Source organism: Ruminiclostridium sufflavum DSM 19573 (genome assembly GCF_003208175.1).
Lineage (GTDB): Bacteria > Bacillota > Clostridia > Acetivibrionales > DSM-1351 > Ruminiclostridium > Ruminiclostridium sufflavum.
The window spans coordinates 98,173-155,843 of sequence record NZ_QKMR01000001.1 but is presented as its reverse complement, the minus strand read 5'-3'; the positions used below and the strand labels follow the sequence as shown (position 1 = coordinate 155,843).

Annotated in this window: 44 protein-coding genes (2 of these 44 only partly in view); 39 read left to right on the top strand and 5 right to left on the bottom strand. The window is 42.1% G+C overall.

What is annotated here, in order from left to right; all coding sequences use genetic code 11:
- The 30 genes from LY28_RS00630 to LY28_RS00485 form a co-directional block, all read left to right on the top strand.
- Positions 1–304, top strand: the 3' portion of a protein-coding gene (locus tag LY28_RS00630) for a Gfo/Idh/MocA family oxidoreductase (protein ID WP_110460229.1). Its footprint begins 776 nt before the window's first position; only the last 304 of its 1,080 coding nucleotides appear in the window; the start codon falls outside the window, past its left edge; its stop codon occupies positions 302–304.
- An 11-nt stretch (positions 305–315) separates the two neighbouring features.
- The gene (locus tag LY28_RS00625) at positions 316–1,725 is read left to right on the top strand and encodes a condensation domain-containing protein (RefSeq protein ID WP_110460228.1); all 1,410 of its coding nucleotides are present in this window, start codon (positions 316–318) and stop codon (positions 1,723–1,725) included.
- Positions 1,718–4,960: an amino acid adenylation domain-containing protein gene (locus tag LY28_RS00620; protein ID WP_110460227.1), complete on the top strand. Its 3,243-nt coding sequence runs from the start codon at positions 1,718–1,720 to the stop codon at positions 4,958–4,960. The genes LY28_RS00625 and LY28_RS00620 overlap by 8 nt, the downstream gene beginning before the upstream one ends.
- The gene (locus tag LY28_RS00615) at positions 4,957–6,036 is read left to right on the top strand and encodes a saccharopine dehydrogenase family protein (RefSeq protein WP_110460226.1); all 1,080 of its coding nucleotides are present in this window, start codon (positions 4,957–4,959) and stop codon (positions 6,034–6,036) included. The genes LY28_RS00620 and LY28_RS00615 overlap by 4 nt, the downstream gene beginning before the upstream one ends.
- A 20-nt stretch (positions 6,037–6,056) precedes the next feature.
- Positions 6,057–11,465, top strand: a complete 5,409-nt coding sequence (locus tag LY28_RS00610) for a non-ribosomal peptide synthetase (RefSeq protein ID WP_110460225.1) — start codon at positions 6,057–6,059, stop codon at positions 11,463–11,465.
- A 103-nt stretch (positions 11,466–11,568) separates the two neighbouring features.
- The gene (locus LY28_RS00605) at positions 11,569–13,317 is read left to right on the top strand and encodes an ABC transporter ATP-binding protein (protein ID WP_110460224.1); all 1,749 of its coding nucleotides are present in this window, start codon (positions 11,569–11,571) and stop codon (positions 13,315–13,317) included.
- Positions 13,311–15,041: an ABC transporter ATP-binding protein gene (locus LY28_RS00600; protein WP_110460223.1), complete on the top strand. Its 1,731-nt coding sequence runs from the start codon at positions 13,311–13,313 to the stop codon at positions 15,039–15,041. The genes LY28_RS00605 and LY28_RS00600 overlap by 7 nt, the downstream gene beginning before the upstream one ends.
- Positions 15,042–15,105: 64 nt before the next feature.
- Positions 15,106–16,467, top strand: a complete 1,362-nt coding sequence (locus LY28_RS00595) for a salicylate synthase (protein WP_242981106.1) — start codon at positions 15,106–15,108, stop codon at positions 16,465–16,467.
- A 388-nt stretch (positions 16,468–16,855) separates the two neighbouring features.
- On the top strand, positions 16,856–17,152 hold the full coding sequence (locus LY28_RS00590) for a BMC domain-containing protein (RefSeq protein ID WP_110460222.1): 297 nt from the start codon (positions 16,856–16,858) through the stop codon (positions 17,150–17,152).
- Positions 17,153–17,164: 12 nt separating this feature from the next.
- Positions 17,165–17,440: a BMC domain-containing protein gene (locus LY28_RS00585; RefSeq protein ID WP_110460221.1), complete on the top strand. Its 276-nt coding sequence runs from the start codon at positions 17,165–17,167 to the stop codon at positions 17,438–17,440.
- Between the two features lie 4 nt (positions 17,441–17,444).
- A complete protein-coding gene (locus tag LY28_RS00580) occupies positions 17,445–17,924 on the top strand; it encodes a GNAT family N-acetyltransferase (RefSeq protein ID WP_110460220.1) in 480 nt (159 codons plus the stop codon).
- Positions 17,921–18,724: a 2-amino-3,7-dideoxy-D-threo-hept-6-ulosonate synthase gene (locus tag LY28_RS00575; RefSeq protein ID WP_110460219.1), complete on the top strand. Its 804-nt coding sequence runs from the start codon at positions 17,921–17,923 to the stop codon at positions 18,722–18,724. Before LY28_RS00580 ends, LY28_RS00575 begins: the two co-directional genes overlap by 4 nt.
- Positions 18,721–19,854, top strand: a complete 1,134-nt coding sequence (locus LY28_RS00570) for a 3-dehydroquinate synthase II domain-containing protein (protein WP_110460218.1) — start codon at positions 18,721–18,723, stop codon at positions 19,852–19,854. Before LY28_RS00575 ends, LY28_RS00570 begins: the two co-directional genes overlap by 4 nt.
- Before the next feature lie 34 nt (positions 19,855–19,888).
- The gene (locus LY28_RS00565) at positions 19,889–21,430 is read left to right on the top strand and encodes an AMP-binding protein (protein ID WP_165835453.1); all 1,542 of its coding nucleotides are present in this window, start codon (positions 19,889–19,891) and stop codon (positions 21,428–21,430) included.
- 1 nt (position 21,431) lies between these two features.
- Positions 21,432–22,532 carry an acyl-CoA dehydrogenase family protein gene (locus tag LY28_RS00560; RefSeq protein WP_165835452.1) on the top strand — a complete coding sequence of 367 codons (1,101 nt, stop codon included), beginning with the start codon at positions 21,432–21,434 and terminating at the stop codon, positions 22,530–22,532.
- Positions 22,533–22,564: 32 nt separating this feature from the next.
- Complete coding sequence (locus LY28_RS00555; RefSeq protein ID WP_110460215.1) at positions 22,565–22,840, top strand: EutN/CcmL family microcompartment protein; 276 nt, start codon at positions 22,565–22,567, stop codon at positions 22,838–22,840.
- Between the two features lie 52 nt (positions 22,841–22,892).
- Positions 22,893–24,587, top strand: coding sequence for a TrpB-like pyridoxal phosphate-dependent enzyme (locus LY28_RS00550; protein WP_340162524.1), 1,695 nt, complete (start codon positions 22,893–22,895; stop codon positions 24,585–24,587).
- A gap of 16 nt (positions 24,588–24,603) precedes the next feature.
- A complete protein-coding gene (locus LY28_RS00545; RefSeq protein ID WP_110460214.1) occupies positions 24,604–26,022 on the top strand; it encodes a UbiD family decarboxylase in 1,419 nt (472 codons plus the stop codon).
- Entirely contained in the window at positions 26,012–27,034 is a 1,023-nt protein-coding gene (locus LY28_RS00540) for an N-acetyltransferase DgcN family protein (protein ID WP_110460213.1), read from the top strand. The genes LY28_RS00545 and LY28_RS00540 overlap by 11 nt, the downstream gene beginning before the upstream one ends.
- A complete protein-coding gene (locus LY28_RS00535) occupies positions 27,031–28,056 on the top strand; it encodes an enolase C-terminal domain-like protein (protein ID WP_110460212.1) in 1,026 nt (341 codons plus the stop codon). The genes LY28_RS00540 and LY28_RS00535 overlap by 4 nt, the downstream gene beginning before the upstream one ends.
- Positions 28,049–28,624 (top strand): UbiX family flavin prenyltransferase, encoded by a 576-nt coding sequence (locus tag LY28_RS00530; protein ID WP_110460211.1) that lies wholly within the window; start codon positions 28,049–28,051, stop codon positions 28,622–28,624. Before LY28_RS00535 ends, LY28_RS00530 begins: the two co-directional genes overlap by 8 nt.
- Positions 28,625–28,681: 57 nt before the next feature.
- Positions 28,682–28,951, top strand: a complete 270-nt coding sequence (locus LY28_RS00525) for an acyl carrier protein (protein ID WP_165835451.1) — start codon at positions 28,682–28,684, stop codon at positions 28,949–28,951.
- An 18-nt stretch (positions 28,952–28,969) separates the two neighbouring features.
- Positions 28,970–30,766 (top strand): ABC transporter ATP-binding protein, encoded by a 1,797-nt coding sequence (locus LY28_RS00520; RefSeq protein WP_110460209.1) that lies wholly within the window; start codon positions 28,970–28,972, stop codon positions 30,764–30,766.
- Positions 30,756–32,513, top strand: coding sequence for an ABC transporter ATP-binding protein (locus tag LY28_RS00515; RefSeq protein WP_165835450.1), 1,758 nt, complete (start codon positions 30,756–30,758; stop codon positions 32,511–32,513). Before LY28_RS00520 ends, LY28_RS00515 begins: the two co-directional genes overlap by 11 nt.
- 49 nt (positions 32,514–32,562) lie before the next feature.
- Positions 32,563–33,618, top strand: coding sequence for a cysteine peptidase family C39 domain-containing protein (locus LY28_RS00510; RefSeq protein WP_110460207.1), 1,056 nt, complete (start codon positions 32,563–32,565; stop codon positions 33,616–33,618).
- A 20-nt stretch (positions 33,619–33,638) separates the two neighbouring features.
- A complete protein-coding gene (locus LY28_RS00505) occupies positions 33,639–34,094 on the top strand; it encodes an aminoacyl-tRNA deacylase (protein WP_110460206.1) in 456 nt (151 codons plus the stop codon).
- 24 nt (positions 34,095–34,118) lie between these two features.
- Positions 34,119–35,126, top strand: coding sequence for an ABC transporter substrate-binding protein (locus tag LY28_RS00500; protein WP_110460205.1), 1,008 nt, complete (start codon positions 34,119–34,121; stop codon positions 35,124–35,126).
- 17 nt (positions 35,127–35,143) lie between these two features.
- A complete protein-coding gene (locus LY28_RS00495) occupies positions 35,144–36,061 on the top strand; it encodes an ABC transporter permease (RefSeq protein ID WP_110460204.1) in 918 nt (305 codons plus the stop codon).
- Positions 36,054–36,830 carry an ABC transporter ATP-binding protein gene (locus LY28_RS00490; protein ID WP_110460203.1) on the top strand — a complete coding sequence of 259 codons (777 nt, stop codon included), beginning with the start codon at positions 36,054–36,056 and terminating at the stop codon, positions 36,828–36,830. The genes LY28_RS00495 and LY28_RS00490 overlap by 8 nt, the downstream gene beginning before the upstream one ends.
- A 126-nt stretch (positions 36,831–36,956) precedes the next feature.
- Positions 36,957–37,181 (top strand): hypothetical protein, encoded by a 225-nt coding sequence (locus LY28_RS00485; protein ID WP_110460202.1) that lies wholly within the window; start codon positions 36,957–36,959, stop codon positions 37,179–37,181.
- A 50-nt stretch (positions 37,182–37,231) separates the two neighbouring features.
- On the opposite strand, the gene LY28_RS00480 is transcribed toward LY28_RS00485, so the two are convergent.
- Positions 37,232–38,161 carry a magnesium transporter CorA family protein gene (locus LY28_RS00480; RefSeq protein ID WP_110460201.1) on the bottom strand — a complete coding sequence of 310 codons (930 nt, stop codon included), beginning with the start codon at positions 38,159–38,161 and terminating at the stop codon, positions 37,232–37,234.
- A 681-nt stretch (positions 38,162–38,842) separates the two neighbouring features.
- Between LY28_RS00480 and LY28_RS19325 the strand changes: the two genes are divergently transcribed.
- The 4 genes from LY28_RS19325 to LY28_RS00460 all read left to right on the top strand — a co-directional run bounded on the left by LY28_RS19325 (position 38,843) and on the right by LY28_RS00460 (position 43,069).
- The gene (locus tag LY28_RS19325; RefSeq protein WP_207658041.1) at positions 38,843–39,019 is read left to right on the top strand and encodes a hypothetical protein; all 177 of its coding nucleotides are present in this window, start codon (positions 38,843–38,845) and stop codon (positions 39,017–39,019) included.
- Positions 39,020–39,142: 123 nt separating this feature from the next.
- Positions 39,143–40,819, top strand: coding sequence for a pyridoxal phosphate-dependent decarboxylase family protein (locus LY28_RS00470; RefSeq protein ID WP_165835449.1), 1,677 nt, complete (start codon positions 39,143–39,145; stop codon positions 40,817–40,819).
- Entirely contained in the window at positions 40,779–41,636 is an 858-nt protein-coding gene (locus tag LY28_RS00465; protein WP_165835448.1) for an alpha/beta hydrolase, read from the top strand. Before LY28_RS00470 ends, LY28_RS00465 begins: the two co-directional genes overlap by 41 nt.
- A 128-nt stretch (positions 41,637–41,764) precedes the next feature.
- A complete protein-coding gene (locus LY28_RS00460) occupies positions 41,765–43,069 on the top strand; it encodes an ATP-binding protein (RefSeq protein ID WP_110460197.1) in 1,305 nt (434 codons plus the stop codon).
- 24 nt (positions 43,070–43,093) lie between these two features.
- On the opposite strand, the gene LY28_RS00455 is transcribed toward LY28_RS00460, so the two are convergent.
- A complete protein-coding gene (locus tag LY28_RS00455; protein ID WP_110460196.1) occupies positions 43,094–44,347 on the bottom strand; it encodes an ABC transporter substrate-binding protein in 1,254 nt (417 codons plus the stop codon).
- A complete protein-coding gene (locus LY28_RS00450; protein WP_110460195.1) occupies positions 44,341–44,985 on the bottom strand; it encodes a class I SAM-dependent methyltransferase in 645 nt (214 codons plus the stop codon). Before LY28_RS00450 ends, LY28_RS00455 begins: the two co-directional genes overlap by 7 nt.
- Before the next feature lie 951 nt (positions 44,986–45,936).
- Between LY28_RS00450 and LY28_RS00445 the strand changes: the two genes are divergently transcribed.
- Positions 45,937–46,866 carry a helix-turn-helix transcriptional regulator gene (locus LY28_RS00445; RefSeq protein WP_110460194.1) on the top strand — a complete coding sequence of 310 codons (930 nt, stop codon included), beginning with the start codon at positions 45,937–45,939 and terminating at the stop codon, positions 46,864–46,866.
- A 179-nt stretch (positions 46,867–47,045) separates the two neighbouring features.
- Positions 47,046–48,545, top strand: a complete 1,500-nt coding sequence (locus LY28_RS00440; RefSeq protein WP_110460193.1) for a glycosyl hydrolase family 18 protein — start codon at positions 47,046–47,048, stop codon at positions 48,543–48,545.
- An 88-nt stretch (positions 48,546–48,633) separates the two neighbouring features.
- Here LY28_RS00440 and LY28_RS00435 read toward each other — a convergent pair whose 3' ends face one another.
- Positions 48,634–49,617 carry a glycoside hydrolase family 43 protein gene (locus tag LY28_RS00435; RefSeq protein WP_110460192.1) on the bottom strand — a complete coding sequence of 328 codons (984 nt, stop codon included), beginning with the start codon at positions 49,615–49,617 and terminating at the stop codon, positions 48,634–48,636.
- Positions 49,618–50,015: 398 nt separating this feature from the next.
- Between LY28_RS00435 and xynC the strand changes: the two genes are divergently transcribed.
- The 3 genes from xynC to LY28_RS00420 all read left to right on the top strand — a co-directional run bounded on the left by xynC (position 50,016) and on the right by LY28_RS00420 (position 54,821).
- A complete protein-coding gene (xynC, locus tag LY28_RS00430) occupies positions 50,016–51,482 on the top strand; it encodes a glucuronoarabinoxylan endo-1,4-beta-xylanase XynC (protein WP_110460191.1) in 1,467 nt (488 codons plus the stop codon).
- A gap of 591 nt (positions 51,483–52,073) precedes the next feature.
- A complete protein-coding gene (locus tag LY28_RS00425) occupies positions 52,074–53,345 on the top strand; it encodes a methyl-accepting chemotaxis protein (protein WP_110460190.1) in 1,272 nt (423 codons plus the stop codon).
- 219 nt (positions 53,346–53,564) lie between these two features.
- Positions 53,565–54,821 (top strand): proline--tRNA ligase, encoded by a 1,257-nt coding sequence (locus LY28_RS00420; protein WP_133250165.1) that lies wholly within the window; start codon positions 53,565–53,567, stop codon positions 54,819–54,821.
- 163 nt (positions 54,822–54,984) lie between these two features.
- Here LY28_RS00420 and LY28_RS00415 read toward each other — a convergent pair whose 3' ends face one another.
- Positions 54,985–57,671, bottom strand: the 3' portion of a protein-coding gene (locus LY28_RS00415) for a [FeFe] hydrogenase, group A (protein ID WP_110460188.1). Its footprint extends 754 nt past the window's final position; 2,687 of the gene's 3,441 nt are visible here — the last part of the coding sequence; its start codon lies beyond the right edge, outside the window; it ends in the stop codon at positions 54,985–54,987.

Below are 57,671 nucleotides of genomic sequence, written 5' to 3'. Positions count from 1 at the left end.
AGGGAGCTTTCCGGAGTACATGAAGGAGGTATCGGCCTCTGTGCTGGGAGAGTTTGAAGGCTGCTCCTTTCAGAGGCTTATGGAGGAGGTATGGACACAGGCGGTTCTGGGGGATGCTCTTTCTATGCGCGGATTTGTTCTGGAGGAGGAAAATTATGCCTGCAAGGCTCAAAGAGAAATAATGTGCTCTCAGATATGGAACGAAATCACAAAGGATATGGGATATGCAAAAATGATTGAAAACTGCAGGCATTGTGTGGTTACTGCAAAGGAACTTGAGGCTGTGATAGAAGCGGCAGAATAGCGGAGGTCAAAATGGAAAGCAGGCTTGAGGCATACAGAAGTCAGGGAATACAGCTATGGCTGGAGGGTGAGAAGCTGAAATTCAGAGGTCAGAAGGAAAGGCTTTCAGAAGATATATTAAATGAGCTCAGGCAAAATAAGGAAGAAATTATAGCATATCTGAAAAACCGCCGGTATGAGCTTACATCCATCCAGCATGCTTATTTCGCAGGAAGCACCGCAGAATGCGAGCTTGGGAATATACATGCCCAATATTATGTGGAATACAGGCATAAAAATATTGATACTTGCAGACTGGAGCAGGCTGTTAATGAAGTTGTCAGAAACAATGGTGCCTTGAGAACAGTAATTGATTCCCAGGGATATCAGAAGGAGCTGTCTGACGTCCCGCAGGTGACTATTCCGGTAAGCAGGGGGAGGGACACAAAGGAATTGGAAGAGGTCCGTGGGTATTGGAGAAATTACAGATACCGTTACGGGGAATGGCCTATGATTAATTTTCAGGTCACAGGACTTGAAGAGGGAGAGGACATTTTGCATGTAAGCTTTGACTGCATAATACTGGATGCCTGGAGTGCAAAAATGATGCTGGATCAAATTTTTCTCAGGTATTCGGGAAAGGAAGTCAGCTATCCCCGGATAAGCTTTCGCAGGTATCTTGAGCTATCAAGGGTATATGAGAAGGACAATAAAAATATTGCCGCGGCAATGGAATATTGGCAGGGAAAAGCTGAAAAGATGCCGGAAAGACCTGTTCTGAAGCTCGAGAAAGGTTTTTCCGAAATTGATATTCCTCATTTTGAACGTCTGGACTATAAATTTTCAAAAGAGGAAACGGAGCTTTTGTATTTAAAGGTCAAAAGCTTTAATTTCACACCGGCGGCGGTAATTTGCACAGCTTTTGCCAGAATATTGAGAAGGTACAGTGTCAACAGGGCTTTTACCCTTAATCTGACGCTTTTTAACCGCAATCCTGTGCATGAGGATATCGAAAGGGTGCTGGGGGATTTCACCAACATAGGCTTTGCTTCCTTTTGGGGAGAGCCGGAGAAAGCTTTCAAGGAGGAGATAAGAGATACTCAGAAGCAATTATGGAGGCTTATTCAGTACAGGATGTATGACGGTACAAAGATATTGAGAAATCCCGGAAGAAGTATGGCAGGGAAAGCGGTTATGCCTGTAGTTTTTACAGGAGTTCTTCAGGGTGCTTTGAAAAACGAGGAAAAGGAATTTAAGGAGAGCTTTGCAATCAGCCAGACTCCGCAGGTGATGCTGGATCATCAGGCAAGAGATGATGAAGGCTTTCTTCACCTGAGCTGGGATTATGTGAGGGAGGCTCTTGGTGACAAGTATATAGAAGAGATTTTTTCAGACTACATTACATATATCAAGGCCCTGATTTACGGGGAATGGGATGTATGAGGCTAAGGAGGCGGCTGGGATGATATGCTCTGTTGTTATGTATAAGGATGAGATACGGAAGAGGAAAATAAGTCCGGAGTATCCGGATTCAATTATATTGCTGGCAATAGGTCTTGAGCTATACAACATTTGGAATTCCGGTGAGAATGTATGGCACAATGCAGAAAGATGGGAGGATAGGTTTGCCGCTGCTAAAAGCCTTGTAAAGGATAAAGGGATAATGCTTAAGGGCTGGAAGCTTTCCATAAGAGAAGAAGAGGACCGCTTTGCCGTTATCATTGAAACGGAGGGCAGCGGGGAAGTATATGCAGAAGCTGATGTGGAGGAGGTATACCGCCGTCTGTTTACCGGAATATGCATAGAGCGGAAAGACGGTTACAGTTTGCTTCCCGCACATCAAGCGGAAAAAAGGGAAAAGGCAAACAGCACAGCTGCCTTTATAAAAGCTAAGTGCCTGCATGAGAGCTTATTTAAGGCTGACCCGGACAGGGACGGCAGAACCGCCCTGATTTGGTATGAAGGGGACATAAGACAGAAAATGGATTATAAGGCTCTGCGCAACCAAGTACTGAGGGTTGTACATATGCTGAAGCAGCATGGAGTAAAGATGGAGGATAAGGTTGCGGTAATGCTTCCAAAGGGCAGGGATCAGATTCTGGCGGTATTGGGTATTTTGTCGGCAGGAGCGGTATATGTTCCGATAAGCTTTGACCAGCCTGCGGACAGAGTGCGGGATATTTTGGAAATCGGAGAAATTCCATATTTGCTGGCACAGGAAAAGAGCTGCCAATTAGAAGAGAAAACTGAGGTTATTCTATTCAAAGAGCATGAGGAATACAGCCCGGACACAGAGCCAAGGCTTCTATCCCCCGATAATGCTGCTTATGTGATTTTTACATCCGGCTCCACAGGAAAGCCGAAGGGGGTCGTGGTATCTCATGAGAGTGCCTTTAATACCATAGAGGATATAAACAGGAGATTTTCTGTTACGGGTGAGGACTGTGTTCTTGCCGTATCGGAGCTGAGCTTTGACCTTTCGGTGTATGACCTGTTCGGAATGCTTAACTGCGGAGGCTGTATAGTTATTCCCGATGAAAAGGACAAAAAAGAGCCGCATATGTGGTTTCGATATATAACTGAAAATGCTGTTTCTGTCTGGAATTCCGTACCTACCCTGTATGAAATGCTGCTGACAGTTATAGAGCAGCAGAAAAAGGAAGTTTCTCTTAAAAAGGTGTTTCTTTCAGGTGATTGGGTTATGCCGGATGCTTACAGCAGAACTCTAAGCTTTACAAGTGCTTGCAGGGTAATTGCCATGGGGGGGGCGACAGAAGCCGCCATATGGTCAAATTATTTTGATATGGAGGCTATGGGGGAAGGCTGTGAAGCGGTTCCTTATGGAAAGCCTCTGGCGAATCAAAAGCTGAGAGTGGTGGATTATAAAGGAAGGGATTGTCCGGATTATGTACCGGGGGAGCTGTGGATCGGAGGGAAAGGCGTTGCGCTGGGCTATCTGAATCAGCCGGAGCTGACAAAAGAAAGGTTCTTGAGGCTTGAAGGCGAGAAATGGTATAGAACCGGTGATAAGGCAAGGTATAACGGTGACGGAACAGTTGAATTTCTCGGACGTATGGATCATCAGGTAAAAATCAGCGGTTTCCGAATTGAACTGGGAGAAATAGAAAATGTTTTAAAAAGGCTGGAGTATATAAGAGATGCTGTGGTGTCGGTGGATAAGGAGGCAAAAAAATCCTTGACTGCTTCCATAGTACCGCGTTTCGGAGGAGAAAATCAGAAAACAGAGCTGCTGAACGAAGGCCTGTATGAAAGCTGTGATAAAGACAGAGAGGAACGGAACAGAGCAGTTGAAAAGTGTATTCTTATGCTTTTGCTTTCAGAGGGAGTTCCTCAAAATATGCAGGAGCATATGCAGCGCTATGAGCTTAAGGCTGCAGTTGAATGTATTTTTGACTGGCTTGAAAAAAGAAGGGTTATCAGCCGTCATGGAGATGGATTTTCGGAAGGAGCCAGATGGAGGGAGGTTTCGGAAGGAAGTCAGGATAAAACCGCTTTAGCCGGTGAGATATTAAGGGAACGGGATACGGTTATAGCTGTTCTGACAGGGAAACAGCCAATAAACGACCTGCTGGGGATATCCGCCTTCAATCCCGAAAAGCTGCTTGCTTCCAGTGAAATAATACACAGGTATATGGACTATATGGAAAGATACTTCTCAGATGAAGGAAAAGGAATAGGAATAGCACTTCGGAAGAGGATAGGCTTTCTGAATATCAGAAGCGGTTATTTACTGAAAGGGCTGATAGAAAAATTAAGAGAGAAGTATGATATTGTGCTGTTTGACCAATCTCTCGGCATGCTGGAGCTTGCAAAGGAAGCACTGGGCGTAGGAAAAGGGCTTCAATTCAGACAGCTGGCAGGGAATTATATTGACGGCGGTCTTGCAGAAGCTTTTGACTATATTGTGGCTGTCAATTCACTGCACCAGTATCAGGATTGTCATGCAGGGCTTCAAACAGCGGATATGCTGCTGAAAAAGGATGGAATATTTCTTGGTATGGAATATACGGATATGGAAGCAATGGCTCTGATAAGCTCCGCCATTCTTGAAAACGGTTTTGAAAAGTACTGGAGCAAAAGGAGTAAAAAGTACAGTCCCTTTTTGAAGGCGGAGGAATGGAAAAAGGCCTTTGAAAGGACTAATTTTGAGAGGTCGTTAATCAGAAACTATGCAGCAGGCGCCTTCATAATTTTCGAGGCATACAAGGGAGGCTGCGGGGCCGGTCTGGCAGAGGCGGACATAAGGCAGTATATGAAGGCTAAGCTGCCGGAGTATATGCAGCCGGGGGCATACTATTATTTCAGGGAATTTCCTTTAAACAGCAACGGAAAGACAGACAGAAAAAAGGTTAACCCCGGAAGGAGAAAGGCTTTGCATAATGCTGAGGGCAAGAGGACGCTTACAGCTACGGAGAAAAAGGTTTCGGATTTATGGTCAAGGGTAATGGGTATTGAAGGTGCAGGCCGAGAGGGTGATTTTTTTGAAATGGGCGGAGACAGTCTTATTGCCACACGTTTTATACATAGCGTTATGAATGAGTTTAACATAGAGCTAAAGCTGGGGGAGATTTTTGACAAGCCCAAATTGCATGAAATGTCAAAGCTTATTGAGGAAAAGACAGAAGAGCTCAAGGAGCTTGTTGAGGGAGAAATATGATTGGAATTATCGGGGGCTATGGCAGCATAGGTTTTGAGGCTGCCAAAATATTAAAGAACCTTTATGGTTATGAAATTATGGCTGCGGGAAGAAAGCCTGACAGCATGGGGCTTGTAAAGCAGAGCTTTTTTCAGGATATTGAGGTGCAGGCTCTTGATATATCGGATTATGCTGAGGTAAGGCAGCTGCTTGAGCGCTGCGGCACAGTTATTAACTGTACCGGTGCTGCTCTTGATATTGCCGCCTTGGCAGACGGAATAAAAGGCAGCAAGGTAAAATATGCGGATATAAGTGAAAATGTGTTCGCTGCCAAAAAGCTGACAAATAAAGTGGCAGCAGCTGTTTTTGCGGCAGGAAGCCTTCCGGGGCTGTCGGCTCTCATGCCCAGATATCTGGCAGGGCAGATGGAAAAGCCGGAAAAACTGAATTTTTCATATGAAGCAAGGGGAAGCTTTACAGCCGCGGCAGCAAAGGAATATCTTGAAGGGCTGTTTGAGCAGGACAAATATCTGATGGTTGAATGGAAAAGAGGCAGGCTGGAGCCTGTATGCGGAACGGTTCTGCAGGAGGAAGGCTTCAAGGCTGACAGGCAGGTGTTCCCGTACTTTGACAGGGAAGCCGGATATCTTACTGATACGCTCAGGCTGGAGGAAGGCCGGTGGAACATGGTTATCAGAGGGGAATATACTCTGAAAATGCTGACATCGGCAAGAGAGCTGTATAAGGAAAATCCGCGGGAGGCTGTTGAGGCTTTGAGAAAAGCTTCGGCACTGGATTTATTATACGGAGGCTGTTCCTATGTAAAAATGGAAGCGGAGCTTGAGGGAGGTAAGGAAACAAGAAGGATGACAGTAAAAGCCGGTTCGCCTGAAAAGCTGACAGGGGCCGCTGCCGCGATTACCGCTCATTTATTGCATGAAAATATGCTGCCGGAGGGTGCTTACACATTGGGCCGCTGTGAAAAGGTTATGCCTGTAATGGAACAGCTTTTATCAATGGATAGTCTTGTTGAGGTGATTGTTTCCTCGGAGGCTGGCAGCGGTCTTGCGGAAATTGAGGAAGAAGGGGAAATCTGAACTTATATAGGAGGGACAAAATGGAGTTTGTTAGCGCTGAACGTGTATTGGAATATTGCAGGGAAAATAATATCAGGCTTTTCAAGGAGGGAGAAAAACTAAAGTACAGAACAATTGGCAGGGAAATGACGCCTCAGCTTATAGACGGCTTGAAAAGGTTTAAGGCCGACATTTTACAAAGTCTGGAGGGACCGCCGGCTGAGCTTTATATAAACAAGACGGACAGGTATGAGCCTTTTCCGCTTTCTAATGTGCAGGCAGCATATTTATTCGGGCGAAACGATGCTTTTCAGTACGGAGGGGTTGCCTGCCATATTTATTTGGAGCTTACCTATGACAGGCTGGAGCACATAGGGGTTAAAAGTGCATGGAAAAAGCTCATTGAGCGTCACGATATGCTGAGAGCTGTGATTCAGCAGGAAGGAAGCCAGATCGTTTTGCGGCAGGTGCCTGAATTGGATATTCCCTGCTTTAAGCTTGGAGCTGAAATAAATGCAGAGGCGGAGGAATACATAGAAAAGATGAAGAGAAGGGTGTATCAGCCCGGAGAATGGCCTATGTTCGGTATAGCCTTATCAGAATACAGCAAAAAGACTGTTATGCATTTTTCCATTGAATTCCTTATAGCAGATTGGACCAGTATCTGGATGCTGCTTTCAGAATTTGAAGCCTTATATTTTGAGCCTGATAAGGAGCTTTCTCTTCCGGGCATACAATTCAGGGACTATATTTTATATGAAAAAGAGGAAAAAAAGGGAGCGGGCTATGAGAGAGACAAGGCATACTGGCTGGAGAAAATTGAAAAAATACCTTCTGCTCCTGAGCTGCCTTTGTCAAGCAGGTATTCCGAAGGTGGGGCTTTCAGGAGAAAGTCTCTCCTTCTGCCTCCGAAAAGCTGGAATTCCTTTAAGGATTTTGCACGGAAATATGGAGTTACGCCAACGGCGGCTGTATTGGAGGTCTATGCCCATGTGCTGGAAAGGTGGAGCGGAAGCTCCCGCTTTTCTCTTAATATGACTGTGCTTTCCAGAAAGCCGGTTCATCCCGATATTGGAAAGGTTGTGGGAGATTTTACCACTCTCGAGCTGATTGAAATTGACCACACTGTAAAGAAAAGCTTTTACGAAGCTGTGAAAAATACCAACAAGGGCTTGTTTGAGGACCTTGACCACAACCTTTTCAGCGGAGTGGAGGTTCTGAGAGAGCTTTCAAGGAGGAATAAAGGCAATCCTGTGCTTATGCCCTTTGTTTTTACGAGTGCCATAGGACTGCTGGGAGAAAACAGCCGCTTGAAAGGAAGCTTTGAGAAGCAGGGAATATCCCAGACCCCTCAGGTTTTCATAGACTGTCAGGTCATGGACGGGGAATTCGGAATGCAGGCTAATTGGGATTACAGGGAGGAGCTGTTTCCTGAGGAAATGACAGAAGATATGTTCGGAGCATTTCAAAGGCTTCTTGAGGAGCTTTCAGAATCAGAGCAGAGCTGGAAGAAAACGGAGGCTGTTGTTTCACTGCCTGTATGGCAGCTTGACGAAAGAGAAAGCGTCAATAACACTTATACTGAAACAGAAGAAAAGCTTCTTTATCAGGACTTTATAGATAATGTAAGCAAACATCCCGGCAAAATTGCCGCTGTTGATACGGAGGGAGCATACACCTATGGGGAGCTTCATGCCATGGCTGAAACCATAGCGGAGAAAATTGTGAAAAACGGAGGGAAAGCCGGGGAAAATATCGCGGTAATTATGAAAAAAAGCAGGCATCAGGTTGCCGCCGTATTGGGAAGCCTGTATATGGGAGGTGTATATGTACCGGTAGAGGCAGATCAGGCAAAAAAAAGGCAGGAGGAAATTCTTAAGGATATCAGCGCGGATATTATATTGACGGCAAAGGAATATAAGAGCAGATATGCGCCGCAGTATAAAACCATTTGTATTGATGAGACAGAGCAGAGCGGACTGCGGGAAAAATTTCAGATAGGAGAGCACAGCCCGGAGGATAAAGCGTATATAATATTTACCTCCGGTTCAACAGGACGGCCAAAGGGAGTCGTTATAAGCCATAGAGCAGCCTTCAATACAATCAGGGATATAAATGCAAGATTTGCTGTGGGCGGTAAAGACAGTATATTCGGAATATCAAAGTTAAATTTTGATTTGTCGGTCTATGATATATTCGGTATTTTATCGGCAGGGGGAACAGTCATATATCCCGGTCATGAGGAATATATGAACCCGGCCCATTGGCTGGAGCTGCTGCAAAAGTACGGGATTACTGTCTGGAATAGTGTTCCGGCTCTTATGAACATGCTGCTTTCCCATACCGAGAATATGGAAATTCAGCTGAACCTTAAAAAGGTATTTCTTTCAGGTGACTGGATTCCGCTTGGCATGCCGGACAGAATACATAAATTATGCCCCTGTGCGGAGGTGATTTGCATGGGCGGTGCCACTGAGGCCTCAATATGGTCTATTTTCCATATATATACCGGCTGCGGAAAGGGGTGGAGCAGTATCCCTTACGGAATACCTCTGGCAAACCAAAGCTTTATGGTACTGGACAGCCGTCTGGAAAATTGTCCCGTCTGGGTAAAGGGGGATATTTATATCAGCGGAAAGGGGCTGGCAGAAGAGTATTATAATGATACTGAGCTGACAGGCAGCAGATTTTTTAAGAATCCTGCGACAGGGCAGAGGATGTACAGAACAGGAGATACAGGCAGATATCTGCCCGGAGGCAGGATAGAATTTTTAGGCCGCGAGGATAATCAGGTCAAGATATACGGTCACAGAATAGAGCTGGGCGAAATAGAAAAGGCCATGGAGGCACAGCCGCAGGTCAACACCTGTGCGGTGTTTGCGGAAAATAACGAATTGGGCGCTGCGGTGGAGGCTGCAAAGGAGAGTCAGGAGCTGCAAGGCTTGCAAAAGGAAGAATTCAGAAGCCTTGTTTCGGGCTTGGTTCCTGATAATAGCCTTCCAAAGAGCCTCAATGACAAGGAGCTTTTTGTATTGGCTGAGAGAAACAGGCTTTCGGCAGAAGCCATACTATACAGCTTTCAGCAAATGGGCCTGCTGGTGAAGGGCAAAAGCTGCAAGGAAAGCGATATAACGGATAAATTTACGGGGCTTCCCCGGTTCAGGTGGCTTATAAAGCCATGGCTCAAAAGCTTGCTGGATAACGGTCTGGTTACTTTTGACGGAAGCGCATATACCGCAGGGGAGGACATATGCAGGGAGCTGCTGGAGGAAGGCTGGAAGGGCTTGCATGATTGCTGGCAGGCATCTCTGGGGGATGAAAAAATAAATCTTTATATTGAAAAGAATGCGAAAAATATTATACCTATTCTTGAGGGGAAGCTTGATCCCTTGGGGATATTGTATCCCGACGGCAGTAATGAATATGTTAGAGCCTTATACAGGGATAACGCAATCACCGCATTTTTAAACCGGTGTATGGCAGAATTTATTGTAAGGCTGTCTGAAAAGCGAAAAGGAAGGACCTTGAGAATACTGGAAATAGGAGCAGGCTCGGGAGCAACTACGGAGATTCTGCTTGAGGCAATGAAGGGGAGGGCTTGTGAGTACTGCTATACGGATATCAGCAAATATTTCTTTGCAGATGCCAGAAGCAGGTTTGAGAAGTGCGGCAATGTGACCTTCCGTGAGCTTGACATAAATAAGGATATCCGTGAACAGGGCTTCAAGCCAAATTCCTATGATATTGTTGCAGGTGCTTTTGTTCTTGAAAATGCCCATGATCTTGAAAAAAGCATGGCCCGGGTGGAAGAGCTTTTAGCGCCGAAGGGATATCTTTTGTTCACTGCGCCTCTGAGAGAGGAAGAATGGCTTTTGGCTTCTCAGGCCTTGATGATGGAGGAAGGGGAGGATGAATTCAGGCGGGATATTGTGTTTATGAATCAGCATAAGTGGAAAGCCTTTCTTTCGGGCTATGGAGCATCAGAAGAATTATTCTGTGTGCCGGAAGCAGATAACATAAGAGAAAGCAAGCTCGGCCTGAATCTGTTTATTAAGCCGTTTAAGCAGGATAAGGCATGGCTTGATGAGGGGCAGCTGACAGAGAATTTGAAGGAATTGCTGCCGGAATACATGATTCCCAGAAATATCCTGTTTGTTGATAAAATGCCCCTGACGGACAACGGCAAGCTTGACAGAAAGCAAGCCTTGGCAATGTATAAGGATTTCGCCGGAAAAAAACAAGCAGATAAAACGGGATTGCCGCCTTCCTCGGAGCTGGAGAAAAAGCTGGCGGAAATCTTTGAGGGAACTCTTAAATGCAGCGGTATTTACAGCGATGACAATCTGTATGATTACGGGGCGGATTCCTTGAGTATGGCTCAGGCAGCCGCAAAAATCAGAAATGAAATCAACGCTGACATTCCTTTTGAAAAGCTGTTAAGACAAATTCTGAATACACCTGTAATTAAAAAGCTGGAAGAGTTTATCATAGCAGACGGAAGCAAGGAAGCTGAACCGGCCCGAAAAGATGAGGAAAAGCCCTTTGCGTATACAAAGGATTTCGGAGGAGATAACGGTGACAGACTTCGCGTGCTTATTCACAATGGGCTGGGTATAATAGAAAACTATGTTCATCTGGGAAAATATCTGGCGGAGCAGAATCAAGGAAGGATTATGGCTATAGGGCTGGCGGATACGGAAAAATACTGCAGTCTGAAAGAGGATGAGATACTTGGCTTTCTGGCAGATACCTACACCGATATTATCATAGGAACAGAAATGAAAAGAATTCAGCTTATCGGCTACTGCTACAGCGGCACCATAGCTGTTGAGATTGCAAAAAGGCTGATGGAAAGAGGCATAGCTGTGGATGATGTGTGTGTAATCGACGGAGGCTCAATGCCCATTACCGTTACAGAAGAATTTACATATGAAATGATGTTTGCCAATATTATTGGCTTGTCTCTAGAGGACTTTGGCTTTGACAGCGCAAAGGTTATGGAACGCCTGATGGATGATATGGTGAAATCGGGAAACATGCTTCTAAAGACAGACGGCATTCTGGAATTCTATCAAATGAACAGCGGGAAAACCCCTGATTCGATATTTTATGAGCTGAGAAAAATGAAGCAGGAGGAAAGGCTCGAATACTATCAGAAGAGATACAAGCTGAAAACGGGAAAGGATTTTGAAATGGCTTCTATGGTCAGGCTTTTCGGAATATTTAAGCAGTCCTTCCATGTATATGTCACGCCCGGGATATACTTCGGAAATATCCGCTATTTTTCCGTCAAGGAAAAGGCAGGTATGTATAAATATCTGATTGAGATGATAGGAAAATGGAAGGACATCTGCATGGGAGACTTTTCTATTACTGAAATTAACGGAGATCACTTCAGCTGTATAGAAAATGCCGTTTATGCGGAGGAATTGTCCGGGCTGCTGAAATGATCCGCAGGCTTTTTGATGTCTTGCGCGGCTGCGGCTGCAGGTATAAAGGCTTAATCAGGTTAGAACAGGAGTGTACTCCTGAATTTGAAAGGAAGAATGAAACATGAATGAAAATTTTAAAAGACTCTTTAAAAAGTATTCTTCTCCGTACAAGGGTATGTTTGCAGGCTCAATCGGATTATCCGTGCTGAGTGTCGTTTTAGGTATGCTGCCCTATCTGGCGGCAGTTAAAATGACGGTGTATTTGATATCAGGTCAGAAAAGCATGCAGTATTTGTCCTTTTGGTGTGCGGCAGCTGCATTAGGCTATATTTTAAAGGTAATATTTTCCGGCTGGTCTACCTCCATTTCCCACAAGGCGACCTTCACGACCATAAGGGATATACGGAAGCAGCTGGTAGCAAAATTATCAAGAATGCCTATGGGAAACATCCTTGATACGCCCTCGGGGCAGTTCAAGGACACTATAGTGGACAGAGCGGAAAGCCTTGAAACGCCTTTGGCACACCTTCTGCCGGAGATGACGGCAAATATACTGGTGCCTCTGCTTATACTGGCCTATTTATTTGTGCTGGATTGGAGAATGGCCTTGCTCTCTCTGGTCACAATACCTGTTGCTATGGTTTTTATGATGGGGGCAATGAAAACATACCCTGAAAAATATAAGGAATCAGTCAAAACAAACCGTGATATGACAAATGCGATTGTCGAATATGTAAATGGGATAGAGGTAATAAAGGCATTCAGTCAAAGTGCCTCCTCCTATAAAAAATACAGTGATGCGGTTGTAAGAAATGCAAGTTACTTTTATCAATGGATGAAGAGCTGTCAATGGTATATGGCGTCATATAACACAATATGTCCGGCAGTATTGATTTCTGTTCTGCCGATAGGCTTTCTTTTCTTTTTAAATTCTTCACTTCCGGCAGCTGATTTTATAACCGTAATCATTTTATCGCTGGGAGTGGTGGGGCCTATAATTGCGGCTACCGGCTATGTGGACCAATTGGCCGGTGTCGGCACCATAGCAAATGAAATCTGCGGCATATTGGACGCACCTGAATTAATCAGACCTGATAAGGAAGTACTTATAAAAGACTTAAATATAAGGCTTGAAAGGGTTTGCTTTTCTTACAGGGAGGATTCGCCTGAAAAAGCTCTGAACGGCGTAAGCCTGTCAATTACGCCGGGAACCGTTACAGCATTGGTAGGCCCATCCGGCAGCGGCAAGTCAACCATAGCAAAGCTGATTGCAGGCTTTTGGGATGTTAGCGAAGGAAGAATCACCCTTGGAGGAAGAGATATAAGAGAAATACCCCAGTGGCAGCTGGCGGATAAGATAGCATATGTGGCTCAGGATAATTATCTTTTTGATGATACCATACGGGAAAATATACGAATGGGTAAAAAGGCTGCGGCTGACAGGGAAGTGGAGGAAGCAGCAAAGGCGGCGGGCTGTGATATTTTTATCAGAAAGCTGGAGAACGGATATGACACAAGGGTAGGTGATGCAGGAGGCCGTCTGTCGGGAGGAGAAAGGCAGCGCATTGCCATTGCAAGGGCAATGCTTAAAAATGCGCCTGTTGTAATACTTGATGAAGCGACCGCTTATATTGATCCCGAAAATGAAGCAGTTATTCAGAGTGCAGTCGCAAGGCTGGTAAAAGGCAAGACCCTGCTGGTCATTGCGCACCGCTTGTCCACCATTACAGACTCGGATCAGATTGTGGTTGTGAAGGACGGAGTGATAGCAAGTACCGGAAAACACAGTGAGCTGCTTAATAAATCAGGCTTGTACAGGGAAATGTGGGAGGCTCATATCGGTGCTAAGGATGGTGATTTGAAATGTTAAATGTATTTAAAAAAATATGGGAATTTTCAGGTAAGGAACAGTCCAATATAAAAAAGTCGCTGGTGCTGGGTGTAGTGAATGCAGTATTTAATGCTTTCCAGCTGTGGGCAATTTTTATAGTTCTATCTGCGCTGCTGGGTTCGGGCAGCGGAGTACGGACTGCGTTACAGGCAGCTGCGGTTATGCTTTTAAGCATATTGGGGAAAATCCTTACCCAGTACTATTCCCAGCTGCAGCGTGTCCATGCGGGATATTTTATGGCGTCCGAAAAGAGAATCCAGCTTGGAAACAAGCTTAAAGCAATTCCAATGGGTTTTTTCAATAAAAACAGTCTGGGAGATATTACCGCCATAGCCACAACTATATTGAGCGATGTGGAAAATACAGCGCCTATAATATTGGTAAACACCCTTGGGGGTTTTTTGAATGCCATTATTTTTGCCGTTTCAATTATGATTTTTGACTGGAGAATGGGATGTGTTGTATTTGCAGGAATTGCAGTATTCCTTGCGGTAACCTCATTAATGGAGAAAAGGTCGAGAAAGGATGCTCCCTTGCGGCAGGAAGCGCAGCAGCAATTGGTGAGTGCGGTTCTTGAGACAGTTCAGGGGATGAGTGTTGTAAAAGCCTTTAATTTAGAAGCAAAGAGGGATAAAAGAGTGGATAAGTCCATAGAGGAGAGCTGCGGAAAAAATTTGGCAATGGAAAAAAGCATGGTTCCGTTTTCTGCCCTGCAGCAGATTGTATTGCATATGTTCAGTGTTATTATGATGTTTTTTTCCTGTTATCTGTATACAACAGGCAGGATGGAGCTTATAAATTGCATTATGATGCTTATTGCCTCCTTTATCATTTTTGAGCAGCTAAAGGCAGCCGGAAGCGGAACGGCAATTCTTCGCCTGACTGAAACCTCCATAGACAGGGCAAACAGGATAAACGAGGTTCCTGTAATGGATGAAAGGGGAGCTGAAATATCTCTTGAAAAGCATGATATAAGCTTTAATAAGGTAGCCTTTGCTTACGGGAAAAGAAGAATTCTGGACAACATAACGGTACATATACCTGAAAAAACGGTTACTGCAATTGTAGGTCCTTCTGGCTCCGGAAAAACAACCCTGTGCAATCTTATTCCACGCTTCTGGGATGCGGATTACGGCGAGGTTCTGATAGGAGGAAGAAATGTTAAGGATTTCAGTCTGGACAGCCTCATGAGGAATGTAAGCATGGTATTTCAAAATGTATATTTGTTTGAGGATACGATAGAAAACAATATAAAATTCGGGAAAACGGAGGCAACCCGTGAGGAAGTGGTTGCCGCCGCTAAAAAGGCTTGCTGTGACGACTTTATAAGACTTCTTCCCGACGGCTATAATACCAGAATCGGGGAGGGAGGAGCCTCCTTGTCGGGAGGTGAGAAGCAGAGAATTTCAATTGCACGTGCCATGCTGAAGGATGCGCCTGTAATTATCTTTGACGAAGCCACCGCAAATATAGACCCTGAGAATGAGGACCGGCTGCAGTCGGCAATAGAGGCTCTTACAAAGGATAAAACCATTATTATGATAGCGCACCGTTTAAAGACGGTTCAAAAAGCAAATCAGATTCTGGTTCTGAATAACGGGAGAATAGTACAGAAGGGCACTCACGAAACGCTGATGAAGTCCGGCGGGCTTTATGCGGACTTTATAGGAGTGAGGGAAAAGGCTCTTGGATGGAAATTGTAAATAATTGCACCTTCAAATCAAAATATACTTATGAATTTATATAAACATAAAGGAGGAAAAACTTTTGTCAGAAGCTATAAAATACACTGAAAAACACATTAATGCGGAAAGACCCTTTAACAAATACATATTGGCAGCCTGCTTGTGTGAGGATAATGACACGTATTGTGTTTATGAAAACGGAGAGACTGTTTCAATAGGTATAGGCAGCTATACGGATATTATTATTACGGGTGCCGGAATTTCAATAAAAAAAGGAACAACAGAAGAAACAATTCCGGTAAAGGATTTTAGTACCGATGTTTACGGTGCATTAAAAAAAATCAGGATTGATGGCTGGAGAGCATACGGATATGCAAATTATGGCCTGTCCAGATATACTTACGGGCTGGATATGGGCAAGGAGAAGGAGGAGCTTATACGCTTGTTTATTCCGGAGGCTGAATACAGGCTTTTAAACAAAGGTATACAAATCCGTACATTGAACAAGGAAAAAATAGAGCTGCTGGAAAAGAAGCTTAAATATGCTTTGTGCGCAAGATATGAGCATAACAGCGGAGAACTGCTGGATTCTCAGGAGGTTATCCGGTATGACGGAGATTACTATAAGGAAATTGTAGCTGCCGGGGTTAAAGAAATAAAAAGCAATAAATATCAAAAGGTTATTTTGTCAAGAAAGATTCCTTTGAATAAAAGGCTTGATATGAGAAAGACATATGTTAAGGGAAGAGAAGCAAATTCGCCTGCAAGATCCTACTTATGTGAAATTGACGGACTGGAGATTGTTGGCTTCAGCCCGGAAACGGTTGCAGAGGTTGCCGCTGACGGTACGGTATTTACCTTTCCGCTTGCGGGGACGAGAGCATTAACAAACAACTCCGGTGAAAACATGAGGCTGAAAAATGAATTGCTGAAGGATACAAAGGAAATCGCGGAGCATGCCATATCGGTTAAGCTGGCAGAGGAGGAGCTGACACAGATTTGTGAGGAGGGTTCTGTAATGGTTACGGAGTTTATGTCGGTGCTTGAACGGGGAACTGTACAGCATTTGGGTTCCAGACTCAAGGGCAGGCTCAGTGAGGGAAAGAATCCCTGGCATGCCCTCAGCAAGCTGTTTCCCGCGGTAACTGCGTCAGGAATTCCCAAAAGGGAAGCTATCGAGGCAATAGGAAGAATAGAGAAAAATCCGAGGGATTTATACAGCGGAAGCGTTATGACCTATGACAGCGACGGAGCCTTGGATGCAGCTCTGGTATTAAGGAGTATTTTCCAGACACCAGATGAAACCTGGGTGAGAGTGGGAGCCGGTATAGTGGATATGTCCAATCCCGAAAGGGAGCTGGAGGAAACCCGCGAAAAGGTAAGCAGCGTGGCAAGGCAGCTGGTTGCAGACAGCTCATGCGGCTCCGGGGTGCAGTGCATATAGAAGCCGTATTTTTTAGTTTTTCATACATGAGGTACCTGTCCTGATATTGGGCAGGTGCTTTTTTTAGCTGTATGTTAAGAAAAGCCTTTTATCTGCAGAAAGCCTAAAACCTTTGTAAAAATGTAACAATTAAATCAATAAATTACAAATATTTTTATACGTTACAAATATTGACAAATATACGGGATAAGCTTATAATAATGGTAAAAAATGTTAAAAAGTACTGTATACATTTGTAGTATATTAACCTGCGCGCCGGGCTTTCGGCACAAAAATTTGGTAAGGCTTTTTGTGCAGCACCTCTTTTTCACAGAGGTACGCACTTAATTGACAACTATATTTTGATTTTCGGCTATGGATATAAAAAATACAAATCGGGAGAAGGCTGATGGATAATTCTTTAATTATTATTCGTACGGTAGGTTTATCCAACGTAATAAAAACTTTTGATATGGTTATTAAAAATACGTACGTAGAATTAATGAGAATATTGCCTGAAATGGGAGGTGGTGCACTCAATATTATTCTGAAGGGAAGTCTGGGGCAGATAGAGGAAGCGGAAATACTGCTCCGGGATATGTTTGAAAAAAAAGGTATGAATTATAATCTCATTGTTATTCCGAATTTCAGCTTTGACATTATAAATTTGGATTTACAGGAATTAAAAATTAAGGATGATTTATAGGAGGGCATATCGATGGATAATGCAATAGGGTTATTGGAAACCAAAGGGCTGGTAGCTGCCATAAATGGAGCTGATGCAGCAGTAAAAGCGGCAAGTGTTAAGGTAATAAAGGTGGAAAAGATAGGGTCTGCATATGTGACTGTTGTTATAAGAGGTGATGTGGCGGCAGTAAAGGCGGCTATAGATGCTGCGGCGGAAGCGGCATCAAAATATGGCGAGCTTATAAGTGCCCATGTGATACCAAGACCTCATGAGGAAGTTGAAAAAAGCTTTGGATTTCAGGAGTGATGCTATGAAGGGCATTGATTTAACAGCCGGCAGAATAGCCGAAGCAAACGAGAAGGACTTGTCTGAAATACTGAAGCTTCAAAAGAAAGCTTTTGAAATGGTGGCAGTCAAGGAAAATAATTTTGATATTCAGCCGCTCAAGCAAACCTATGAAGAGATTGTTCAGGAGTTTGCAAAAAGAAAATTTATAAAGTACGTACTTAACGGTGCTATTGTAGGTTCTGTGCGCGGACATGCTGACGAACAAAATATATGTTATGTTGGAAAACTGATAGTACATCCTGACTTTCAGAACGCAGGCATAGGAACGGCTTTGATGAAAGAGCTTGAAAGGCATTTCAGCACTTGCAGCAGTTTTGAGATTTTTACAAGTCAAAACAGCGAAAACACCTTGAGCCTGTATAAGAAGCTTGGCTATACCGAGAGGTATGTCAGGAAGGTTGATAACGTTTCTATAGTTTTCATGAAGAGGGAAAACATATGAAGGATTTAAGATTAAGAAGGCTTATATGCCAGAAAAGCAGAAGGATGCTTATAACACCGCTGGATCATGGAGTTACACTGGGGCCGATTGACGGTATAAGCAATATACGTGACACACTGCATGCGCTGTCTGGAACTAAGGTCAATTCTGTAGTTCTTCACAAAGGCAATATTATCAATTGCAGTGATGTTTTATCAGAGAGCAAGGATTTATCCGTTATACTTCACTTGAGTGCTTCTATAGGCTTTAGTCCCAATAACGAAAGAAAGGTACTTGTTGCCTGTGTTGAGGAAGGGGCAAGGCTGGGGGTAGACGGAGTTTCAATCCATGTAAATCTCGGAAGCGATTATGATTACCAGATGATTAATGATTTCGGGCACGTGGCGGACGAATGCCAGAAATGGGGATTGCCTTTATTGGCAATGATGTATCCCAGAGGAAAAGGTGTGGACGAAAAGGATGTAAACAATAATATGATTGCAGCCAGAGTCGCAATGGAAATAGGTGCGGATATCGTAAAGGTAAACTATATGGAGGATAAAAAATCCTTTGAAAAAATTGTAAGAGGTGTCAGTATACCTGTTGTTATTGCCGGAGGTGAGTTTTCTTCTGACAGTGAGAAATTTTTAAGGGATATTAAGGATGCAATTGATGTAGGAGCGGCAGGAGTGGCTATAGGAAGAAATGTATTCCAGAGAAAGGATATGGAGGATTATATAGCCGCAATTGATTCTATAGTAAATAAGGATGAAGGTATAAATGATGCCTTAAAGTTTATACAGAGGAGAAAAATTGTATGAAGTGTGAAAAAAGTCTTTGGTTTGAGGTTAGTGCAGATACCTCCGCAGATATTTTGGATAAGGTATGCCAGCTGGAGTATAATCTTTTACTGGTCAGCAGTGCAACCGCCTCCAAGCTGAATGAAATAAAGCTGCCGCAGAGAATAAGGCTGGGTTATGCCGTATCCTCCGTTGAGGAGCTTGAACACGGGAAAAGCTGTGAGGAGCTTTGGGGAAGAGTTGATTTTGTTATAGCAGACAGCATCAATCTATGGGAAGAAATAAAAAACAGCACAGATGTCAAGGCAGGCTTAATTATCGATGTTGATGATAAGGAAGCACTCGATAAGGCTGTAGAGCTGGTTAAGCTGCATCTTGACACAGCGGTTATCCAATTCAAGGATCCTACCAATATTCCTTTGGAGCTGATACTGGCTACTACTCAGAAATCCCGGTGCCGGGTAATTAAGAAAGTCAAGGATGCCAGGGATGGAAAGGTAAGCCTTATGACAATGGAGGCCGGAGCTGACGGAATATTGCTGTCATCAAATGATATCGGGGAGATTGTAGAAATGGGAAACGTAATACAACTATCCAATAAAACAAAATTCAAGCTTCAGGAAGCTGTTGTTACAGGTATTAAGCCTGCGGGCATGGGAACAAGAGTATGTATTGACACAACGTCCGAGCTTACCCGTGATGAAGGAGCCTTGCTGGGGTCAACGTCAAGCGGAGGTCTGCTTACATGCAGTGAAACTCATTTCCTGCCGTATATGAAGCTGAGAACCTTCAGAGTGAATGCAGGAGGGATACATTTATATGTATGGGGGCCGGATGACAGTGCGGTATATCTTTCCGATTTACAGGCCGGGGATAAGATTTATGTGATGAACTCGGCAGGAGAGGCGCGGACTGTCACTGTCGGCAGGCTGAAAATTGAAACAAGACCGCTTCTCCAAATTGAATGCGAGATTGAAGGCGTAAAGGTAAATACCTTTATACAGGATGACTGGCATGTAAGAATGTTCGGATCAAAGGGTGAGATAAGACCTTCAAGTGAAATAAGGACAGGAGACAGGCTGCTTGGATTTCTGGACAAGCCGGGAAGGCATGTCGGTCTTAAAATTGATGAGACAATCAAGGAAGTTTAAAATAAACTTTTAAATAGCTTAGGAGTTCATGACTATGAGATTAAAGAGGCTTCTTGACCAAAGAATTGAATCAGACTCCGGCAATATGGCTTTTATCAGTGGTGATACTGAGGTTTCTGCTCCGGAATTTCTGAAAATATCTTACGGCTTATGTAAACGATTATGCGGCTTTGGCTTAAAAAAAGGTGACAGGCTTCTGATTCTGGCACCAAAATCCATAACCTCAATAGCATATATATTCAGCTGTATGCTTGAGGGGTATATTTTTACTCCTGTTGATACGGCGACGCCGGAAGAGCGCCTGCGTTTTATAATCAATGATTGCAAGCCCGGAGGAATAGTTGTTGATACTGACAATATAAACAGACTGGGAGAGGCTTTTTTCAATGACTATCCGGAGATGCTGATTTTTCCTGTTGAGGCTGCCGGAGAATCTCTTTTTTCTTTGGAAGCTTTCGGGGACAGCGGTGCTTGTCAGTCCAATAAGCCTTCCGGATTGAAGGATGAGGATAAGGCATACATTATTTATACCTCCGGCTCAACGGGAACACCGAAGGGAGTTACTGTCTGCAGGTCAGCCTTGGCAAGCTTTATAGAATCATCAATAAGAAAAGCCCGGTATACGGAAAATATAAGGTTTCTGAATTTCTTTCCTCTCCACTTTGACCCCGTTCTGATGGAAATAATAATGCCGTGGGTTGTGGGAGGGACAACAGTAATTTTTAATAAATTTCTATTTATAAATGATCTCGTAAAGGAACTTCAAAAGCACAGGATAACGGATTTTTCCTGTACGCCTAATATCATATCAATGCTTGTCGGCAGAATATCCCATTATCACAAATATGAATGGCCCTCGCTCAGATCTATATGGTTCGGAGGCGAAAGCGCAAATATAAATGACCTTAAAAGATTCCGTGAAATTACTCCGGAGGTTGTACTTTTCAACGGGTATGGACCTACAGAGACGGTTATTGCGTGCAGCCTGCGCGAGATAACCGAGGAGGATCTGAATAAAGATATTCTTCCTATCGGTACACCAATGGACGAAGTTGTATTTACTATTGTAAACAACGGGCAGGAAGTTGCGGAGGATTATACGGCAGGAGAACTGTATGTGAGCGGTGAGCAGCTTATGGATGGATATTGGGGAAAGCCTGCCGAGGATGAGAAAAATAATTTTGCCTATTTTAACGGGAAAAAACATTACAAAACGGATGATAATGTTTACAGAAGCAGAGGCCTTTACTATTTTGTCGGAAGAAAGAGTGCAATGATAAAGCTCAGAGGCTACAGAATCTATCCCCTTGAAATAGAAAAGGCTCTGAATTCACTGGAGGAGATAGAATACTCATGCGTGGTGCTGGACGAAAAGAACAGCGTACTGGTTGGTATCGTTGAACTGAAGGATATATTCAAGAAGGAAGCAGAAATAAATGAGAAGATTGTGTCAAAATTGAAGGACAAGCTGCCTGCTTATATGATTCCTGAAAAAATATTATATGAGGACAGGCTTCCGAGAATGGATACAGGTAAGCTGGATATCCGTAAAATCCGGGAAATGCGGGAGGTATAGAATGGATAATGAAAAGCTGAAGGGATTGCTTGCTTATATCTCAGAGAATATAAGCTCATGGAATGAGCAAAAATACATACCCAGGGATGGCTGGCTGACATTCGGAAAGCAGGGAGTAATAGGCGTTTCTATGGACAGGGAACAGGGGATAAAGGCCTTTTCAGAATTAATAGCAGGCTTTTGCCGCTTCAAAAACGTGGGACTGATTTCCTCCTTTTCAGTTAATGAAATAGCCCTGACACTTCTGGCAAGGTTTAACAGCCCTCAGGCAGCAGCTGCAAAGGCGGAAGTGCTGGAGGGAAGGAAAAATATTTCAATGTGCATCACAGAAGAGGGAGCAGGCTCCGATGTGTCAGCTATTGCTGCGGAAGCGGCGGCTGTTGATAACGGTTTTGTTCTCAGCGGGAAAAAAACCATGATTTCAAATGGTCCCATAGCTGATTATTTTATTGTCGCTGTTAAAACAAATAAAGAGGTTGCCGCATGGAGAGGTATAAGCCTTTTCCTGATAAAAAAGGATGACCCGGGCTTGAAGGTATCTCCTGCGCTTCTGAAAGCAGGAGCACATCTGATGCCTTTGGGTGAAATAGAATTTGAGAACCTCAAGCTTACGGAGGAAAGGCTGCTGGGGAAAAGAAACAGGGGCTTTGAGCATCTTATGAGTGTACTCATCTTTGAAAGAACAGTTATTTCGATAATGTCAACGGCAATGAGCGAGGATGCTCTTGATTCTGTGATGGGTTACCTGTCCGAAAGAGAGGTGTTCGGCAAAAAGTTAAGGGATTACCAGAACACTAAAATGGTTATGGCAGATTTGTTTTCAAGAGCAAGAATAATGAGGGTGTTTGTTAATAATATTATGGATGATTTTGACAGCGGAATAATGGACAAAACAGATGTTATTATCGGGAAAATAATGGCTTCGGAGCTTTTGAAGGATATAATAGATGCCCTTTACAGGCTGTATGGTGCGAGGGGATATCTGGCAAGCCACTGGATTGCCAATTATTATAACGATGTAAGGTGGATAAATGCCGGCGGGGGTTCTAACGAGCTGCTGAAGGATGTTCTGGGGAACAATATCGTGCATGGAGGAAGCTGAAAACAAATAGAGCAAGGTTAAGGAGAATTCAGATGGTTATAGGCAGGGTGGCAGGAAATTTGCTGGCTACTATCAAAAAGCCCGAATTGGAAAAATACAAGCTGTTTGTTATTGAACCTGAAAAAGCGGGAACACATTTAAAAAATCCCGGATATTTTGCAGCTATTGATTTGGTAGGAGCTGGTATAGGGGATCGGGTGATTGTGCTTACGGGCTCACAGGTCCAAAATGCGGTTTCAGATAAGGTGCCGGCAGATGCGGCAATTGTGGGCATTGTAGAGGCGATGAATATTAAAAATAAGAAATGATAAGGTTTACAAGATATACAACATGTGAGCAGGAAGGAGGACTATTAGACTCATGTACGTCAAAGCAGTACATTTGGGTTTAATATTAAGAAATATTATGATGAATAATCGATTTGCAGGTAAAAAGGGCATCCCTGAATACTGGTATAATATTACGGCGGATTTTCCGGAAATGTATGTTCCAAGTATAGATCCCGCTACAAATAAGAGTGTGACTGCCGAAAGTCTCTCTAAAATTTATCCTGAAAGTCTGGTTGAGCAGGAGCTCAATACAAGGGACAGGTTTATTCCCATACCTGAGGAGCTTCTTAAAATGTATCAGACCTGGAGGCCTACTCCGCTGGTGAGGGCGTATAATCTGGAAAAATATCTTCAGACAAAATGCAGAATTTTTTATAAATATGAGGGTGTATCGCCTATAGGCAGCCATAAGGCAAATTCGGCGGTAGCACAGGCATATTACTGTAAAAGAGCAGGTTTTAAAAATGTCGTAGCAGAGACAGGCGCAGGACAGTGGGGGAGTGCAATAAGCATGGCATCTGCTTTCTTTGGCCTGAACAGTACTGTATTTATGGTAAAAAACAGCTTTGATTCAAAGCCTGCAAGAAGAATCATGATGCAGACCTTCGGGGCTGAGGTTTTAAGCAGCCCCACAAACAGAACCTCCGTAGGAAGAGATATACTTCAAAAAAATCCTTCCTTTCAGGGAAGCCTTGGAGTAGCAATAGGAGAAGCTGTAGAATCCGCTTTAAATGATAAAAATACGGCGTATTCCCTCGGAAGTGCGATGAATTTTGTCTGCCTGCATCAAACAATTATAGGCAGCGAATTGAAAAATCAGCTTGAGTCGCTGGATATCAAGCCTAACTATATAATTAGCTGTATCGGAGGCGGAAGCAGCTTTGCAGGAATAGCATTTCCTTTCCTGCCTGAAAAGGTCAGGAGAAAGTGGGACCTGAATTTTATAGCTGTTGAGTCAAATGCAGTCCCAAGTGCCACAAAGGGAGCTTATACATATGATTATGGGGATTCCGCGAGGCTGACGCCTTTAAGCAAGATGTATACCCTTGGGCATGAATTTGCAGCACCGGTTATACACTCCGGAGGGTTGAGGTATCATGGGCTTTCTCCTCTTGTAAGCAAGTTCATACTTGACGGTCATGCCACTGCAAGGGCATATTCACAGCTTGATATATACAATGCCGCAAAGCTGTTTGCAAAATGCGAGGGTTATATACCGGCACCCGAATCCGCCCATTCCATTAAGGCCGCAATTGATGTGGCAGCTGAGCATAAAAATGAAGAAAAAAATATTATATTCTGTCTTACGGGACATGGCTTTTTTGACCTTGCGGGATATGAAAAATTCAATTCCGGCAATATGGAGGATTCCTCCTCTCCGAATGAAAGCATCAGAGAGTCTCTTGAAAAGCTTCAGAAGTCTGTAGGTATTTCGGCATACGGACAGGAGACAGCATGTGCATCAGCTGTAAGCGGTAATACAGGCTTTGATTCGTGGTGGGATAAGCACTTTGGCGGACAACAGGAAGAAAGGAATGCAAGCTTTGCTGTAAGTACCGGACAAAAGGCGGTCAGGAATGATTTGCATAATGTTTTAACCGAAAAAAAAATAAGTGATGCATTAAGGGACAACCAGACAGAAATTCATGTTGCAAGAAGCTGTGTAATAACTCCTTTAGCTCAGGAGCTGATTAAACGAAGCGGTATAGGAATAAAATATGAATAAATTGCGGTGATTGATTATGAATGAAGAAATATATGATTTGAGAACTGCGCTTAGCCTTTTAAATAGCAGCGACGAAGAAATTGAAATAGTGGAGAGGGAGCTGTCGCCGGTCAGAGAGATTCCCTCGCATTATGCGGCACATGGTGCAGGCGTGCCTAATGCCGGTAATTTGAAACACGGCAGTCCGGTCATTTACAGTAATGTAAAGGGGCATTCCATGCCTGTACTTATGGGGCTCTTTAATTCCAGAGCCGCATGTGCAAAGATGCTTGGAATGGATTGCGAAGGAGTTGGAAAAGAGCTTTCGGAATATGTAGTTGAAGGCTTTCAGCCTGTAATGGTTGAAAATCCGCCCTGTCAGGAAAATGTAATAACCCGGGATATCGATATAACAGATATATTGCCTGTGCTTACATATACAAAGGATAATGCAGGTCCGTATATAACTACCGGAATAGTTTATGCCAGTGATCCCGAAACAGGTGAGGAGGATATTACAATACACCGGCTTTGTGTTCAGGGGAAGGATACCCTCACAGCTTATCTTATTCAGGGAAGGCATATAGAGATATTTTACAGGAAGGCTGCAGCAATGGGGAAGCCTCTTCCTATTACAATTAATATAGGTGTAGATCCGGCAATAATGCTGGCATCTACTTTTTCGTACCCGGTAACGCCTCTCGGCTTCAATGAGCTTAATATTGCCGGCGCAGTAAGGAAAGAAGGTGTCCGCGTTTCAAAGGCTGTCACCAATGAGGCAAAATGCATTGCCTATTCCGAGATAGTGCTGGAGGGGTATATAATGCCGCAGGAAATGCATGAAAACGCAAATTGTCCCGAAGGTCACTCACTGCCTGAGTTTCTGGGTTATATAGGAAAAGCGCAAAAATCTTTGCCGGTAGTAAAGGTGACTGCCGTTACATACAGAAACAACCCCATTTACCAGACGATAGTAGGGCCAGGTGCGGAGCTGTCCCATATATGCGGAATTGCGACTGAAGCGAGTATTTACAAATGTGTAAAGGACTCTGTCACAAGTAAGGTTTTAAATTGCTGCTGCAGTCATTGCGGCGGCGGTAAGCTGACGGCCTTCCTTCAATTCAGAAAGGACTCGGAGATTGACGATGCAAAAACAAGACAGGCTGGAATAGCTGCATTTACTGCATTTCATGAACTGAAGCACGTATATCTTGTTGACGAGGATGTGAATATTCTGGATGAAAGAGATGTGCTTTGGGCTATGACAACAAGATTTCAGGGTACTCATTCTATGATATCAATACCAAATCTGAACTGCCATGTGCTTGACCCCTCACAAAGTCCTGAATTTTCAAGAGATAACTCTGTCCGGGGAACAACCTACAAAACGGTTTTTGATTGTACCGTTCCCTTCAACATGAAAAACCAGTTCAGGAGGGTTGACTATGGATGGTAAAAGGATAGGAATCCTGACGGAAGGAGAGCTGCTTACCTTAAAAGCAAAGATGGCTCATGGTGTAATGCGTTACCGGAAGGACGTGGAAGCGGTTATTGACAAAAGCTGCTCCGGCGGGAATGTCAGGAAACTGCTGCCGTATGTAAATAAAAACATACCGGTTGTAGCTGATTTACAGGAGGCAATCGAGCTGGGTATAAATGAGCTGCTTATTGGTGTCGCACCTCCGGGCGGAGGCCTGCCCCCCCAATGGATGAATATCATTGAGGAGGCTCTTGCGTCAGGAATCAGAGTGGCGAATGGATTGCACATACGGCTTGCGGAGGAAGAGCGGTTCAAGAAGTATAAAAACAATATTTTTGACATCAGATACAGCTATGTTCCAAAGGAGGTTGCACACGGAAGAGCTGCAAAGCTGAAAAAAAATGTAATACTGACTGTGGGCTCCGATTGTGCCAGCGGTAAAATGACTACGGCTCTTGAACTTCATCAGTGCTGCAAAAAAAGAGGCATGAAATCTGATTTTATACCTACAGGGCAAACAGGCATGTATATTATGGATAACGGCTTTGCCATTGATACTGTTCTTTCTGACTTTATGGCCGGTGCCATAGAGGATTTTGTATGTGAAGCAGCAATACGGAATGACTTTGTTTTTGTAGAAGGGCAGGGCTCGCTGATTCATCCCGCGTATTCCGGTGTTTCGCTGGGGCTTATGCACGGTTCGGCACCTAATATTATCGTATTTGCACATGACATAACAAGAGAAAGGCTTGCTTATTTTGATAAAGCAATTCCAACGCTTGAGGAGCAGATAGAGATTACCGAAAGGCTGGCTGGATATCAGAGGTCTTGCAAGGTGCTGGGAATCTCTCTTTTTGCAGCCGGAATGGAAAGAAATGCAGTAGAAGAGGTTATTTGTGAAATGGAATGTAAATATGGCATACCTGTATTTGCACCGCTGGTTACCGGCTGTGACAGGTTTGTGGATATTTTGGAGGATTACCGGTGAATTTAAGTATCAGAAGGCTTGATTTAAGGCTAAAAGAGAAATTCAAAATAAGTCACTCTGAATTTGACAGCATAGCGCAGCTTTTGGTCATTATAGCGGACAAGGAAATAACGGCATACGGTGAAATAATACCTGTGGAATTTTTTGGAGAGCCGTTTGACAAAGCACATGAACAGGCTGTGAAGGTGCTGTCCGTCTATGGGAAGGAAATCTCGGGAATACAGACAGTAAGCGATGTAAGGCAACTTGTGCAAAAGCTGTCCGGACAGAAATATTTTAATTGTATAAAATGCGGCTTTGAAATGGCGATGTTGGATTATCTGGGAAAGGCAAATAAAAAAATGCTGTGGGAGCTTTTGGAATTGAAGGAGCCGCAAAAGAGGAAAACACCCTTTACTATGCCTATAATGGAAGGCCGAAGCTGGAAAAGCAGGATTCCGGAGGATGCAAGTCTTATTAAAATAAAGCTTGGAGGCTTGACAGACAAGGATTATCTGGAATATGTAAAGCAAGACAAAAGTAGGGATTTCTTTCTTGATGTAAATCAGGGCTGGACTATTGACCGGCTTGAGGAGTATCAGGAATATCTGAACATGGATAATGTATTAATGCTTGAAGAGCCTGTAAAGCCTGATAAAAAATCAGGGCTTGCACCGGTAAAAAAATTTCTTGCCAAGACACCCCTGTTTCTGGACGAGTCGGTGAAAAGCGGGAGCTCCGCAGTGGGCTTTGCCGGTTATATCGACGGAGTAAATATAAAGATTACAAAATTCGGCGGTCTTCTGCAAAGCCTTGAGGATGCGGGAATGCTAAAGGATAAAAACCTGAAGCTTATGTTGGGATGCTTCTTGGAATCATCTCTTTCGATAGCATATGCATATTCTGTCTCGGGACTTTTTGATTTCATTGATCTAGATGGAGCAACCTTTTTAAAGGAAGAGCCCTTCAAGGGTATAAAAATACATAATGGAGAAATAGTCATGGATTGCAGAGGATACGGCATAGGGGTGGAATATGAGTAAAAGGATAGCTGTTGCTGTTACCGGGGCTTCGGGAAGCATATATGCGCTCAGGACGATTCAGCTGCTGAAGGAATATGGCTGTGAGGTTTACCTTGTAATGTCCGAGGCTGCAATAGAAACGGTGAAGCTGGAAACCTGTCTGGATTTTGCCAGAGCTGTTCTTTCAAAGGTTGACGGGATTTTTGACAATAAGGATATCGGATGCTCTCTTGCAAGCGGCTCTTTTCAGTTGGATGCCCTTCTGGTAATACCCTGCTCGGTGAATACTGTAGGAATGCTGCATTCATCCTTGGCAAATACCCTTATAGGCAGATGTGCGGTAGTCGCCCAGAAGGAAAAAAGGCAAATAGTGCTGGTTCCCAGGGAAATGCCTATGACTGCCTTAACCCTCAAGCAATTATATGAGCTTTCAATGCTTGGGATGGATATATGTATTGCAAGTCCGGGATTTTATTCAAAGCCTGCCACAATGAATGAGCTGATTGATCATGTTGTATCAAAGGTACTGAATATACTGGGAATTAAAAATAATCTGATACCTGAATGGAATAGAAGGTTTATTGAGTAGCAATTGCAGGAATAGTACTAAATTGGGTTGCTAATATTATTTATGGAGGATGGCTGCATGAACAGAAATGAAATACTGGAAAAGATAAAATTTATTCTGGTAAATAAATTAAAGCTTGTGTCAAATAAGGAGCTGATTAACGAAAGGACAAATCTGCTGAAGGATTTCAGCATAGATTCGGTAAAGATAGTAAATCTGCTGGTTGAGCTGGAAAACACTTTTCAGATAGACATAGATTCCGAGGATATATCCTTTGAAACACTTACAGATATACCTAAGATGACGGATTTTTTAGACGGTGCTCTGAATCCGGCGGATAAATCCTGAGAAAGCAGGAGGTGACCCTTGAAGAATACTGGTTCTATGAGGCTTTTACCGGCATTTTTATGGATGTACCGGTATGTAAAGCCATACAGGCTATGGCTTTTTACAGGAATATTAAGTTCAGTGATTGTTGTATTTCTTAATATTGTAAAGGCCGATGTTATTAACAGGCTTATTAGTAATGCCCTGAGCCTTAAAAATAATTTTTTATATACCCTTGGACTGATATTTGTCATTGTCTTGATTTCAGGTGCTTTTTTCAGCTATTTGCTCAAATACTCCGTGGGGAGGTTTGGAGTATTTGCAGCAAGAGATTTGAAAAACTCTGTTGTAAGTCATATTTCAGGTCTTGAAACCGGTGCTGTCGGTGAAATTCATTCCGGTACGCTTGTATCAAGGTTTAATAATGATTTGCAGGCGATAGAAGGATTTATAAACGGCAACCTTGTAAATATGTTATTTCAGCCCGTTATGTTTATATGCTCGATTGCATATATGGGAGCTGTCAATTGGAAGCTGCTTGTTGCCAGCTTTATATTTACACCTGTATCTGTATATTTTTCAAACAGGCTTGGGGGAAAGATAGGAGTACATTCAAAAGAATATCTGGAACACATGGGGAGCGCAGCTGGAATAATAAAGGATTCCATAAGCGGCATCGAGACTGTTAAGTCGTACAATCTGGCAGACTATCTTATGGGGAAATGCCGCGGATATTTCGAGAAGGCAAGGAATAAGGCGGTCTGTATTGAACGGTGCAAGATGCACCTCTTTCCGTTTGTAATAATATTAATGGAGATACCCGGTGTCATATGTATATTGTTCGGTGGATATCTGACGCTGAACGGCGAAATGAGCGTGGGAGAGCTGGTGGCATTTTTTCAGATGCTGAATTATGTGGTTCAGCCATCTACGATGATTCCATGGCTAATAACAGATATTAAAAATACCGGTGGTGCAATAGAAAATATTAATACGCTGTTCCTTAAAAAATCAGAGCGCAGTTCGGGTGAGGATTATACTGCAAGAAACGGATACGCTGTTGAATTTGAAAATGTTTGTTTTACATATAACGGAGGGACTGAAGTCCTGAAGGGAGCAGATTTTAAAATATCAGCAGGAGACAAGGTCGCAATAGTGGGAGCCAGCGGAAACGGCAAAAGCACCCTGCTTAATATTCTCTGCGGCTTTTATGAAGTCTCGTCGGGAAAGGTTAAGGTATTCGGCGAGGAAACGGGTAAATGGAGCTTGGAAGCTTTGAGACGTAAAATAGCCTATATTTCGCAGGATGCATTTTTATATCCGGCTTCAATATATGAAAATATTCTTTACGGAAACCCGGCAGCACCGGAGAGGTGTGTTTCTGAAGCGGCTGAAACAGCTCATGCCCATGAGTTTATCAGCAGTCTGCCTGAGAGCTTTAATACAATAGCCGGGGACGGCGGAATAAAGCTTTCAGGAGGCCAGAAGCAGAGAATTGCAATTGCAAGAGCTGTTTTGAAGAATGCTCCGATTATATTAATGGATGAGCCTACCTCGGCGCTTGACAGTCAGAGTGAGGAACTGGTGTATGATACTGTTTTCAAGTGCTCCGGAGACAAAACGGTATTGGTTGTGGCTCACAGGCTTTCTGCCATAAAATGGGCGGATTATTATATTGTTATTGATGAAGGTGTTGTAAAGGAACAGGGGTCATATGAGGAGCTTATGAAGGCAGACGGCGTTTTCAGGAGACTGTATGACATGCAGACGAAGGACAGCGGCTATATGGAATATGAAAGCTTAAATGCCGGGGCCGGAGGTGAAAATGTTATATAGGGGATTGTACTTCAAGGAATTATTCAGGATAATATCGGGTATGAAAAGGCATAAGTGGAAATACCTCACTGTACTGCTGATAAGCTGTCTTGATTATGGTGCCGCAAAAATTCTTATTGGCTTTCTGAATAAAGATCTCATAAATTCCGTAGTTCAGAATGACAGGCAATTGCTGGTTAGAGCATTTGTAACAGCAGCTGTGTGCGTAGTACTCTCGTGCGGCTTTTATCCTTTGGTGATGTATGAAATCGGGAAAAGCGTGAAGGATTACATGCTTGCATTGAGAACAGGTGCCGTAAAGCATCTGCTGAATATGCCGGTTTCCGGGGTTTACGGAAGCAGCAAGGGAGAAATGATGTCAAGGCTCACCGTTGACCTGAATCTGATTGATACCTCGCTTACAGAGCAGCTATGGTCTGTATTGAGGGACATCATATACGGGATAGGGTCGTGCGTTATCATGCTGCTTCTGGATCCGAGACTTTCGGCAGTTGTACTGCTGCTTGGAATAGCCTCGGCATTGGTTAACTCGGTGTATTTAAAAAAAAGCAAGCTTTTGAGCGATATGATACAGAAGAAGCTGGGGACTCTTTCTCAGCAGCTGATTGATGTTGTCGAAGGTTCAAGAATCCAGAAAATGTACGGGCTTGACGGAATTATCAAAAACAAGTATAGCAGTGAGAACGGACAAATTGCCCGGTTTCAGATGAAAAGAACCGTTGTTTCCGCAAAGATAGACGGTATCAATTTTATGCTGTCTACCTTCAATGTCATAGGAGTTCTGGGAATCGGAATATATATGTTTCTTTCGGGTCTTATTGATATAGGAAGTATTATAGCTGTTATAACCCTTCAGGCAGGTGTGACAAATATGTTCCTGCAGGTTGGAGTATTTCTTTCACAGCTTCAGGGCTCAATGGCAGGTGCAAAAAGATTTTTTGAATTTATGGATGAAGCAGAGGAGGTTTCTGTACAGGCTTTGAAAGAAGGCTCAGGCTTAGGAGCTGCGGAAGAGGACATGCTGGTTCTGAAAAATGTGGACTTTTGCTATGACAGAAGCAGCAAATTGCTTGACGGCGTAAGCCTGTCGGTTCCCAAGGGAAAGATGGCCGCACTTGTGGGAGCAAGCGGTTCAGGTAAGACTACGGTTATAAGGCTTATCCTGAGGTTTCTGGAGCACGGCAGCGGGAGTATATTTCTGGAAGGCAGAAGCATTGATGCTTATTCTCTGGAGGAACTGAGAAGTAAGATTTCTTATGTTCAGCAGGATTCCTTCCTTTTTGATTGCAGTATTGAGGAAAATATCAGGCTTGGCAGGCCGGATTCCTCGAAGGAGGATATTGTGGAAGCGGCCAGAACAGCCTGTGCCGATGAATTTATCAATAGGATGCAGCAGGGGTATGATACAAGAGTAGGGGAAAACGGAGTGCTTATCTCGGGAGGTCAGAAACAGAGAATTGCAATAGCCAGAGCTGTATTAAAGGATTCTCCCGTCCTTTTGCTGGATGAAGCTACTTCTTCGCTGGATTCGGAAAATGAATTTCTGGTTCAGAAGGCTATTGACAATATGGTAAGGGATAAGACGGTTCTGGTGATTGCCCACAGGCTTTCTACAATACGGAATGCGGATATAATATATGTCCTTGACAGCGGCAGGATAGCAGAAATTGGCTCTCACCGCGAGCTGCTGGGCAGAAAGGGCCTGTATTATAAAATGTATGTGTCCGGCCTTAAAACAGTAATATGATTTTATTTGTTCAGGCAGAAAAATTTATACGGTAAGAGGTGCTATTACTATGAAGTGTTTTTTGGATATGTCCCATTATTGTACAGATGGATTCAGAAATGACAATACCACCTGTATAGATATCCCTATTGCAGTTTCGGCAGGCTATTACAGCTATGAGAATTATTTTTACTATTTGTTTTATCATTCGGCACTGCACAATTGGACAGATATATCTTTAAAGGATTGGCAAGGGCTGAAAAGTACTGTTGCAAGAAAAATGGGGCTGGAGCTGGTTCCGAACACAATAGGCAATTCCAGCGAGGTGATACCAAAGATTAAGGAGAAGCTGGATTTATCCATTCCTGTTATGATGCCCACAAAGTATAAAGCTCTTTTTTATTTTTATCTTTCAGGGAATCCCGATGCCGCCCATTTTATATTGATAAGCGGGTATGATACCAAGCGCGGCTATATGTACATCCGGGATATAAATCATTTGTACGAAGCAGGGGTGCAGCAGTATATGACACCTCAGGCGACAGGACTGTTCGGAATATTTATGACTGAAAAAATGCTGGAGGACATATGGACTGACTCAAATAAATTTTTTAAAGAGGAGGGCGGCCCCCAGTCTCAGGAGTATTACTGCTTTGATTCCATGTTTCACAATATTCTTTATAGCCTTGAAAAGCGGGGAGAGCCTGAAATAGACAGCTATGATGCCTTGATCCGGGACTTTTGCAAAAATATCGCTTATAAGGATAACAGATTTATAACTGCTGTTAGACAGTATAACGATACAATGAAAAATATAAGGGAATATGCTCTGGGCTTTGAAATAGCTTTTTTCAGATGCCTGAACGTAATATTCGGAGTTATAGAAAAATGGCTGCAAAGCCACTCGGAGGAGCCGGGAGCAGACAAGCTGCTTCAGGAGTTTGCAGGAATAAGGAGCAGGCATTTTGAGTATAAGAGGGAGACGGTATTTGCCATCCTCGAAGCTGCAAAAAGCAGCACGGAATACAGCAGCGATAAAATAAAGAGTATTATAGGCACGGTAAAAGCCCTTGACAGTGAGCTTTTCGAATTTGTACAAGGGGCATTGCAGGTATTGGTTAAATAAAAAATATAATTTGAAGGAGGGTGAAGGCAATCAGTCTGAACAGTATTAAGGAACTGCTGCAAAAGCATGATATTTTATACGAAATTATACATGATGAGAGTCATATTTATTCTGTGAGCGATGCAGCCGGAATTTATAACCTCTCACAGACTGTTCCTGTTCTGGTGGTAAAAACCGACAAGGGATATTTTGCGGTTATAATGTCCGGTGAGCGCAGGCGTGTGGATTTTGAACTGTTAAAGGAGGCCCTGAAATGTGAGAAGGTAAAGCTGGCAGATAAAAAGGATGTTTTTAAGGTTACTGGATATGAGGCTGGCAGCGTTCCGATGGTTGGGCACGGTCTGCCGGGAGTGTTTGACAACAGGCTGCTGCTTCAAAAATTTGTATACGGCGGAGCCGGACAAAAAAATTATACATTGAAAATTGATCCAAGAGATATTGAAAGAATAACTGAAATTGTTGCTAAAATAGATTAGCCGGAATTCGGCGTGGAGGGTATTATGAAAAAATTTTTATCGGTAGTGGTTTTATTATGTATGACGGCGGCGATGCTGTCTTTTTCCGCATGTGCTTCCGGTGAAGCCGGTGAGAATAACTCTAAGGAGGAAACCGGCCTTAAAAAAATAGGGATTATACAGATAATGGAGCATACGTCACTGAATGAAATAAGAAAGTCAATACTTAAACGCCTTGAGGAAAAGGGGTATAAGGACGGAGAAAATATAACCGTAGATTATCAGAATGCACAGGGAGACCAAATAAATTTAAAAACCATAAGTCAGAAGTTTGTAAGCAGCAAATATGACATGATCATTGCAATTGCCACACCTTCAGCACAGGTAGCGGCAGGGGAGACAAGTGAGATACCCATAGTTTTTTCCGCATGTACAGACCCGGTTTCGGCAGGGCTGGTAAAGGATCTTGATAAACCGGGGAAAAATATAACAGGCACCTCCGATTTGATATCGGCGGAGTATAATATGAAGCTTGCACAGCGTATTACTCCCGGAATAAAGACCATAGGTGCCTTGTATAATTCAAGTGAGGCAAATTCGCTGCTTATAATTAAGCATTTGAAGGAATATGCGGACAAAAGCGGTCTGGATATAGTGGAGGGTACTGTTACAAATACCTCTGAGGTTCAGCAGGTTGCCCAATCACTGGCTGAAAAGGCTGATGCAATCTTTTCACCTGTTGATAATACTATTGCTTCTTCGATGCCTATGGTTTCCGAGATTGCGGTGAAGGCCAAAAAGCCTCTGTATGTGGGAGCTGATTCAATGGTAAAGGATGGAGGGCTTGCCAGTTGCGGAATCAACTATGAAATTCTTGGGAGGGAAACCGCAGATATGGTGATTGATATCTTCAACGGCAAAAAGCCGGGAGACATTCCGGTTAAAATTATGAAGGACATAAATATATGCGTAAACAAGGACATAGCAAAAAGAATTGGAATAACCATACCGGAGGATGTTCTTAAAGAAGCGGTACATATTTTCGGAAATTAAAATTGGGAGTAGATAAAATGACAGCTATTATTTACGGGACATTGGAATTAGGTATGATTTATGCAATTCTGGCACTGGGGCTGTATATATCCTTCAGGGTTCTGGATATGCCTGACCTCACCGTAGACGGAAGCTTTGTAACCGGTGCGGCTGTTTCAGCGGTAATGTGCCTGAATAATTATCCGTTTTTAGGATTGCTGGCGGCAATGGCCGCAGGAGGAATTACAGGAATAGTAACCTCCCTTTTGCATACAAGACTCAAGATTCAGATGCTGCTGTCGGGAATTCTTACAATGCTGGCACTGTATTCAATAAATTTGAAAATAATGGGGAACAGGCCTAATATTGCGCTTATAGGCAGTACTACAATATTTACTGCTTTTAAGGATACTCCTGATGAAAGCAATATAAAAATGATATTACTTTCTGCAATATCAATAATTGTTCTGGTAATGCTGTTTCTGTTTCTAAAGACAAAGCTGGGCTTTGCGGTAAGGGCAACGGGAAATAATGAGTGTATGGCTTCTGCACAGGGAATTAACACAGACTTTACAAAACTTATAGGTCTTGCGCTTGCTAATGCCCTGATAGCTTTATCAGGAGGGATACTGGCACAATACCAGTCATTTGCAGATGTGGGCATGGGAATTGGAATGCTGGTTGTAGGCCTTGCTTCCATAATGATTGGTGAAGTATTGTTCAGGCTTAAATCAATTTTTGGACTGCTTCTGGCTACGGCACTCGGTTCGGTGATTTACAGATTTATCATAATGGCTGCAATCAGGTTCGGAATGCCGCCAACAGATCTTAAGCTGGTTTCTGCTGCCATAGTAGTCCTTGCCTTATCTGTACCTGCGGTTAAAAATTATCTGATTCGGACAAGAAGCAGGCTGGCGGCTGTAAATATGAAGAGGAGAAAAGAATCCGATGCTTAAGGTTGAGGCAGTTAGTAAAATATTTTCTAAGGGAAGTGCAAATGAACGGCTTGCTCTTGATAATGTCAGTATTTCTTTCAAGGAGAGTGAGTTTGTAACGGTCATAGGCGGCAACGGCGCCGGAAAATCCACTCTTCTCAACTGTATTTCAGGCACCTGCGATTTAGATAAGGGTGTAATAATCCTTGATGGTGAAGATATTTCCTTTATCCCCGAATATAAACGCTCAATTTTTATCGGCCGTGTTTTTCAGGACCCGCTGAAGGGAACAGCCTATAATATGAGTATTGAAGAAAATCTGGCTATAGCCTGTGGGAAAGGCAAGCGCAGAGGATTTGGCGCAGGGCTGAAGAAGAGTGATATAAAAATTTTCAGGGAAGCCATAGCCCATCTGGGACTGGGATTGGAGGACAGAATGAAGCAGAGGGTTGGCCTGCTTTCAGGAGGGCAGCGCCAGGCACTTACCCTCCTGATGGCGACAATAGCAAAACCCAGATTGCTTCTTCTGGATGAGCATACTGCCGCACTTGATCCTTATACGGCCAAGAGAGTTCTGGATATAACAAGGGAGATTGTCGAACACAATAAGCTCTGTACGGTAATGATTACCCACAATATGAAGGATGCTCTCGCATATGGAAACAGGACTGTCATGATGAGGGAAGGGAAGGTCTTACTTGATATTAAAGGCAGTGAAAGAGAGGAAATGACGGTAGAAAAGCTTGTGCTGCATTTCGGAGTTAACAGTGACAGGCTGCTGCTGGGCTGAAAAAGGCTTTTACGGACAGAGCCTTCTTTAAGCTGCGATTGACTTGCCTTGATATAAATCAATATTCTATTTCGAAATTATATGTTATAATTGTACTGATAAAATTTATGAAGGAGAGATGGTTCCTTGTATTCTCTTAAAGAGAAATTTTATGATGGTCAGGGAGGTTTGCGAAATCCGGGAGATAGCTACTTTGATATCGAAGGAATTATTCGCGAACCGGGTGAGGATTATTTTGATTATCTAGGCATGTTAAGACGGTCGGATGAAGAATTTTACGACAGTCAGGGAATTTTGAGAAAGCCTGATGAATGCTTTTATGATGGCGCAGGGCATTTGTGTGAAAGATAAAAAATGTGTCCTTTTTCAGGAGGACACATTTAATTACAATCTGTATGGCTTTAAAACAGCTTTTTCTTATATAAGGTTATACCGGTAACTAAACACATAGCTAATGACATTATAACAATAATCCAAAAAGCAATCGGAGTCTTAAGAGGAATATTTACGTTCATTCCAAAAAAGCTTGATATCATTGTAGGAATAGCCATAACTATTGTTACTGATGTTAAAAATTTCATTACTATATTCAAGTTATTTGATATAACTGATGCAAAGGCATCCATGGTTCCGGAAAGAATACTGCTGTATATGTTTGCCATTTCTATTGCCTGCTTGTTTTCTATTATGACATCTTCAAGCAGCTCGGTATCTTCCGGATAGTTTTTTATATGCTCATATTTCATTAGCTTTTCTAAAACTACCTCATTGGATTTTAAAGAGGTTGAAAAATAAACAAGGCTTTTTTCAAGCTTCAGCATCTGAATGAGCTCCTTGTTTTTCATTGATTTATGCAAGTCCTGTTCTATCCGGCTGCTTGTCTTATCAATGTGCTTTAGGTACTCTAAGTATTTTGTGGCATTTTTATAAAGAATTTGCAGTACAAACCTTGTTTTATACTGTGTAAAAAAGCCCTTTACCTTGTTTGTTGAAAAAACATTGAGCAGTGTGTCACCCTTTAAGCAAACAGTAATAATAATATGCTTGATGAGTATAATCGCAAGAGGAATGGTAGTGTAAACATTCATTTTGCCTTCCTTGTCAACAATAGGAATGTCAACAATTATAAGCGTCTGTCCGTTATCACTTTCTATTCTTGCTCTTTCCTCCTCATCCAATGCAGCTTTCAAAAAGTCTGTTTCAACACTTAAAGCATTACTAACCTTGTTAATTTCTTCTTCGCTTGGATTGACAAGATTTACCCAAACACCTTCTTCAAAGGCATCCGAACGAACTATTTCACCATTAGCCGATTTGAAAATTTCTATCATTAAAATCACCCTCTTTTCTGTAGATATAATGAGGGTTTATCTGACAATGCTATACCACACTGGTAAACGGCACGGCAAACAAGCCCGCATCAATTAAAAAATATTGTATGTGGCTACTGCCACCTGGGTCACAATCCATACCGCTCACCTCCGTATTGCAGAATAAGACATAGTTTCGAGTACATTTTCTCTGGGATACCGTACGACAGTCAGGGCCGTTTCGCTGTTACACAGCTTTAGATTATCCAATACCGGTTAAATTTAGTACCCTTTTTTAAGGCAATTAATATTTGACTTTAGTCACCTTGTATTCCCTAGAGCAATATCAAGCTTCTTAACTAAATATATCATTGCTCGAATATTATACTCCTTTAAAAATTTTATTTCAATATATATTTCTTACAATTTAACAATTTTTGCGCATATTTTTTCAAATTTGGTGTTTTACCTTGATTAGATTTAAATTATTTAAATTTTTTACTTTTTGCGCTTATTTTTTTGAAATTGCTAAGTTATTGCTGTTTAAGAGAAATAAGAGCTATTGACATTTAATTACTAATAAGTTAAAATATAAAATTAATAAATAATGGTTAAAATACATTATTATGGAATTTAATGATGCTTAATGCAAAAGTCTGACACAAGTGTTTATTCAGAAGGTAAAAGTAAGCGATAATGCATATGATTTTGTTAACCGAAGTCAATTTTACAGCTTTAAGCCTTCGCAGGATAAAATATCTGGACAATATGTATCTTTTTCAGGCGAAATATACTTTTAAGCTGGCTGTTCATGGTTTAGGCATGGTATGTTTCTTGGATATTGCCTTATGGGAAAAAGAAGGTGATAAATTAAAATAGCTTGCAATCAGAACCTCAAGTTTTTCAAACATTTTACCAAAAGTTAATAGCGTAAATTATACAAAAACAAAACATATTTTTAAGTTATATTGTAATTTGTTAATTATGGTTTGGACAAAAAATATGAAAGGGATGAGTAATATTTTAAAATATTTTCAGGATCCAAATAGTAAAGACATTAATCGCTACATAGATATGATAAAGAGGCTGGATAGTTTTGTAGGCAAGCATGTGGATACAAATAAAAGCAGGCTTAACGGAGAAATTGAATGCTCGTATTATGATTATCTGAAGGAATGCAGGCTATCCTATGAGAGCAAAGACCCGACGGAAGTGTTTGAAGAGCTTTCTGAGCTTTTTAAAGGAGCTGTAAGGTGGAATAACCCGGGTACCATGATAAATATAAATCCTCCCGCAAATTTACCCGCAGCTGCGGCAGGTGCGTATACCATGTTTTTTAATCCTAACTTTGCGCAGGATATGCTGACGGGAAATTTAATAAAGTCGGAACTGGAAACCTGCAAATATTTGGCCGAATTAGCCGGATGGGACTGGGAAAGCTCACAGGGGATATTTACTTTCGGAGGCAAATCCACTGTTATGTATGCGGTAAAGGTAGGACTTCAGAAATGCTCTCAGGATATCGGCAAAAAAGGTGCAAAGGAGGATATTTTTGTTGTTTCTACAAGTCAGGGCCATCCTTGTCATGCGGAGGTATGTGATTGGCTGGGAATCGGAAAAGACAATTGCCTGAAAATGCCTGTGGATGAAAAGGGAAGAATAGCAATAGAAGAGTCTGAAAAAATTATTTCAGAGCGTATAGAGAGCGGTGGAATTTTGGCTTGTATTCTTGCTAATGGCGGTACTACCATACAAATGACGGTAGATCCAATAAAGGAGGTCACAGAAATGAGGGACAGGCTGGCAAGGAAATTCTCTCTGAATTATTTGCCCCATGTTCATGTAGATTCGGTTATTGGATGGACATGGCTGTTTTTTGAACACTATGATTTCGAAAAAAATCCCCTTGGCTTTGACACAAAGGTTTTAACAAAAATCAGGGCAATGTTTTTAAGAGTATCACAAATTACATATGCGGATTCGTTCGCGGCAGATTTTCATAAAACCGGTTTTTGCCCCTATGTGGCAAGTGTATTCATGTCCAGAGATAAAACTCAGATGTACGGCTTGGGAAATGTGGAGCCCATTGAATTAAATGAACTGGAATACGGAAATTACTCTCCGTTTCAATATACTTTAGAGTTATCAAGAGCGGGAACAGGGCCTGTGTCGGCACTTACCACGCTGAAATGCTTCGGGTATGAAGGCTTCCAGAAGGTAATAGGCAGTCTGATGACTGTAGGTGAGTATATAAAGGCTGCTATAAATGAAAATAGTGAGTTCGAGGTGATAAATAATGAAACGGAAGGCTTTGTAACATTATTTATCATCAGGCAGCCCGGAGAAAATATTAAATATAAGGAAATTTCGGATATGGACAGCGAAAGTGCCGCCCGCACGGCAGAGTACAATTATTACTTTTATCTCTATCTGATTGATAAACAGGCTAAGGGGGAGTGTACGTTTGTCTTGGATTACTCCGAGGGCTATGATAAAACCAAGAGCGGAGTTAAGATAGGAGTACTCAAGGCTTTTCCCATGTCTCCCCTTGCCGATGCAGAAAATATGAGAGGTATAATAAACGAGCTTTTTGAAATAAAAAAGGAATATGACCTGTGCAGGGAGGATTTTTCCCCTTGTGAAGTTTTACATAAGCCCCGGGCATTTGTTTGCAGGTAAAAATACCTTGCGTTTACAGGCCTGTACCGGCTTTAAATTTTTGGACGCTGCAATAAGAAAAAGAAGGAGAATAATATTGTTTAAGCTGGAGCTTCTGGGGAATGACAACGGATACCGATATAATATTCTGATGCTGCACGGCTCTAATCATGCAGCATGGTGCTGGGAAGACAACTTTATGCCGTATTTCAAGAGCGCAGGCTATAATGTGTATGCACTCAGCTACCGCGGTCATGGAAATAGTGAGGGTAAGGCTTTATTAAATACCTTTTCAGTCAGTGATTACGCTGAGGATGTTTATAAAGTTGTTAAGGGGCTGTCAAAGCCCACACTAATTATAGTACATTCACTTGGCGCGGCGGTTGTGCATGCATATTTAAGGTTATATCCGGATACTGTCTGCGGAATTATATTTATTGCTCCTGTTCCGGTTAATATTATGCTGCGGGAGACTGTCAGAAGCATTTTGCATGACAGGGGGAAAAAGCCGGAGGCCTTATTGTTTGACGGCAGGCTTTCAGATGAGGAAATCCGTAAATACAAAAGGCTGTTTCAAAAGGAAGAATCCATAAGAGTGAAATGGTCACTGCTGCTGGGAAGGCCGAAGCCTCCGAGGAATTTATGCATCCCGATGCTTACAATAGGGTCATGGCAGGATAAGGTGGTAAGTCCCATTAACATAATTAGACATGCAAGGTATTTCAATTCATATCTGGTTATGCTAAGTGAGCTGTGCCATGATATGATGCTGGAAAAGCAATGGGAAACAGCAGCTTCCGCAGCTTTAAATTTTATAAACGGGAAAATAGTAAAATAAGAAGGCGGGGTTTTTACATCTGCGTATTTATTGAAGTTTATTGTTGAAAGGTATTTATTAAAGATATACAATTGTACTTATTAAAAAATAAACGCAGATGTGCAAAAACATCTATGAAAGGAATACCAATGTACCGGGAAACAGCAAATCTGATTATATACAATTTGGACGGGGAAAGTATTTTACTAAAAACAGCCGGCATATTCAGGCAGCTGGAGAATGAAAATATTTCCGATGCGCAGCTTACGCAGGAGATATATGCTCAGGTCAGAAGGCTGCTTGACATTTCAACCGAATATGGCTTTGACGGGAACCTGTGGCAAAATTATCTCACATTTATTTTAATTACTGATGAGAACCCCTTTAGCATTACCTGTGAAAAGCTTGGCGCAAATACGGGAAGTGTGAATGAATTTGCAAAAAATGATTTTAAGGTATTTATGAAGCTGTTCCATTTTGACTTTTCAAAAATAGAAGGCAGGCTGGGAATCAACTGTTTTTCAATGCTTTCTGACTATAAGGCTGTCTGTAAGAATGAAAGAATGTACAACAAAAATGTAAGCGAAAAGGTTCAGGCTTTGAGCAGGAGACTTGAAAAGGCAAAGGATGAGAACGAGTTTTTTTCATATGTGACAGGCTTTTATAAGGACTGCGGAGTAGGCATGTTCGGACTTAACAAGGCGTTCCGCCTAGTCGGCAATGAAAACGGGACAGTAAAATTCTGCCCCATTAACAATATGGACAAGGTAATGCTTGATGACCTTATCGGTTATGAAATTCAGAAAAAGGAGCTTGTAAATAATACCGAAGCGTTTGTTCAGGGAAGAAAGGCCAATAACTGCCTCCTTTTCGGTGACAGCGGAACCGGCAAATCAACCAGCATAAAGGCAATTGTGAATGCCTATTATGATCAGGGGCTCAGAATGATTGAGATATACAAGCACCAGTTTCAATATCTGTCGGCTGTTATTTCCACGATTAAGAACAGGAACTACAAGTTTATTATATACATGGACGACCTGTCCTTTGAAGAATTCGAAAGCGAATATAAGTTTTTGAAGGCAGTTATTGAAGGCGGTGTTGAAACAAAGCCCGACAATGTTCTCATATATGCCACCTCAAACAGAAGGCATCTTATCAAGGAAACCTGGAATGACAGGAGTGACATGGAAAGCAATAACGAAATTCACAGGTCGGATACCATGGAGGAAAAGCTTTCACTTGTTAACAGGTTTGGGTGTACAATCAACTATTTTAAGCCTTCCCGCAAGGAATATCTTAATATTGTTGCGGAGCTTGCAAGGAAAAGCGGGGTTCTGATGGAGGAGGAGGAGCTTTGTGCAGAAGCCGGCAAGTGGGAAATGAGGCATGGAGGCTTATCGGGCAGGACGGCACAGCAGTTTATAAATTACTGCCTCAGCAGGCAGCAGTAAGAGGGAGAGAACCTAAAAAGATTGTTAATTTTGTATTGCTGCTTCCTTTGGCTGGTTTTCGTCATGATGCTTATAAAAAAATGCAACAACATATTTCTTGAGCTTTTCCATTGAGTTTGCTTTTATATAGTCCCATCCCAGCCATTTGAGAACTGCTCCCTCGGGAAGTCTGTTATCAACTTTGCCGTTTAATACCGGAAAATAATTGCTTGCTGACAATTTCCCATATGCTGAATTTATGACAAAGTCAGCAAATACCTTGTACTTATCAAAGGAGGCTGCTTTTACCAGCAAATACATGGGCGTTGTCAATGCACCATCCACAGGCCAGATGATTTGGGTGGCTTCTGTCCTTTGGCAGGCCTTTGCAAACATCCAGGGTATAACATAAATTGCTGCACCTTCATTGCTGCTTGTGCCTGCAACCTTAGCCATCAGAGAGGCATGCCAGCCGGTTTTTATATTCCTTGACAGCATTTTTAAGCCTTCTTCGCCGTATTCCTTGTAAATATACAGGAGTAAGTCTTCGTGAACTTCTCCGCTGGAGGCTCCGATGATTATATTGTTTCTGTAGACAGGATTCAGCAGGTCACTCCACTGTGCAGGCACAGGCAGTTTTCCGAGCTTTTTTTTGTCAATCAGCATTATGAGAGGTAATACGGAATAAACGGTATAACAGTTATCGGGATCGGGTATTCCGGCAGAGACAAAGGCTTGGTTCATTTTGTCATATCCGGCGGCTTTGAAATATCCCTTGTTTATAAACCTGTCAACGAATTCCTCCCTGAAGAAATCTCCGAAGCCCGCACCTGCAATTACATCGGGAAGCTGTTCCATGCTTTTTGCTTTCCATATGTCCGAACAGGGGTCATCACCGCTGAAGTCTGAAGGTATATGGTAATTGAAATCGGTATCTCCTGTTTTAGCAAGATATTTGCTTAACGCATCTTCAAAAAAATCTTTAAAGATAGGTCTGAGAGGCCAATAAGTGTATCCTGTGAAATTAAATTTTACAGAGGGATTTCCGGCTTCGGCCTGAATAAGCTCTTCTAATTTTTCAAGCTTAAGGGATATTTTTTCTTCCAGCATTTTTATAAATATTTTTTGGTTAATACCCTTTAGATTAAGTGCGGTTTTTAACAGCAAGCCTTCTCCGAACTCGTCGGACAATTCTTCCTTCTCATTTGCCCTGAAGCCACTGGTCGCAAATACAGGCAAGGTTTCAGGATATTGCTCGATGATATCCTTTATGTTGCTGTTTGCATTAATTTTTAACAAGCTTTCACCTCCTCTTGTATTTCAGGCTTTTCAAAAATAACCCAAATACCCCTTTCATCATCGGTTATTTCAAAATTAAAAATACCAGCCTTATACAATACCTCTATGAAGTGCTGAATTGCGTTGCCCTCAACAGGCTGATTCCTGCTTTTGGGCCATTCGCTGCTGTGCCCCTTCATTTTTTTATCCACTTGCTTTTTCAGCTCTTCGTTGCCGAAGCCTCCGCCGATATATGCCATGCCTCCGTTTGCAAGAACTCTGTAAATTTCCTCAAAGCCCTTTTTCTGATCTTCCCAGAACCATACAGAGCCTCTGCTTATACATAAATTAACGGTATTATCCTGGAGGGGAATTTGCTGAGCATCGCCAAGAAGCGTCGAGGCTCTTTCTGAAAGCCCCCAGCTGTTAACACGCCTGTCTGCAATGTCAATAGCATCTTCAAGCTTATCAAGAAGAACCACCTCCAGATTTGTGATTTGTGCGAGGGAAAGACCCAAATGTCCTCCGCCGCTTCCGATATCAAGGCACCTGCCTGATAGTATTTTTGTTTTATCCTTGATTTGCTGTGCAATTACAGGATAGACCGGAAAAAACGGTCCGTTTGCGATAGCATCAAATTCATAAGCTTTTTTATTCATTTACGTTGCCTCCGTTCATTAAGTTTTTATAAATAAAAAAATGACAAAAATATAACAAACAATGTTATATCCTCGTCATTGAGCTCTTTTAGGAAATGCTATATATTATTTTTTCTTTGTTTTATTAGTTTAAACATAACAAGACGTAATTAAAATCATAAAATGCTATTTAGCTTGTTATGTTTTATTCTGTGTTGTTATGTTGTATCATATTATTATTATATTAGTCTTAAAACTAAAAATCAATAGAAAATGAAATTTTTTCTTGATAAAATTTCATTTTCTATTTTTGCAAATCAATATTGCGTTTGCTTTTTCCTTTGCTTATATGCTTAAACAAACAAGATATATGGCATTTTGTCAAAAAAACGCAAGGTGCTTTCAATAAAACCGCTGTGAGTTTGTTTTGCATGCTTGGAACAAAATAAATTCAATTTTGTGATGAAGAGAATATATGTTGAGCCGGTATTCTTATCTGTTATATTATTTGATTTTTTAATTTTTAAAATATATAATATTTGTTAATAGTAGGATATCATTAAGGTCAATTATGGTTAAAGCCTTTCGTATGCTAAAATATCAAGGACGATATTCCATCTCTTTTTAAGAATATAGGGTTTCCGGTTTCCTGCTCCGGGCAGTTCATGAACTGGGCGTGTTCCGTCTAAAGGGTAAGTAGTTTCTCAGGCTGACAATAAATTTATTTTTTAACTGCAGGAGGCTTCAGTCTCAAACCCAAACTATCGGACGATTATATCGTTTATTTAGCCGACAGTAATTGACTAAAGTCAATTACTGTTCAAGCCTTCGCGACGATATATAGTCTTTTTAGGTGCCCAAACTATCCACCGATGGAATCGGTTTTTTAGCCGATAGTAATTGACTTTTGATATATATTTCCATCACATTTTATTTTTTATATACATGATTATAGAATTAAGGAGCTCCAATATGAATGATAATACTGCTTTAACACCACAGGAAGTTGCGGGTATACTTAAAATAGCAAAAAACACAGTTTATGAGCTTATTAAGCGGGGAGAACTCAACGCATACAGAGTAGGAAGGAAAGTCCGGGTGGATTTAAAGGATGTTAATGAATATAAAAGCAGAAATAAAGGTATCAGGAAGGATAAGGCAATATCTGCTGCTTATAATGATAGCCTTATTCAAGGCAGCAATTTTGTAATCTGCGGACAGGACATTTTACTGGATATTTTATCCCGGCATCTTCAAATCAATTCCAAAGGGGTACAGGCCTTACGTTCATATGTTGGAAGCTATAACGGCCTTTATGCCCTGTACAACGGAGATGCTCAAATGGCAACAGCCCATTTATGGGACGGAGATACGGGAGAATATAATGTTCCGTTTGTAAGGAGAATGCTTCCCGGAGTTTCCGCAGTAATTATTAATCTTGCCTGCAGGCTTCAAGGGTTCTATGTTGCCGGAGGCAATCCCAAGGAAATAAGCGGATGGGAGGACTTGAAAAGAAAGGATATTGTGATTATAAATCGTGAGAAGGGAAGCGGAACAAGAGTTCTGCTGGATGAGCATTTAAGAAGGCTCGGCATTCAACCGGACAGCATTAAAGGATATAACCGTGAAAGCACATCGCATCTTGCCATTGCCAGCACTGTTGCCCGGGGAGGAGCCGACATGGGCATAGGCAATGAAAAATCGGGATTGCAGGTGAAAGGTATTGATTTTATTCCTCTTCAGACAGAAAGGTATGATCTTGTCATTAAAAAGGAGGATGTGGGCAAGGCTCCGTTTCAGGCGGCTATTGAGGCCATTCGTTCTAATGAATTCAGGATGGAGCTTGAAGGTATAGGAGGATATGACTTGACCGGGCTTGGAAAGGTTATTGCCGAGACTTAGACAGTAAAGCCCAAAATGAATGCCGGCTGAAGTGGAAATGCATATATTGAAAATTGATGTAAAAACTTAGAAATATAAAGTAAAAATTGGAATAATATGATATAATTATCCTGTCATTTTATGCTCTATAAGATAAGTCTATGAAGATTTAAAAAACTTTTAGAGAGGGGAAAAGCAGGATGAATTTGAAAAACAGGAGAAAGAAAGGGTGCTTGTCTGCCGCAGTTTTATTGGCTGCAGCAATGCTGTTCAGCTTAACGGGAATTTCAGAGGTCTTGGCTGTCTCGGCAAGGGATACGGTGACAGCCGGTACGGCTTTACAGCAGTACAGAAATGTGGCGTATTTTGCTTCGTGGTGCGGATACGAAAGAGCTGTTGAGGTGGAAGATATAGCTCCTTCACTTTTAACACATATTAATTTTGCATTTGCAAATCTATCGCCAGACGGAACCGTTACGGTGGGAGATCCGTGGATTGATACCGAAAAGCCGTTTGGAGATGATACATGGGAAACAGAGCTCAGGGGGCACTTCGGCCGATTGGTTAAAATGAAGGAGCAATATCCTCATATAAAAACACTAATATCAGTGGGAGGATGGACCTGGTCAAAAAACTTTTCGGGAGTAGCAGCCTCGGATGCACTGAGAAAAGCATGTGCCCGGTCAGCAGTGGATTTTGTGGTAAAATACGGCTTTGACGGTGTGGATCTTGACTGGGAGTATCCCGTATCTGGAGGTGACAATATTCCTCACCGGGCGGATGATGGGGATAACTACATTTTGCTTCTCAAGGAAATAAGAATGGCACTGGATTCACAGGGGGAAAAGGATGGAAAGAAATATTTCCTGAGTATTGCGGGAGCTGCCAGCCCTGAGTTTGTGGCAAATTGTAAGGTGGCAGGCATGATGCAGTACCTGGATTATATTAATGTCATGACATATGATTATCACGGAGCATGGGATACAGCTACAAACCATGTTACTCCGCTGTATGATGGCTCTTCCGGAAGCTCCTTATGTGTTTCTGACACAATTGAAGAATACATAAAAGCAGGAGTAAGGCCGGTTGATTTGAATTTAGGAATGGCCTTCTACGGGAAAGGCTGGATAAATGTAAAGGACCCGGACGGAACCGGATTGTACAAAAACGGGACGGCAGCAACATCAGCAGGCTACGGAAGCGGTACATGGGAAGGCTCCTCCTTTGATTACTGGGATATTGCAGAAAATTACGCCGGCAAGAACGGCTATACACGTTATTGGGATGACATGGCCAAAATGCCGTACTTATATAATGGTAACACATTTATTACATATGATGATGAAGAGTCAATAGGGTATAAGCTTGATTACCTAAAGGACATGGGGCTTGGGGGTGTAATGTTCTGGGAATTTTCCTGCGATAAAAAACTGGCGCTTCAAAGCCTGGTTGCAGAAAGACTTGGAATTAATAAGGGAGAAAATCCGGAGCATACCGGATATTATGGTGATGTAAATGAGGATGGCTTTGTGGATTCAATTGATTTTGCCCTTCTGAAGGCATATCTTCTTGGCAGGGATGCCTTGACAAGCAAGGAAGCGGCAGATATTAATACTGATGGTAATATTGATGCCATTGACCTTGCAAGCCTCAAGCTGATTTTATTGGAGAATAGAATTCCACAGCCTATGAAGCCTTAAAAATGCGACCCTTATCAGGACTGCTTTTACACAATCCGAAATAAGGGCTGTTCAAAATATTTTATTTCAGGAAGCCTTGATGCACAGGTTAGTCCTCATAAGGCTTTATGGTTTGAATTGTACCGTCAGCATTATATTTCAATTCTGTATATTTAACACAGCGCTTGTGGTTAATCCCTCCTGACAAAGAGCTGTCATGATAGAACAGATACCATTTATCCTTAAACTGAACAATTGAATGATGGGTTGTCCATCCGATAACAGGCTCCAAAATTCTGCCCTTGAAGGTAAAAGGCCCCTTAGGACTCTTGCCTACAGCATAGACGAGACAATGAGTATCTCCTGTAGAATAGGATAAATAATAGCAGCCGTTATACTTATGTATCCAAGGCCCTTCGAAGTATCTTTTATCACGCTCACCGGCAGTCAGAGGCCTGCCGTTTTCATCAACAATCTGAATTTCCTGCGGAGCATTCTTAAAAGCAAGGAGGTCATCACTTAACTCTGACACCATAGGTCCTAAAGCAGGCTCAGTGTTTGAAGGACCTTTCGCATCAGCTGCAAATTCTCCGGTTTGCCATTTTTCTAACTGCCCGCCCCAAAGACCTCCGAAATATATATAGGATTTTCCGTCATCATCAACGAACACTGCGGGATCAATACTGAAGCTTCCGGGGATATAATTCGGCTCGGGTTTAAAAGGACCGGCAGGATTTTTGCTTGTTGCCGCACCGATGCGGAATATTCCTTCCTTGTCTCTTGCCGGAAAAAACAGATAATAAGTACCGTTTTTATATGCTGCGTCAGGCGCCCACATTTGCTCGCTTACCCAGGGGACATCCTTCATGTGAAGAGCTTCTCCGTGGTCAATGCAGGGAGAAGCTGTATCGTCCATGGATAAGACATGATAATCCTCCATCTTGTACTGATCTCCGTTGTTGTTATCAGGTCCGTCATGTTCTAAATCATGGGAAGGATAAATATATATTTTACCCTCAAAAACATGTGCTGAAGGGTCAGCGGTATAAATATGGGTTACTAAAGGCTTGTTTTGATTGCTGTTATTTTCCATTTTATAATCTCCATTATTGTTTTTTGTGAACTTATATAAGTTTACCATTATTATATGGAATTTACTTTGCATTTCTTGTCATGTTTTTCACATTTGTTGACATTACAGCTTTGCATATTAATTTGAATACTGCTTTAACAATAATCGTAATGACATAAATGCCATAATAATGTATAATATAGTTAAAAAAATAAATAACATACAGGAGGAGATATAACCATACCGGAAGAAGGTAAGAATTCCGCTGAATCAGCCTTGTCAGACATAAGCAAGTGCGTGCCTATAGCATTTATTAATATCAAAAAGATAAGAAGGACAAGCATTTGCGGCAATACGCAATCAAAAATAATTTGCTTGACGGTTTTTGATTAAAAATATTTTATAGGAGATGGGGAAATATGAATTTAAATGTAAGAAAATCAGTCAATATATTTTTGGCAGGCTTAATTGCCTTGTCAATGATATTTACCTTTCCCGCAGCCGAGGTTTTAGCGGCAAGTGATGCAGCAGTAAATTTAGCATCGGAAAAGCAAGAAATTCGTGGCTTTGGAGGAATTAACCATCCGGTTTGGATTGATGATTTGACAGCAGCTCAAAGGGAGACTGCCTTTGGTAACGGAGACGGACAGCTGGGTTTTTCAATCTTAAGAATCCATGTGGATGAGAATAAAGACAATTGGCCGAAAGAAGTGGCAACTGCACAAGCGGCAGTCAAAAACGGTGCAATAGTATTTGCTTCACCTTGGAATCCTCCTGCTTCGATGTGTGAGACTGTTAACGGGAAAAAACGTCTTAAATATGATCAATACGACGCATATGCCAAGCATCTTAATGATTTTGTGGCATTTATGAAGGAAAACGGAGTTGAGCTGTACGCCATTTCCGTACAGAATGAGCCTGACTACGCAGATCAGTGGACGTGGTGGACTCCGCAGGAAATGCTCAATTTTATGAAAAGCTATGCCGGTAAGATCAATTGCAGGGTAATAGCGCCGGAATCCTTTCAATATCTGAAAAACATGTCGGATCCTATTTTAAATGATGCTGCTGCACTTGCTAATATGGATATTCTCGGAGCTCATCTTTATGGTACTCAGGTCGGCAATTTTCCTTATCCTCTTTTCAAACAAAAGGGTGCGGGAAAAGAACTCTGGATGACGGAGGTCTATGTTCCCAACAGCTCTGCAAACTCCGCGGACAACTGGCCTGAGGCATTGGAGGTTGCGCAGAATATGCATTATTCCATGGTGGAAGCTGAATTTCAGGCATATGTATGGTGGTATATACGCAGAAGCTACGGTCCCATGAAGGAGGACGGCACAATGAGTAAGCGGGGTGCTATGATGGCTCACTTCTCAAAGTTTATCCGTCCGGGATATATAAGAGTAGATGCAACAAAGAATCCTGATTCAAATATTTATGTCAGCGCATATAAGGGTGACGGTAAGGTGGTTATTGTTGCAATTAACAAGGGAACTGCTGCCGTAAATCAAAAATTTAATTTGCAAAATGGTGCAACAGGGTTATCAAGCGTAAATACATACGTAACTACCGGCAGCAAAAATGTTGCGGCAGGGGCATCCGTCAATGTGTCGGACGGTTCCTTTACCGCCCAGCTGCCTGCTCAAAGTGTCACAACCTTTGTAGGAAGCATGGAGGCACCTGTGCTGTTAGGTGACCTGAATTCCGATAAAGCCATAGATGCATTGGATTTAATGGCAATGAAAAAACATTTGCTGGGAATAGAAGCTGTAACGAATTTAAAAGCAGCTGACTTAGATGGCAGCGGAACAATAGATGCGCTTGATTTTGCACTTCTGAAGCAGTATTTGCTTAAAATTATAACTGTTTTTCCCGCTAAGTAGCAGAAACCGGGGAATTTCTCGGCTGTAAAGCTTTTTTGCCATAAGAAGGAACTTGCTAGAATCAATTACAGGAGTAAAGACTTTGGCCCTAAAATGATATTATAGAGGCCGACAGTAATTGTAATTGATTTTCACGGCAGGTTCTTTCTTCTTGATATAGGTACTGGAACGACCAAACCCGTATATGTTCCGCAGCTTTTGCCGAAAGAAAATTAGATAGCTTAGTGCATATATTTATGATATAATATTGTGTTAATTGAGGCTGGCTGAATATAACTGTTTAAATAAAACAGAGCTTGTACAAGCATAGTGTTTTTTAGAGCAGTAAAAGCTATAAATGGCTTTTCCGGTGTAAACGCAGTTCATCACTTTTGTGCAGTAAAACCGGTGTGGAGGTTAGGGGGAGCTTGAAGGAATTGGGCTATGGTCATGAATTAGCTGCGTACCTCCACGAAGTCTTTACCAAATTTTTTTGCCCGAATTGGGCGTGGAGGTTAGCTTGAAGGAATTGGGCTATGGTCATGAATTAACTGCGTACCTCCACGAAGTCTTTACCAAATTTTTTTGCCCAGGTTGGGCGTGGAGGTTAGTATGTTTAAAGCAGGACAAATAAGAAGATTTTTGCTTTTATCATTGAGCTTTGGTGTAATTATGGGTGTTGTATTTCCCATTTTTGCTTCTTTTTTTACCACGTATAAGAGCGATGAATACAGGGTTATCTTTATCGCGGCCTGTGTTTGCGCGGGTATTACCGTGGGCTTGGTGTGCTATTTCATGGCTCACTTTACGATAATAAAGTCCATCAGATCTATGTATTTGCATTTTAATGATATAAGCAGCGGACAACTGAACGGGCGTATATATATAAAGGGCGACGATGATATAAGCAAGCTGACAAGAGATTTTAATTCCATGAATGAAAGCTTGAGCTTTACTATCAGCGGAATAAAAAATGAGTCCGTCAATATTGAAAGAGATTGTGATACCACAAAAAACAAAATTGAAAACCTGAATTCAGCAATAGAGTATATCAATATGGCTGTTCAGTCACTTACTGCCTGTACTGAAGAAACCTCTGCTGCCGCTATGGAAATGAGGGGGACCTTTAAGGAAATAATAAGCTTGCTGGTCGGAATTTCAGAAAAATCAGATACGGGAATAAAAACAATAGAGGAAATCAGTGAAAGGGCAGTTCAATTAAAGGAAGCAGCAACTGCATCAAAGAAAAATGCCGAGGAAATTCATGAAGTGTCTGAAGCGAAATTGATTAAAGCAATAAATAAATCCAAATCGATAGAAAAGATATCCGAATTATCAGAGTCTATTTTGCAGATATCAGAGCAAACAAATTTACTTGCACTAAATGCAACTATAGAATCGGCACGTGCGGGGGAAGCCGGTAAGGGGTTTGCTGTTGTTGCCGATGAAATAAGGAAATTGGCTGAGAGCACACAAAGTACTGTCTCCAAAATTCAAAGAATATCTGCCGATTCAGTTAATATTGTAAATGAATTGGTGTCGGGAGCAAACGAAATTTTGGAATTTATAAACAGGCAGGTTATAGAAGACTACCATATGCTGTTAGGTGTCAGTGAGAAATATGGTTACGATGCGGTACGCATGAACGATATTATTAAGGACTTAAATGCCGAGTCTCATAAAATTCTGAAATTTATTGAATCAACCGTAAAGACTGTAAATGAAATATCAGAGGCAAATGAAGATAATGCCAACAGCAGCAGTGAAATTTCCGTAAAGATGTTTGAGATTACCGAAGATTCAAATACTGTTGACAAGATGATGGAAAAAGTCAGGGACAGCTCTTTGCAGCTTAATAATCTGGTTTCAAAATTTAAGCTGTAAAAATGCGGTATATCAATCAGCATATAAAATTGCTTGTATTTTAAACAGAATAGTATTAAAATTTAATATAACTATGGCTATATTTAGCAATTATTTAATTTTACGTATTCTTGGTTATTAATCTGCAAAAGCTCAAATTGTATGTTTGTCAAATCAAGATATAAAATATTTAATTATAATTAAGGCATAATTTTTGGAGAAAGGTTCCGGGTGATTTATATGAAGGTTAGCAGGCTGGGTTTAAAGACGATGAAAAGCAGAGGGACAGATGAGTCTCTGGCACAGGAAATATTATTTCAATCAGCTCAGTTAAAGAGACATGCAGCAGGTATTTATGGTCTTGGCAATATGCTGGTCAGGACAAGAAATAACATTATGAATATTATAAGAAGCAAGCTGGAAAAATATGAGTGTGTAGAGGTATCCTTGCCTGTTCTTCAGCCGAAGCAGCTTTGGGAGGAGTCTGGACGCTGGGAAGGATATGCTTCATCAAAGCAAATGTTTTACTTTGACGGAAGAAACGGTACTTATTGTCTGGCGCCCACAGCCGAAGAAATAATAATGGATTTAATGAAGTACAATTTGATATCATACAAGGATTTACCTGTAAACATTTATCAAATAGGCCTTAAATTCAGGGATGAAATAAGAGTTCGAGGAGGACTGCTAAGAAGTAAAGAGTTTACGATGAAAGACGGATACAGCTTTCATGAAAGCCATGAGGACATGGTGGAGGAGTACGAAAGAATGAAAGCCTGCTATAAGGAGATTTTTTCAGCATTGAATTTGGATGCTATCCCTGTAAAGGCAGTCAGCGCAGAAATGGGCGGCAAGGTATCCGAAGAGTTTATGCATATTTCTGATATCGGTGAGGATAAAATCCTTTACGATTTGCAGAAGGGAGTGGCATTTAATACCGAGATTCTTGACAATCCTGAGCTTCTGGAAGCATTAAAGGCTGAAAACCCCGATTTGGATATAGATGCACTTGAAAAGAGATCCAGCATTGAGCTTGGACATATATTCCAGCTTGGTCAATTCTATTCAAAAAGCATGGGGGGATATTTCACCTCTAGAGAAGGCAAAAAGGAAGCCTATTATATGGGATGCTACGGGATAGGCATTAACAGGACTCTTGGGGCTATATGTGAAAAATACTGTGATAATGACGGCTTGATATGGCCGGAGTTTATTGCACCTTACAAATGTCTTATAATAAACGGCAATCAAAGTAATGAAGCTGCGGAAGGAATTTATAAGCTTTTGATGGAGAATCAGATTGATGTGCTTTGGGATGACAGGGATATGTCGTTCGGCGCAAAAATCAAGGACGGTAAGCTATTGGGTATTCCTTATATGATAATTATAGGAAAATCCTATGCCGAAAGCGGAAATATTGAAATTGAATTAAGGAAGAACGGCGAAAAGTGTTTTGTTAAAGCTGAGGAACTTGTAAGCTATTTTAAAAGCAAGTAGTTTGATAGATAGAATTAAACATTGAAGCAGTATTATTAAAAAGCAAGAATTGGCGAATTTATATCCGCCTTTTTTTGTAATGCTGCAATTATTTTAAATATTGAATAAGCAGCAAGACCCGCATCTGTTATTCTTATGATGCGGGTCTTGCAATATAAAGCAATTAGCCTTTTACAATGCTGTAGATATTGTCAGAAGCCGGTACCTCTATCTGCTCTCTGTCAAGAGATACATAAATGCTGTCACCCGGATGGGATTCTTTCAGACGGATTGTTTTTACCGCTATGAAGGAATCCATTTTCTGTTCCTTAACTGCCTTGGTCAAATTCTCATAGAGCTCTTTAGAACCCTGTGAGGTGCACTTATCACACAGGCATACTGTCAGCTCATGTGTCTTGAAAGCAGAATCTGCTTTCTTCAAGGTATTATCACAGCTGCAGGTGCCGAACACAGGTGAATAATGAGTATGCAGCAATTCATGTGCCAGATGTGAATTTGCTTCTCCGAAGAATTCCTTGTAAAGTCTCAATATGTCAGGGTTCTCTTGGGATTTACGGTATTTTGATGTTTTATCTATGTTAACAAGCACACTCTGACGTTTTTCCAGAGAATCAATCTTTTCAGGAACCGGATGACCGGCACCGCAGATACATCCTCCCGGACATGCCATGACCTCAATAAGATCGTAGCCTACTTCCTCACCCTTAATTATTCTCTCAACAATAGGTTCGGCATTGTGCAGGCCGCTGATTACGGCTACACGTACTTTGGCTCCGTCAGCTTCTACGGTAGCTTCCTTGACACCTTCAAAGCCTCTTATTTCCTCAAAGTCAAGATGGTCTGTAAGCGCTTTGCCTGTGAGCTTTTCAACTGCCATACGAAGAGCTGCCTCGGCAACACCGCCGGATGCACCGAAAAGAATACCGGCACCTGATACTTGCTTGTATGGCTCGTCAAATTCCTGAGGAACGATATCCTTTGTCTCAATAAATTTCAGATCGGCCATTTTCAGCATTTCACTTGAGGTTATTACCGCATCTACATCACGTATTCCTTCCGGAGCGAATTCAGGGCGGTAAGCTTCAAACTTCTTGGCAATACAAGGGACTATTGATACTACGTAGAGATCCTTTTTGTCTATACCCGCAAGCTTTGAATAATGATTTTTGACGGTTGCCCCCATCATCATCTGAGGAGATTTGCAGGTAGAGAGATGAGGTATTATTTCCGGATATTTTCTTTCAACATAGTTTACCCATCCCGGACAGCATGAAGTAAACTGAGGCATTACACCCTTGCTTTCCACCCTTGTCAGGAATTCAGTGGTTTCTTCAACTATTGTCAGGTCTGCCGCAAAGGTGAAATCAAATACCTTGTCAAAGCCCAGCTTTTTCAGAAGACCTGCCATAAACGGAGAGGCCTCATCGTAGGTAACGCCGAAATGCGAGGAAATAATACTTCTGACAGCCGGAGCCACAAATGCAACTACGGTTTTTGAAGGATCGTTTATTGCATTGAATACCTTCCCTCTTTCGGTACGTACCCTTAAGGCACCGCAAGGACAGGCATTTACACACTGGCCGCAGCTTACACATTCAGTCTTTTCAAGTGGAAGCCCGCTTTTTGTTCCAACCAGCTGACGACCCTGCTTCATATAATAGGATAAAACGTCAGGGCCCTCAACCTCGGCGCATGCTGCAATACATCGTCCGCAGGATATACACTTGTTGTGATCCCGTACTATGAACGGATGATCCTTTACTATTGGAATTAATGGCCTTTCATGAACAGGCTTTATAAATTCTATACCGTGGGCGGTAGCCTCGCCTCTCAAGCTGCAGTCATAGCGCTCACTGCAGCCGCATTGCAGACATCGCATAGCTTCAGCCTTTGCAGCATCCTCGGATAACCCTGTCTCAACTTCGTCAAAATTATTTTTGCGCTCATTAAGCGATATGGCCGGCATTTTGGCACGCTGGAATTTAGGCATGCTTTCGAACTCCCATTTTGGAAGGTCTTCCATTGAACCGCGGCTGCAGCTGTAGTCTATTTGAGACTCCTTAATATATCCATGCATCAGAAAACTATCAATAGCTTCTGAAGCGCGGCGTCCGGCACCAACTGCCTGTATAACTGTCGCAGGGCCTGTTACGCAGTCTCCTCCTGCAAAAATATTGATTTCAGAGGTTTGTGAAGTTTTTCCGTTAACTTCAATATCTCCCCATTTGTTGAGCTTAACGGGAAGATCATTATATAAAAACTGGGTATTTGTACTCTGACCTATCGCACCGATAATAGTATCAGCTGCAATGGTGGTTTCGCTGCCTTCGATAGGAACAGGACGGCGGCGGCCTGAGCGGTCAGGTTCACCTAATTTCATTTTTATGCACTTGAGCATTTTTTTACCGTTTTCCATATAAATTCCGGTAGGAGCCATAAGGAACTGCATTTCAACACCTTCATGAAGCGCTTCTTCAACCTCATATGGTTCGGCAGGCATTTCCTCCTGAGTACGGCGGTAAATGAGCTTAACTGATTCAGCACCTCTGCGCAGAGCCACACGAGCACAGTCAATAGCGGTATTGCCTCCGCCAACAACAATGGTGTCACCCAGCTTGATATCCGCACCCTTTGTTTCATGCTCAAGGTAATTTATACCCAGCCATACTCCTTCAAGGTTTTCGCCTTCAATTTGCATAGGGGTTGCACGCCATGAGCCGATAGCAAGGTAAACGGCATCAAAGTCCTTGTGAAGGTCCTCCAGATGAATGTGCGTGCCGAGGGCTTTTCCTGTCATAATTTTAACGCCCAGTTTTTTCATTGTATCTATTTCTTTGTCAAGAGTAGCCT

Excerpts from the sequence above, each read along its gene's own strand:
- LY28_RS00550 (WP_340162524.1), top strand. The coding sequence starts at position 22,893 with ATGTACGTCAAAGCAGTACATTTGGGTTTAATATTAAGAAATATTATG.
- LY28_RS00460 (WP_110460197.1), top strand. The coding sequence starts at position 41,765 with ATGTACCGGGAAACAGCAAATCTGATTATATACAATTTGGACGGGGAA.
- LY28_RS00440 (WP_110460193.1), top strand. The coding sequence starts at position 47,046 with ATGAATTTGAAAAACAGGAGAAAGAAAGGGTGCTTGTCTGCCGCAGTT.
- LY28_RS00420 (WP_133250165.1), top strand. The coding sequence starts at position 53,565 with ATGAAGGTTAGCAGGCTGGGTTTAAAGACGATGAAAAGCAGAGGGACA.
- LY28_RS00570 (WP_110460218.1), top strand. The coding sequence starts at position 18,721 with ATGAAGTGTGAAAAAAGTCTTTGGTTTGAGGTTAGTGCAGATACCTCC.
- LY28_RS00615 (WP_110460226.1), top strand. The coding sequence starts at position 4,957 with ATGATTGGAATTATCGGGGGCTATGGCAGCATAGGTTTTGAGGCTGCC.
- LY28_RS00625 (WP_110460228.1), top strand. The coding sequence starts at position 316 with ATGGAAAGCAGGCTTGAGGCATACAGAAGTCAGGGAATACAGCTATGG.
- LY28_RS00525 (WP_165835451.1), top strand. The coding sequence starts at position 28,682 with ATGAACAGAAATGAAATACTGGAAAAGATAAAATTTATTCTGGTAAAT.
- LY28_RS00510 (WP_110460207.1), top strand. The coding sequence starts at position 32,563 with ATGAAGTGTTTTTTGGATATGTCCCATTATTGTACAGATGGATTCAGA.
- LY28_RS00585 (WP_110460221.1), top strand. The coding sequence starts at position 17,165 with ATGGATAATGCAATAGGGTTATTGGAAACCAAAGGGCTGGTAGCTGCC.
- LY28_RS00565 (WP_165835453.1), top strand. The coding sequence starts at position 19,889 with ATGAGATTAAAGAGGCTTCTTGACCAAAGAATTGAATCAGACTCCGGC.
- xynC (WP_110460191.1), top strand. The coding sequence starts at position 50,016 with ATGAATTTAAATGTAAGAAAATCAGTCAATATATTTTTGGCAGGCTTA.
- LY28_RS19325 (WP_207658041.1), top strand. The coding sequence starts at position 38,843 with ATGATTTTGTTAACCGAAGTCAATTTTACAGCTTTAAGCCTTCGCAGG.
- LY28_RS00435 (WP_110460192.1), bottom strand. The coding sequence starts at position 49,617 with ATGGAAAATAACAGCAATCAAAACAAGCCTTTAGTAACCCATATTTAT.
- LY28_RS00610 (WP_110460225.1), top strand. The coding sequence starts at position 6,057 with ATGGAGTTTGTTAGCGCTGAACGTGTATTGGAATATTGCAGGGAAAAT.
- LY28_RS00480 (WP_110460201.1), bottom strand. The coding sequence starts at position 38,161 with ATGATAGAAATTTTCAAATCGGCTAATGGTGAAATAGTTCGTTCGGAT.
- LY28_RS00620 (WP_110460227.1), top strand. The coding sequence starts at position 1,718 with ATGTATGAGGCTAAGGAGGCGGCTGGGATGATATGCTCTGTTGTTATG.
- LY28_RS00590 (WP_110460222.1), top strand. The coding sequence starts at position 16,856 with ATGGATAATTCTTTAATTATTATTCGTACGGTAGGTTTATCCAACGTA.
- LY28_RS00545 (WP_110460214.1), top strand. The coding sequence starts at position 24,604 with ATGAATGAAGAAATATATGATTTGAGAACTGCGCTTAGCCTTTTAAAT.
- LY28_RS00425 (WP_110460190.1), top strand. The coding sequence starts at position 52,074 with ATGTTTAAAGCAGGACAAATAAGAAGATTTTTGCTTTTATCATTGAGC.
- LY28_RS00470 (WP_165835449.1), top strand. The coding sequence starts at position 39,143 with ATGAAAGGGATGAGTAATATTTTAAAATATTTTCAGGATCCAAATAGT.
- LY28_RS00540 (WP_110460213.1), top strand. The coding sequence starts at position 26,012 with ATGGATGGTAAAAGGATAGGAATCCTGACGGAAGGAGAGCTGCTTACC.
- LY28_RS00445 (WP_110460194.1), top strand. The coding sequence starts at position 45,937 with ATGAATGATAATACTGCTTTAACACCACAGGAAGTTGCGGGTATACTT.
- LY28_RS00500 (WP_110460205.1), top strand. The coding sequence starts at position 34,119 with ATGAAAAAATTTTTATCGGTAGTGGTTTTATTATGTATGACGGCGGCG.
- LY28_RS00575 (WP_110460219.1), top strand. The coding sequence starts at position 17,921 with ATGAAGGATTTAAGATTAAGAAGGCTTATATGCCAGAAAAGCAGAAGG.
- LY28_RS00600 (WP_110460223.1), top strand. The coding sequence starts at position 13,311 with ATGTTAAATGTATTTAAAAAAATATGGGAATTTTCAGGTAAGGAACAG.
- LY28_RS00515 (WP_165835450.1), top strand. The coding sequence starts at position 30,756 with ATGTTATATAGGGGATTGTACTTCAAGGAATTATTCAGGATAATATCG.
- LY28_RS00580 (WP_110460220.1), top strand. The coding sequence starts at position 17,445 with ATGAAGGGCATTGATTTAACAGCCGGCAGAATAGCCGAAGCAAACGAG.
- LY28_RS00450 (WP_110460195.1), bottom strand. The coding sequence starts at position 44,985 with ATGAATAAAAAAGCTTATGAATTTGATGCTATCGCAAACGGACCGTTT.
- LY28_RS00495 (WP_110460204.1), top strand. The coding sequence starts at position 35,144 with ATGACAGCTATTATTTACGGGACATTGGAATTAGGTATGATTTATGCA.
- LY28_RS00605 (WP_110460224.1), top strand. The coding sequence starts at position 11,569 with ATGAATGAAAATTTTAAAAGACTCTTTAAAAAGTATTCTTCTCCGTAC.
- LY28_RS00490 (WP_110460203.1), top strand. The coding sequence starts at position 36,054 with ATGCTTAAGGTTGAGGCAGTTAGTAAAATATTTTCTAAGGGAAGTGCA.
- LY28_RS00560 (WP_165835452.1), top strand. The coding sequence starts at position 21,432 with ATGGATAATGAAAAGCTGAAGGGATTGCTTGCTTATATCTCAGAGAAT.
- LY28_RS00555 (WP_110460215.1), top strand. The coding sequence starts at position 22,565 with ATGGTTATAGGCAGGGTGGCAGGAAATTTGCTGGCTACTATCAAAAAG.
- LY28_RS00530 (WP_110460211.1), top strand. The coding sequence starts at position 28,049 with ATGAGTAAAAGGATAGCTGTTGCTGTTACCGGGGCTTCGGGAAGCATA.